Annotated in this window: 52 protein-coding genes (2 of these 52 cut by a window edge); 19 read left to right on the top strand and 33 right to left on the bottom strand. The window is 62.4% G+C overall.

What is annotated here, in order from left to right; translation table 11 throughout:
* From AB4M76_RS14710 to AB4M76_RS14700, 3 genes are all read right to left on the bottom strand, one after another.
* A protein-coding gene (locus AB4M76_RS14710; protein WP_368442743.1) for an ABC transporter permease subunit crosses the window boundary here: on the bottom strand, positions 1-275 show its beginning. Its footprint begins 607 nt before the window's first position; the window shows 275 of its 882 coding nt (coding positions 1-275); it begins with the start codon at positions 273-275; its stop codon lies off the left edge, out of view.
* Positions 272-1399: an ABC transporter ATP-binding protein gene (locus tag AB4M76_RS14705; RefSeq protein WP_368442741.1), complete on the bottom strand. Its 1128-nt coding sequence runs from the start codon at positions 1397-1399 to the stop codon at positions 272-274. The genes AB4M76_RS14710 and AB4M76_RS14705 overlap by 4 nt, the downstream gene beginning before the upstream one ends.
* 76 nt (positions 1400-1475) lie before the next feature.
* Entirely contained in the window at positions 1476-2561 is a 1086-nt protein-coding gene (locus AB4M76_RS14700) for a polyamine ABC transporter substrate-binding protein (protein WP_368442739.1), read from the bottom strand.
* Positions 2562-2706: 145 nt separating this feature from the next.
* Between AB4M76_RS14700 and AB4M76_RS14695 the strand changes: the two genes are divergently transcribed.
* Together AB4M76_RS14695 and AB4M76_RS14690 are read left to right on the top strand one after the other, a co-directional pair.
* Positions 2707-3408 (top strand): GntR family transcriptional regulator, encoded by a 702-nt coding sequence (locus AB4M76_RS14695; RefSeq protein ID WP_368442737.1) that lies wholly within the window; start codon positions 2707-2709, stop codon positions 3406-3408.
* 75 nt (positions 3409-3483) lie between these two features.
* Entirely contained in the window at positions 3484-4881 is a 1398-nt protein-coding gene (locus AB4M76_RS14690; protein WP_368442736.1) for an aspartate aminotransferase family protein, read from the top strand.
* Positions 4882-4911: 30 nt separating this feature from the next.
* On the opposite strand, the gene AB4M76_RS14685 is transcribed toward AB4M76_RS14690, so the two are convergent.
* From AB4M76_RS14685 to dapD, 7 genes are all read right to left on the bottom strand, one after another.
* Positions 4912-6228 carry a lytic murein transglycosylase gene (locus AB4M76_RS14685; RefSeq protein ID WP_368442734.1) on the bottom strand — a complete coding sequence of 439 codons (1317 nt, stop codon included), beginning with the start codon at positions 6226-6228 and terminating at the stop codon, positions 4912-4914.
* A 74-nt stretch (positions 6229-6302) separates the two neighbouring features.
* On the bottom strand, positions 6303-8567 hold the full coding sequence (gene rnr, locus AB4M76_RS14680; protein WP_368442732.1) for a ribonuclease R: 2265 nt from the start codon (positions 8565-8567) through the stop codon (positions 6303-6305).
* A gap of 32 nt (positions 8568-8599) precedes the next feature.
* Complete coding sequence (locus tag AB4M76_RS14675; RefSeq protein WP_368442730.1) at positions 8600-9169, bottom strand: TIGR04282 family arsenosugar biosynthesis glycosyltransferase; 570 nt, start codon at positions 9167-9169, stop codon at positions 8600-8602.
* On the bottom strand, positions 9166-10311 hold the full coding sequence (dapE, locus tag AB4M76_RS14670) for a succinyl-diaminopimelate desuccinylase (protein WP_368442728.1): 1146 nt from the start codon (positions 10309-10311) through the stop codon (positions 9166-9168). Before dapE ends, AB4M76_RS14675 begins: the two co-directional genes overlap by 4 nt.
* 101 nt (positions 10312-10412) lie before the next feature.
* Complete coding sequence (locus AB4M76_RS14665; protein ID WP_368442727.1) at positions 10413-10751, bottom strand: hypothetical protein; 339 nt, start codon at positions 10749-10751, stop codon at positions 10413-10415.
* An 88-nt stretch (positions 10752-10839) separates the two neighbouring features.
* Positions 10840-11094: a GlsB/YeaQ/YmgE family stress response membrane protein gene (locus AB4M76_RS14660; RefSeq protein ID WP_368442725.1), complete on the bottom strand. Its 255-nt coding sequence runs from the start codon at positions 11092-11094 to the stop codon at positions 10840-10842.
* A gap of 57 nt (positions 11095-11151) precedes the next feature.
* Entirely contained in the window at positions 11152-11979 is an 828-nt protein-coding gene (gene dapD, locus AB4M76_RS14655; RefSeq protein ID WP_368442723.1) for a 2,3,4,5-tetrahydropyridine-2,6-dicarboxylate N-succinyltransferase, read from the bottom strand.
* Positions 11980-12149: 170 nt separating this feature from the next.
* Between dapD and AB4M76_RS14650 the strand changes: the two genes are divergently transcribed.
* Positions 12150-13007, top strand: a complete 858-nt coding sequence (locus AB4M76_RS14650; RefSeq protein ID WP_368442721.1) for an LOG family protein — start codon at positions 12150-12152, stop codon at positions 13005-13007.
* Position 13008: 1 nt separating this feature from the next.
* Here the strand turns inward: AB4M76_RS14650 and AB4M76_RS14645 are convergent, their stop codons facing one another.
* The 3 genes from AB4M76_RS14645 to AB4M76_RS14635 form a co-directional block, all read right to left on the bottom strand.
* The gene (locus AB4M76_RS14645) at positions 13009-16026 is read right to left on the bottom strand and encodes an aminotransferase class III-fold pyridoxal phosphate-dependent enzyme (RefSeq protein ID WP_368442719.1); all 3018 of its coding nucleotides are present in this window, start codon (positions 16024-16026) and stop codon (positions 13009-13011) included.
* Positions 16027-16103: 77 nt separating this feature from the next.
* Positions 16104-17069 (bottom strand): NAD(P)H-dependent flavin oxidoreductase, encoded by a 966-nt coding sequence (locus AB4M76_RS14640; RefSeq protein WP_368442717.1) that lies wholly within the window; start codon positions 17067-17069, stop codon positions 16104-16106.
* 4 nt (positions 17070-17073) lie between these two features.
* Positions 17074-18687, bottom strand: coding sequence for a GMC family oxidoreductase (locus AB4M76_RS14635; RefSeq protein WP_368442715.1), 1614 nt, complete (start codon positions 18685-18687; stop codon positions 17074-17076).
* Between the two features lie 250 nt (positions 18688-18937).
* Here AB4M76_RS14635 and AB4M76_RS14630 point away from each other — a divergent pair, with 250 nt between their 5' ends.
* From AB4M76_RS14630 to AB4M76_RS14620, 3 genes are all read left to right on the top strand, one after another.
* Positions 18938-22153 carry a CHASE domain-containing protein gene (locus AB4M76_RS14630; protein ID WP_368442713.1) on the top strand — a complete coding sequence of 1072 codons (3216 nt, stop codon included), beginning with the start codon at positions 18938-18940 and terminating at the stop codon, positions 22151-22153.
* Between the two features lie 140 nt (positions 22154-22293).
* On the top strand, positions 22294-23946 hold the full coding sequence (locus tag AB4M76_RS14625; protein ID WP_368442711.1) for an ATP-binding protein: 1653 nt from the start codon (positions 22294-22296) through the stop codon (positions 23944-23946).
* A 12-nt stretch (positions 23947-23958) separates the two neighbouring features.
* Entirely contained in the window at positions 23959-24330 is a 372-nt protein-coding gene (locus AB4M76_RS14620) for a response regulator (RefSeq protein WP_368443523.1), read from the top strand.
* Positions 24331-24394: 64 nt separating this feature from the next.
* On the opposite strand, the gene AB4M76_RS14615 is transcribed toward AB4M76_RS14620, so the two are convergent.
* The 5 genes from AB4M76_RS14615 to AB4M76_RS14595 all read right to left on the bottom strand — a co-directional run bounded on the left by AB4M76_RS14615 (position 24395) and on the right by AB4M76_RS14595 (position 29556).
* On the bottom strand, positions 24395-24742 hold the full coding sequence (locus AB4M76_RS14615) for an Hpt domain-containing protein (RefSeq protein WP_368442710.1): 348 nt from the start codon (positions 24740-24742) through the stop codon (positions 24395-24397).
* Between the two features lie 8 nt (positions 24743-24750).
* Positions 24751-25722, bottom strand: a complete 972-nt coding sequence (locus AB4M76_RS14610) for a response regulator (protein ID WP_368442708.1) — start codon at positions 25720-25722, stop codon at positions 24751-24753.
* Positions 25723-26032: 310 nt separating this feature from the next.
* Complete coding sequence (locus AB4M76_RS14605; RefSeq protein WP_368442706.1) at positions 26033-27403, bottom strand: aspartate aminotransferase family protein; 1371 nt, start codon at positions 27401-27403, stop codon at positions 26033-26035.
* Between the two features lie 47 nt (positions 27404-27450).
* Positions 27451-28935, bottom strand: a complete 1485-nt coding sequence (locus AB4M76_RS14600; protein WP_368442704.1) for an NAD-dependent succinate-semialdehyde dehydrogenase — start codon at positions 28933-28935, stop codon at positions 27451-27453.
* Between the two features lie 129 nt (positions 28936-29064).
* Entirely contained in the window at positions 29065-29556 is a 492-nt protein-coding gene (locus tag AB4M76_RS14595; RefSeq protein WP_368442702.1) for an Lrp/AsnC family transcriptional regulator, read from the bottom strand.
* A 64-nt stretch (positions 29557-29620) separates the two neighbouring features.
* Between AB4M76_RS14595 and AB4M76_RS14590 the strand changes: the two genes are divergently transcribed.
* The 8 genes from AB4M76_RS14590 (at position 29621) to doeB (ending at position 37640) form a co-directional block, all read left to right on the top strand.
* On the top strand, positions 29621-30994 hold the full coding sequence (locus AB4M76_RS14590) for a PLP-dependent aminotransferase family protein (RefSeq protein ID WP_368442700.1): 1374 nt from the start codon (positions 29621-29623) through the stop codon (positions 30992-30994).
* Between the two features lie 138 nt (positions 30995-31132).
* Positions 31133-32143: a TRAP transporter substrate-binding protein DctP gene (dctP, locus tag AB4M76_RS14585; RefSeq protein ID WP_368442698.1), complete on the top strand. Its 1011-nt coding sequence runs from the start codon at positions 31133-31135 to the stop codon at positions 32141-32143.
* 72 nt (positions 32144-32215) lie between these two features.
* Positions 32216-32854, top strand: a complete 639-nt coding sequence (locus AB4M76_RS14580) for a TRAP transporter small permease (RefSeq protein WP_368442696.1) — start codon at positions 32216-32218, stop codon at positions 32852-32854.
* 3 nt (positions 32855-32857) lie between these two features.
* The gene (locus tag AB4M76_RS14575; RefSeq protein ID WP_368442694.1) at positions 32858-34144 is read left to right on the top strand and encodes a TRAP transporter large permease; all 1287 of its coding nucleotides are present in this window, start codon (positions 32858-32860) and stop codon (positions 34142-34144) included.
* Between the two features lie 18 nt (positions 34145-34162).
* Positions 34163-34603, top strand: coding sequence for a universal stress protein (locus AB4M76_RS14570; RefSeq protein ID WP_368442692.1), 441 nt, complete (start codon positions 34163-34165; stop codon positions 34601-34603).
* Between the two features lie 17 nt (positions 34604-34620).
* Positions 34621-35412, top strand: a complete 792-nt coding sequence (locus tag AB4M76_RS14565) for an ectoine utilization protein EutA (RefSeq protein WP_368442691.1) — start codon at positions 34621-34623, stop codon at positions 35410-35412.
* Positions 35413-35472: 60 nt separating this feature from the next.
* Complete coding sequence (locus tag AB4M76_RS14560) at positions 35473-36654, top strand: M24 family metallopeptidase (RefSeq protein WP_368442689.1); 1182 nt, start codon at positions 35473-35475, stop codon at positions 36652-36654.
* The gene (doeB, locus tag AB4M76_RS14555; RefSeq protein ID WP_368442687.1) at positions 36651-37640 is read left to right on the top strand and encodes a N(2)-acetyl-L-2,4-diaminobutanoate deacetylase DoeB; all 990 of its coding nucleotides are present in this window, start codon (positions 36651-36653) and stop codon (positions 37638-37640) included. The genes AB4M76_RS14560 and doeB overlap by 4 nt, the downstream gene beginning before the upstream one ends.
* 21 nt (positions 37641-37661) lie before the next feature.
* Here the strand turns inward: doeB and AB4M76_RS14550 are convergent, their stop codons facing one another.
* The 13 genes from AB4M76_RS14550 to AB4M76_RS14490 form a co-directional block, all read right to left on the bottom strand.
* Positions 37662-38621, bottom strand: a complete 960-nt coding sequence (locus tag AB4M76_RS14550; RefSeq protein WP_368442685.1) for an ABC transporter ATP-binding protein — start codon at positions 38619-38621, stop codon at positions 37662-37664.
* A complete protein-coding gene (locus AB4M76_RS14545; protein ID WP_368442683.1) occupies positions 38621-39595 on the bottom strand; it encodes an ABC transporter ATP-binding protein in 975 nt (324 codons plus the stop codon). Before AB4M76_RS14545 ends, AB4M76_RS14550 begins: the two co-directional genes overlap by 1 nt.
* 3 nt (positions 39596-39598) lie before the next feature.
* Complete coding sequence (locus AB4M76_RS14540) at positions 39599-40504, bottom strand: ABC transporter permease subunit (protein ID WP_368442682.1); 906 nt, start codon at positions 40502-40504, stop codon at positions 39599-39601.
* Positions 40504-41511 carry an ABC transporter permease subunit gene (locus AB4M76_RS14535; protein WP_368442681.1) on the bottom strand — a complete coding sequence of 336 codons (1008 nt, stop codon included), beginning with the start codon at positions 41509-41511 and terminating at the stop codon, positions 40504-40506. The genes AB4M76_RS14540 and AB4M76_RS14535 overlap by 1 nt, the downstream gene beginning before the upstream one ends.
* Complete coding sequence (locus AB4M76_RS14530; RefSeq protein ID WP_368442679.1) at positions 41505-42614, bottom strand: M24 family metallopeptidase; 1110 nt, start codon at positions 42612-42614, stop codon at positions 41505-41507. Before AB4M76_RS14530 ends, AB4M76_RS14535 begins: the two co-directional genes overlap by 7 nt.
* 81 nt (positions 42615-42695) lie before the next feature.
* Positions 42696-44288, bottom strand: coding sequence for an ABC transporter substrate-binding protein (locus tag AB4M76_RS14525; protein WP_368442677.1), 1593 nt, complete (start codon positions 44286-44288; stop codon positions 42696-42698).
* A gap of 64 nt (positions 44289-44352) precedes the next feature.
* Positions 44353-44943 (bottom strand): helix-turn-helix domain-containing protein, encoded by a 591-nt coding sequence (locus AB4M76_RS14520; protein ID WP_368442675.1) that lies wholly within the window; start codon positions 44941-44943, stop codon positions 44353-44355.
* A gap of 204 nt (positions 44944-45147) precedes the next feature.
* Positions 45148-45954 (bottom strand): metallophosphoesterase, encoded by an 807-nt coding sequence (locus AB4M76_RS14515; RefSeq protein ID WP_368442673.1) that lies wholly within the window; start codon positions 45952-45954, stop codon positions 45148-45150.
* Positions 45951-46739: an ATP-binding cassette domain-containing protein gene (locus tag AB4M76_RS14510; protein WP_368442671.1), complete on the bottom strand. Its 789-nt coding sequence runs from the start codon at positions 46737-46739 to the stop codon at positions 45951-45953. Before AB4M76_RS14510 ends, AB4M76_RS14515 begins: the two co-directional genes overlap by 4 nt.
* Positions 46732-47706 (bottom strand): ABC transporter ATP-binding protein, encoded by a 975-nt coding sequence (locus AB4M76_RS14505; protein WP_368442669.1) that lies wholly within the window; start codon positions 47704-47706, stop codon positions 46732-46734. Before AB4M76_RS14505 ends, AB4M76_RS14510 begins: the two co-directional genes overlap by 8 nt.
* Entirely contained in the window at positions 47703-48521 is an 819-nt protein-coding gene (locus AB4M76_RS14500; RefSeq protein WP_368442667.1) for an ABC transporter permease, read from the bottom strand. The genes AB4M76_RS14505 and AB4M76_RS14500 overlap by 4 nt, the downstream gene beginning before the upstream one ends.
* On the bottom strand, positions 48518-49462 hold the full coding sequence (locus AB4M76_RS14495) for an ABC transporter permease (protein WP_368442665.1): 945 nt from the start codon (positions 49460-49462) through the stop codon (positions 48518-48520). The genes AB4M76_RS14500 and AB4M76_RS14495 overlap by 4 nt, the downstream gene beginning before the upstream one ends.
* 50 nt (positions 49463-49512) lie before the next feature.
* Positions 49513-51000 (bottom strand): ABC transporter substrate-binding protein, encoded by a 1488-nt coding sequence (locus AB4M76_RS14490; protein ID WP_368442663.1) that lies wholly within the window; start codon positions 50998-51000, stop codon positions 49513-49515.
* 236 nt (positions 51001-51236) lie between these two features.
* Between AB4M76_RS14490 and AB4M76_RS14485 the strand changes: the two genes are divergently transcribed.
* Positions 51237-52367: an NAD(P)/FAD-dependent oxidoreductase gene (locus AB4M76_RS14485; protein ID WP_368442661.1), complete on the top strand. Its 1131-nt coding sequence runs from the start codon at positions 51237-51239 to the stop codon at positions 52365-52367.
* Here AB4M76_RS14485 and rlmN read toward each other — a convergent pair.
* Together rlmN and AB4M76_RS14475 are read right to left on the bottom strand one after the other, a co-directional pair.
* Positions 52364-53545, bottom strand: a complete 1182-nt coding sequence (gene rlmN / locus AB4M76_RS14480; protein ID WP_368442659.1) for a 23S rRNA (adenine(2503)-C(2))-methyltransferase RlmN — start codon at positions 53543-53545, stop codon at positions 52364-52366. The two genes, AB4M76_RS14485 and rlmN, sit on opposite strands and share 4 nt — an antisense overlap.
* An 89-nt stretch (positions 53546-53634) precedes the next feature.
* A complete protein-coding gene (locus AB4M76_RS14475; protein WP_368442657.1) occupies positions 53635-54135 on the bottom strand; it encodes a MarR family winged helix-turn-helix transcriptional regulator in 501 nt (166 codons plus the stop codon).
* Between the two features lie 234 nt (positions 54136-54369).
* On the opposite strand from AB4M76_RS14475, the gene ectA reads away from it, so the two are divergent.
* The 4 genes in view from ectA to AB4M76_RS14455 are tightly spaced (at most 53 nt apart) and all read left to right on the top strand, a layout consistent with a single transcriptional unit that may run on beyond the window.
* Entirely contained in the window at positions 54370-54903 is a 534-nt protein-coding gene (gene ectA / locus AB4M76_RS14470; protein WP_368442656.1) for a diaminobutyrate acetyltransferase, read from the top strand.
* 53 nt (positions 54904-54956) lie between these two features.
* Positions 54957-56249: a diaminobutyrate--2-oxoglutarate transaminase gene (gene ectB / locus AB4M76_RS14465; RefSeq protein WP_368442655.1), complete on the top strand. Its 1293-nt coding sequence runs from the start codon at positions 54957-54959 to the stop codon at positions 56247-56249.
* A 5-nt stretch (positions 56250-56254) separates the two neighbouring features.
* Positions 56255-56647 (top strand): ectoine synthase, encoded by a 393-nt coding sequence (locus AB4M76_RS14460; RefSeq protein WP_093738620.1) that lies wholly within the window; start codon positions 56255-56257, stop codon positions 56645-56647.
* Between the two features lie 5 nt (positions 56648-56652).
* On the top strand, positions 56653-57671 hold the 5' portion of the coding sequence (locus tag AB4M76_RS14455; RefSeq protein WP_368442654.1) for an aspartate kinase. 418 nt of this gene lie beyond the right edge of the window; only the first 1019 of its 1437 coding nucleotides appear in the window; it begins with the start codon at positions 56653-56655; its stop codon lies beyond the right edge, outside the window.

Raw genomic sequence — 57671 nt, 5'->3', positions numbered from 1 at the left:
ACAAGCAGCGTGAAGAGGGTTGAAACCACCGCGATGCGCAGCGAACTCAGATAGGCTTTCCAATAGAGGTCATCGGACGCGAGAAAGGTGAAGTTTTCAAAGTCCAACTGCGAGATCAGCGCGCCGAACCCGTCTTTGATGGTTGGCGTGTAGGGCGGGATGGCCAGGGCCGTGTCCGACAGTGAAATCTTAAAGACGATGATAAAGGGGATCAGAAACAGCGCCAAAAGCCAGAAATACGGCACCGCAATCAGGGCAAAGCGACGCGGATTCATTGCGCTAACAAGACGCCGGCGGTGGCGCTCCATGAAATCCACACCGGGTCTTCCCAGGTGATGTCACGCCGGGCGATGCGGCGGGTATTGGCTGTCTGCGCCTTGATCACCTGCCCGCCGGGCAGTTCGACGTGATAGGTGCTGAGATTGCCCAGATAGGCGATGTCGAGCACTTTGCCCTGGAGCGCATTGGGGGCCTCTTCGGGTCGGTCCGTGGTGATCCTGATCTTTTCAGGCCGGATGGCAAGATGGGCCTGCTGCCCTTCGCTGAAGGGCATGGCCGAAGTCGCGGTCAGCGGCGGTTGCCCCTCTGCCCAGTCCAGATGGTACTGATCCGCGCCCGTGGCTTTGGTGCGTGCTTCGATGATATTCACGTCCCCGATAAAGTCGGCCACATAGACCGAATTGGGCGCCTCATAGATCTCGGCAGGTGTTGCCACCTGAATGACCCGGCCCTCGTCCATCACCGCGACACGGGACGCGACGGTCATCGCCTCTTCCTGATCATGGGTCACGATGACGAATGTGGTGCCAGTGGATTCTTGAATGTCCATCAATTCAAACTGGGTATCCTGCCGCAGCTTTTTGTCCAGCGCGCCGAGTGGTTCATCCAGCAAAAGCAGTTTTGGCGCCTTCGCCAGCGACCGGGCCAGCGCGACACGCTGGCGCTGCCCCCCGGAAATCTGATGCGGCTTGCGGCGGGCGAATTTCTCAAGCCGGGTGAGCTTGAGCATCTCGGCCACGCGCGCCTCTATGGCGTCTTTGTCCATTTTGTCGCGGCGCAGACCAAAGGCGATATTGTCCCAGATGCTCAGATGCGGAAACAGCGCGTAGGACTGGAACATCATGTTCACCGCACGTTTGTTCGGCGGCACCGGTGCGATGTCCTGACCGGCGAGCTCAATCCGCCCGGTGGTCGGGGTCTCGAAACCTGCCAGCATCCGCATCATCGTGGTCTTGCCGCAGCCCGATGGACCTAAGAGCGCAAAGAATTCCTGGGCGTAGATATCCAGCGTCAGATCGTCGATGGCGACGAACTCGCCGAACTTCTTGGTCACATTCTGAAAGCGGATAAGGGGTTTTTCGTCTGGGTCGTTCCAAGGGGCAAACACGGTTTGGCTCACGATTGAGGCATCCTTTGATCGGGTCTCAGGGTAAGAAAAAGGGGCGCGGGAAAATGTGCCGCGCCCCTTGTTCAGATCAGGTGCCTGACTTGATCTTGGTCCAAAGGCGGGTGACCACCCGCTGTACTTTCGGCGGGTAAGGCGTGGTGGTGAACAGGTTGTTCAGCGCCGCCTCCGAAGGGTAGATCGCCGGATCGCCGATCACATCCTCGATCAGATGATCCTGCGCCGCCTTATTGCCATTGGCGTAGTAGACATAGTTCGACGCGGCGGCCATGTTCTCGGCGTCCATGATGAAGTTCAGGAACTTATGCGCGCCCTCGGGGTTCGGGGCATCGACCGGGATGGCCATCTGGTCAAACCACATCTGCGCGCCTTCCTGAGGGGCGTTATAGGCGATTTCAACGCCGTTATCGGCCTCATCCGCGCGGTCCCGGGCCTGCAGAATGTCGCCCGACCAGCCGACCGCGACACAGATATCGCCGTTGGCCAATGCGTTGATATATTCCGACGAGTGGAATTTCTGGATATAGGGCCGGACCGGCATGAAGACGTCTTCGGCCTTGGCGATCACGTCGGGGTCATGGCTGTTGGGGTCTTCGCCGATATAGTTCAACGCCGCCGGGATCATCTCTGCCGGGGCGTCGAGGAAATGCACCCCGCAATCGGCCAGCTTTTCCATATTGGCGGGATCAAAGACCAGGCTCCAGGAATCGATCGGGGCGTCTTCGCCCAGGGCTTCCTTGACCTTACCGACATTCACGCCGATGCCGGTGGTGCCCCACATGTAGTTGATCGAATGTGCGTTGTCGGGATCATATTGCTCGGTGCGCGAAGTCACCACGTCCCACATATTCTCAAGGTTGGGCAGTTTTTCACGGTCCAGCGGTTGGAACGCACCCGCCACGATCTGACGCTGCAGGAACGTGCCCGAGGGCACCACCACATCATAGCCGGACCCGCCGGCGAGCATCTTGGTTTCCAGCACTTCGTTGCTGTCGAAGACGTCGTAGACCAGTTCGATGCCGGTTTCTTTTTCGAATTTTTCGAGCAGGGATTCATCGATATAGTCGGACCAGTTATAGACCCGCACGGTTTCGGCAGAAGCGGCGGCTGCCATCACTGTGGCCAGAGCAACGCTGCTCAAGATCGCATGTTTCATTCTATACTCCCGTTAGACAGGCCGGGTTGATCCCCACCTTTCGTCAATTTGATCAAGTTTTGCCTCTTCCGGCAAGATGGTTTATGGTTTCCTGTAGAAGAAAATACCGCAAGCTACGGTACATCAACAACGAAAGATCGCTTTCATGGGCTCAGAATCCCCCGCTTCCGCAGCGCCTGCCGCTTCTTCGGCAGAAGCCAAAAGACCCATTCACCAGCATGTCTACGAACGGCTGCGGAATATGATTCTCTTTGGCGATCTTGCCCCCGGCCAGGGGGTGACGATCCAGGGGCTGACCACCGCGCTTGAGGCCGGTATGACCCCGGTGCGCGAAGCCCTGCGGCGGCTGATTTCCGAGGGCGCCCTGACGCATCTGGGCAACCGCCGCGTGACCGTGCCGGAGCTGACCCACGCGGGGCTGGAAGAGCTTAGATTCATGCGTGAGACGCTGGAACCCGAGCTGACCCGCCGCGCGGCAGAACGCATGACAGAGGCCCATCTGGCAGAGCTAAATGCCTGCGATAACGTGCTAAACCTGGCGATAGACCGGGGCGATGTGGGGGGCTACCTGATGCAGAACTATCGCTTTCACGCCCTGATCTATGCGCTGGCCGATGCGCCCATCATGGCCACGACAGTCGACCAATTATGGCTGCGTTTCGGCCCGTCCCTGCGGGTCGTCTGTGGCCGCTATGGCACCAGCAACCTGCCGGATAAACATGTCGAGCTGCTGGCCGCTTTCACCGCGCGGGACGCTGCTTTGGCAGCACAGGTCATGGCAGAGGATGTGGCCCAAGGTATGACGCAGATCCGCGCCGCATTGGATGGCCAGCCTGCCACGCGGTGATTCGATTGACATGGCTGAATTTGATCATATTCTCGGCGTGAAGCTCATCACAGTCGCAGAATAAGGTGTCATCTCATGTCGTCGATTACCAACCATCTTCCTACCGCGGAATTGCAAGCGCTCGATTCGGCGCATCACATGCATCCTTTCACCACCAATGACGAGCTGACCAGCAAGGGCGCGCGGGTGATCACCCGGGCCAAGGGCATCTATCTGACCGACAGTGAGGGCAATGAAATCCTCGACGCGATGGCCGGGCTCTGGTGCGTGAACCTCGGCTATGGGCGCGAGGAGATGGGCCAGGTCGCCGCGCGGCAGATGAACGAACTGCCCTATTACAACACCTTCTTCCAGACGACCCATGTGCCCGCCATCGCGCTGGCCAAGGAACTGGCCGATCTTGCGCCCGGTGATCTGAACCATGTGTTCTTCGCCGGCTCCGGGTCCGAGGCAAACGACACCAACCTGCGCATGGTCCGCACCTATTGGGCGCAGAAGGGCAAGCCCGAGAAAAGCCATGTGATCAGCCGTAAGAATGCTTATCACGGCTCGTCCGTCGGCTCGGCCAGCCTTGGCGGCATGACCCCGATGCATGAACAGGGCGGCCTGCCGATCCCCGGCATCCACCACATCGGCCAGCCCGATTGGTGGGCCGAAGGCGGCGATCAGTCCCCCGAAGAGTTCGGCCTCGCCCGGGCGCGCGAGTTGGAAGCGAAAATTCTTGAACTGGGCGCGGATAAGGTTGCCGCTTTCATCGGTGAGCCGATCCAGGGCGCGGGCGGCGTGGTTGTGCCCCCCAGCAGCTACTGGCCCGAAATCCAGCGCATCTGTGACAAGCATGACGTGCTGCTGATTGCCGATGAGGTGATCTGTGGCTTTGGCCGCACCGGCAATTGGTTCGGCGCGCAGACCATGGGCATCAAGCCGCATATCATGACCATCGCCAAGGGGCTGAGCTCTGGCTATGCGCCGATTGGCGGCTCGATCGTCTGTGACGAGGTGGCCGAGGTCATCAACGCCTGTGAGTTCAACCACGGCTACACGTATTCCGGCCACCCGGTCTGTGCCGCCGTGGCGCTGGAAAACCTGCGCATCATGCAGGAAGAGAATATCATCGACCATGTGCAGAACGTCGCCGCCCCTGCGTTGAAAGAAGCGCTAGATAAGCTGGCAGAGCATCCTCTGGTCGGCGGGGTGAATGTCTCGGGCCTCATGGCCTCCCTGCCGCTGACACCGCATAAGGAAAGCCGCGCGAAATTTGCACAGGAAGCGGGCACCGCGGGCTATATTTGCCGCGAGCATTGCTTTGCCAATAATCTGGTCATGCGCCATGTCGGGGACCGGATGATCATCTCTCCGCCGCTGATCATCACGCCCGAGGAAATCGACATCTTTGCCGCCCGTGCGACCAAGGCGCTGGATGCGACCCATGCGGCGCTAAAGGAAAAAGACCTACTGAAAGCCGCGAGCTAACGCCACCGGGCGCCCCTAGCGGGGCGTCCCTCACTCCTTGCGCAGCCGTTCCAACAGGCGCGGCGGCGCATAGCCATCGGGGACCAGACCACGGGCCTGCTGGTAGCGCCGCACGGCATTGACAGTCAGCGGGCCGATCTTGGCGTCGATCTTTTCGGTGTCGAAACCGGCCTCGGTCAGCAAGGTCTGCAACTCGATCCGCTCATCGAAACTCAAGGCGCGATCGTCGCGTGGCCATGACTGTTGGATCGGGCCAGCCCCGCCAATCCGGTCCGACAAATGCCCCACCCCGATGACATAGGCATCGGCGGTGTTGTAATTCTCGATCACCGTAAAATTGTCATAGATCAGAAAAGCGGCCCCGTCGGCCCCGGCAGGCAGCAGGACCGAGGCAGGGCCATGCGCTTCCAATGCCGTGCCATTCAGCTGGGTCAGGCCCAGGGCCGTCCATTCCTCTGCGCTCTTAATGATGGAACGGTCCGCAAGCAGGTAATCAAACCCCTCGGGCAGCGCCACTTCGATGCCCCATGGCTGGCCTTCGGTCCAGCCGAAATGTTTGAGATAGGCCGCCGTCGAGGCCAGCGCATCCGAGGGATCATCGCCCCAGATATCGCGGCGCCCGTCGCCGTCCCAATCGACAGCATGGGCCAAAAAGGAAGAGGGCATGAACTGGGTATGCCCCATCGCCCCGGCCCAACTGCCGCGCATCTGATCCGCTTCGACATCCCCAGCCTGCAAAATACGCAGTGCGTTGATCAATTCCGCCTCGAAAAACGCCGCCCGGCGCGCGTCATAGGCCAGTGTCGCCAGCGAGTTGATGACATGGTCACTGCCCCGGAAACTGCCATAGGCGCTTTCCAGCCCCCAGATCGCCGTCACCACCTCTTTCTCGACACCGTATTTGGCTTCGATATCCTCCAGCGTGCGCTGCCACTGGGCCAAGGCTTTGCCGCCGTTCTGCACCCGCAGATCCGAGGTTGCCGTGCCCAGATAGTCCCAAACCGTTTTGGTAAATTCCGATTGGTTGCGGTCGCGGCGGATGATCTCTTCGTCATAGCGCACAGTATCGAGCGTCCGGTCAAACAGCTCTGCCACGATGCCTTCGGCCAAGGCGCGCGGGCGAAAGGCGCGGACCCAGGCGCGCAGCCCGGCGTCATCGCCTTCGATTTCGGGCGCGGCTGCCTTGGTTTCCGCCACCACGGCGGCAAGGATCGGCGCAGTCCGGGGTGTGGGCCGCACCGATTCCATCGGGCCGGCGGCCAACAGCGGGGCGGCGCCCAAGCCCGAGAGAAGAGTCAGAACGCCTGTCAGGGTCGTGAAATACCGGTTCATCATTGCCTCGCGCATAACATTGCCGCGACCCTAGGCCGCGCGCGTCCCTTAAGAAAGGGGCGGCTCAGGAATGTGCGAAGCTTTGCCGGTCAGCGGCGGGTGCGGGTCACCTTGCGTTTGATCTTGTCCTTCTTGCGTTTGGCTTTCACCGCCTTGCCTCGCGGATTGCGCCCCGCAGGGCTGCGCCGCGCGCCGCCGCTTTGCTTGACCTTCTGGTCCTCAATCTCCAGCAGTTCCAAGGCGATACCGCCGGTAACCGGGACCGCCTCTGCCAACCGCACGGTGACGCGCTGGCCGAGGCCGATCATCTTGCCGCTGTCGGACCCCATCAACGTCTGCGCCTCGGCGTCGTGGTGGAAATACTCGCGCCCCAAAGACCGCATCGGCACCAGACCATCGGCGCCGGTCTCATCCAGTTTCACGAAAGCGCCAAAGCGCGCGATGCCGCTGATCCGCCCGGTGAACTCATTGCCGACCCGCTCCGACAGGAAGGCGGCAAGGTAGCGATCCGTGGTGTCACGCTCGGCCACCATCGAACGCCGCTCGGTGTCCGAGATATGCGCGCCGGTCTGTTCCAGCCCTTCGATCTCTTCCGGAGTCAGCCCGTCCTTGCCCCAGCCATGCGCCGTGATCAGCGCACGGTGCACGATCAGATCCGCATAGCGCCGGATCGGTGAGGTGAAATGCGCATAAGACCGCAGCGCAAGGCCGAAATGCCCGATATGCGCCGGGCCGTAATAGGCCTGGGTCAGCGAACGCAGGGTGCTGAGGTTGATCAGTTCCGCATCATCCGTGCCCGCCGCCTGATCAAGCAGCCGGTTCAGATGCGAGGTCATCAGCACCTGCCCCTTGGCCAGCGTCAGCCCCGCCGCCTGTGCCGTTTCGCGCAAAGACTCCAGCTTTTCGGGCGAGGGTTCCTCGTGGATGCGGAACAGCAGCGGCGTTTTCTTTTTGATCAGTGTCTCGGCGGCGGCCACATTGGCCAGCACCATGAACTCTTCGATCAGCCTATGCGCGTCGAGCCTTTCGCGGAAGTTCACCGACTTCACCTTGCCATCGTCGCCCAATTCGATGCGGCGCTCAGGCAGGTCCAACTCCAGCGGCTGCCGCTCGGCCCGGGCCAGTTTCAGCGCTTCATAGGCGGCATAGAGCGGCTTGATGACCGGCTCCAGCAAAGGTCCGGTGCGGTCATTGGGGTTGCCGTCGATGGCGTCCTGCACCTCTCCGTAATGCAGCGAGGCGGGCGAGCGCATCAGGCCACGGTGGAAGCTGTGGCTGATCTTGTTGCCCTTGGCGTCCAGCACCATGCGCACGGCGATACAGGCGCGCGGCACGCCTTCGTGCAGCGAGCAGAGATCGCCCGACAGCCGGTCCGGCAGCATCGGCACCACGCGGTCGGGGAAATAGGTGGAATTGCCACGCTTGCGCGCTTCGATATCGAGCGCCGAGCCCGGCGTCACATAGGCCGCGACATCCGCAATCGCGACCCAGACCACATGGCCGCCCTCGTTCTTGGGGTCGTCATCGGCATGGGCATAGCAGGCGTCATCATGGTCCCGCGCATCCGACGGATCAATGGTGACCAGCGGCAGGTCGCGCAGGTCTTCGCGGCCCTTAAGGCCCTGCGGTTTGGCGGCATCGGCTTCGGCGATCACCTCATCGGGGAATTCATCGGGGATGCCATGCTGGTGGATCGCAATCAGCGACACGGCGCGGGGGGCCGAGGGATCGCCGAGCCGCTCCACAATCCGCGCCCGCGGCGCGCCCATGCGTCCCTTTGGCCCGGCCTGTTCAGCCTCGACCAATTCGCCGTCCTTGGCGCCATGGGTATGGTCCGCCCCGACCCGCCAATCATGATCGGCCCCCTTGTCGATCGGTACGATATGGCCGCCTTCCGCGGCCTTGCGGAAGATGCCCAGCACCTTTTTCGGGTTGCTGCCGATGCGCCGGATGAGCCGCGCTTCATAGTGGTGGTCTTCGCCCTTCACCAAAATCAGCCGGGCCAGAATCCGGTCGCCTTCGCCAAGCGCCGGGTCACTGTCGCGCGGGATCAGCAGAACGACAGGTTCCGCCCCCTCGCCATGCCACTCCATCGGCTTGGCAAAGAGATCGCCATCACGGTCCGCCCCGGTGACCAGCAGCACCGAAACGGGGGGCAGGCGGTCCGGGTCTTGATAGCTGCGCTTGCGCTTTTCCAGATGGCCCTCGGCCTCCAGCTCTTTCAGCACGCGCTTCAGGTCGATCCGCGCAGCACCTTTGATGCCAAAGGCTTTGGCGATGTCGCGTTTCGCGGTCAGCGTGGGGTTCTGTTCGATCCAGTCGAGGATCTCGGATTTGCTGGGTATCTTGCTCATACCTCAGCAGGTAGCACGCGCCCCCCCTGTCGTCATGGCAAATCGTGAATTTCGTCCACGTCGCGCAGGCTGGCGACTTGGGCGATGCGGTAGCCCTTGAGACTCGCGCGGCTGTCGGCCAGCGCATGCGGGCCGGACCAGCGCACCCCGTCAAAGAGCGTCGGCGGTGCGCGGCGGGGGTGTTTCAGCCCCACCAGCCAATAGCCGCCATCGGGCGCGGGGCCGAAGACCGCGTCATGGCGGCCGAGCGCCTCAAAAGCCCGCGCCAGTTCCTTGCGGTTGATGCCCGGAATATCCGCCCCGATCACACAGGCCATCCCCGGTGCCGCGCGCAGCATCCGCGCCATCCGGTCGCCAAGGTTGCCCCTGCCCTGCGGCCAGCGCGGCAGATGCGCCGGCCAGACGCGGCTTTGCAGCCCTTCGACATCGGGCGCCACCGCCAGCACCAGCTGCCAGCGCGGGTCTTCGATCCGACGCAGCAGCGCCCGCGTCTGATGGCGAAACCACCAGGCCGCCCCTACCATGCCAAGGTCGCGGCCCAGCCGGGTTTTCACCCGACCGGGGCGCGGCTCCTTGACCATGACAATCAGGGTTGGTTTCACGTGAAATAATCGTGCAGCACACGGGCGTAAATGGATTTGAGCTGGTGGATATGCTCAACCCGCACATGTTCATCGACCTGATGCATGGACTGCCCCACCAGACCAAACTCCACCACCGGGCAATGCGCCTTGACGAAACGCGCGTCCGAGGTGCCGCCGGTGGTGGAAAGCTCCGGTTTCACCCCCGTTTCGGCCTCGACCGCGCCCGCGACCAGATCGGAAAGCGCGCCGGGCGGGGTGATGAAGCTTTCGCCCGAGATGGTGATCTCCACATCCACCTGGACACCGAATTCGGCGGCGATCTTACCCGCCTCGCCGCGCAGCCAGTCGCTCAGGCTCGCGCCCGAATGGTGATCGTTGAAGCGGATGTTCACCGCCCCGCGACATTGCGCCGGGATCACATTGGTGGCCTTATTGCCGGTGTCGACCGTCACCACGGCCAGCGTGGAGGGATCAAAGTGATCACTGCCCCGGTCCAGCTCATGGCTTGCCAGCCCGTCCATCAGCCGCATCATCGCGGGCAGCGGGTTGTTGGCGCGGTGCGGATAGGCGGCGTGGCCCTGCGTGCCGGTCACCTTGAAATGCGCATTCATCGAGCCGCGCCGCCCGATCTTGATCATGTCGCCCATCTGCTCGGGGCAGGTCGGCTCGCCCACCAGACAGACGTCCATGCGCTCGCCCGCCTCGGCCATATAGTCCAGAAGCGCGGTGGTCCCGTCGAGCGCATCGCCCTCTTCGTCCCCGGTGATCGCCAGCACGATGGAGCCGTCGGGCGGCGTGTCCTTCACGAAATCCACCGCTGCGGCGACAAAGGCGGCCACGCCGGATTTCATATCGGTGGTGCCGCGGCCATACATGATGCCGTCTTTCACTTCCGCGCCAAAGGGCGGCATGGACCAATCGGCCTCGTCCCCGATCGGCACCACATCGGTATGGCCGTTGAATCCGAAAGACTTGGTGTTGCCCTTGCTACCCCACCGCGCAAAGAGGTTGCAGATGCCGCCCCGGTCCACCCGCGTGCAGTCGAAGCCGGCCGCGCCCAGCACCTCTTCCAGCACTTCCAGCGCGCCATCATTGGCAGGTGTCACAGAGGCGCAGCGCACCAGTTTGGCGGTAAGGTCGGCAGGGTCGAGACCGGACATATCGGCTCCTTTTCAGGGATTTTCGCTTGTCCGGTAACTTGTGTGCGCAAATGCAGCCGATGCCAAGAGGGTGCGGCGCAAATCACCGCCGCGCGGGCGGCTCAGTCGTAAAACGGCGTCATCTGCGCGATGATGACCGAGTTTTCCTCCAAAGCGCGCTGCATCAAGCCGCGCTCTTCGGCGTCGATCTCCTGCCCCTCGGCCTCGCGCTCTTCCAAGGTGCCATAGCCGGTCACGTCCAGCGGGTTGGTGTCCGCCTGTTTCAAGATCGCCACGGTCTCGCGCACCGCCTCGGCCTCGTCAATGCCAGAGGCGAAACACATCAGCGCAGCGCCGGTCGCCTTGTCGGGCAACCCGTCCCCCACCTTGCGGCCAATCTGGACGAGCAGGGTAAAGACCTGCTGGCGCGAGGGTTTCTTGGTTTTCTTGGGTTCAGACATGATGAGGGCCACCGATTGCTTTCGGCAGCCCTACCCGTTTCACCGGGTCTTGAAAAGAGGCAGCGGGATCGCCCGCCGCCTCATGTGTTCAGGTCTTGCGACGCACCAGCCGTGTGACCCAGATCAGCAAGCAGGCGCCGATCACGCCGACGATCAACTGGCCAAACCAGCCGCCCAAGGTGCTGCCCACGATCAGCATCAGCAGCCAGTTGGCCACCAAAGCGCCCAGAATACCGACGATGATATTCATGATCAGACCCATGTCCGATTTCATGGTCTTCTCAGCAATCCAGCCCGCCAAGGCGCCCACGATGATTGCTGCAAACCAACCGATACCCGTCATGTCGTTAATCTCCTTTGAATTCAGGGTATAACGTCATGACGGGCCCTTTGGTTCCGGTCAGTCGCGCAGCAGCTCGTTGATCGATGTCTTGGCGCGGGTCTTGGCATCCACCCGCTTGACGATCACGGCGCAATAAAGGTTCACGTTGTTCTTGGACGGCATGGTGCCTGCCACGACGACCGAGCCCGCGGGCACTTCGCCATACATGATCTCGCCGGTCTCGCGGTCGACGATTTTGGTCGACTGGCCGATGAAGACGCCCATGCCCAGCACCGAGCCTTCGCGCACGATGCAGCCTTCGACGACTTCGGAGCGCGCACCGATAAAGCAGCCGTCCTCGATGATGGTCGGCCCGGCCTGCATCGGCTCCAACACGCCGCCAATGCCGACGCCGCCCGAGAGATGCACGTTCTTGCCGATCTGGGCGCAGGAGCCGACGGTGGCCCAGGTGTCGACCATGGTGCCGCTGTCGACATAGGCGCCGATGTTGACGAAGGAGGGCATCAAGACCACGCCCGGCGCGATATAGGCCGAGCGGCGCACGACACAGTTCGGCACGGCGCGGAAACCGGCTTCTTTCCACTCGGCATCACCCCAGCCTTTGAACTTGCTGTCGACCTTATCCCACCAGCCAGCGCCCTGCGGGCCGCCTTCCTGGTGCTCCATGTCCTTGATGCGGAAGCCCAGCAGCACCGCTTTCTTGGCCCATTGGTTGACGTGCCACTGGCCGTCCTCCTGCTTTTCCGCCACCCGCAGCTTGCCGCTGTCGAGCGCGTTCAGCGTCTCTTCGATGGCGTCGCGGACCTCTCCGGTGGTGGCGGATGTGATCTGGTCACGGGTGTCCCAGGCGGATTCGATGGCGGTTTCGAGTTGGGCGTTGGACATGGGGCAAGTCTCCGAATGATGAAAAGGCCGTTGCAACGGCTATAGCCGCGCCGTGCCTAGGGTGCAATTGTCCGCCAAAGGGGCGTGGTCAAACCGCGCGGGACGGTGCATGTTGACCTAAAGGACAAACGCGCCACTTCAGCCAAGCCACAGCAAAGAAAGACACGAGGATGACAGAGCACCACCGCCACCCCCTGCGCCGCGCCACTGTGGACCGCGCCAAGGCCGAAGAAGCGCCCGATACGCCACAGACCCGCGCGCCCGCCTACCGTCTGGCCTTTACCGACGAAGATTTCATGTGCCGCGAAGAGCTGCGCCCGGTGCGGTTGCAGTTGGAATTGCTCAAGCCCGAAATGCTGCTTGATGCGCATGGCATTCAATCGACCATCGTGCTTTTTGGCGGCGCGCGGATTCCCGAGCCCGCGCAGAAACACACCGCGCGGACCAAGACATTGGCCGATCTGTCGCGCTTTTACGACGAGACCCGCGAATTTTCGCGGCTGATGACTGAAAAGTCGATGGAAGGCGGCGGTGTGGAGAATGTCATCGTCACCGGTGGCGGACCGGGGGTGATGGAGGCCGGCAACCGGGGCGCGCTGGACGCGGGCGGCCATTCCATCGGGCTCAATATCGTGCTGCCGTTTGAGCAGGCGCCGAACGAATATGTTACCCCGGAGCTTTGTTTCAACTTCCACTATTTCGCGATCCGCAAGATGCATTTCCTGATGCGCGCCCGCGCGATCTGCGTCTTCCCCGGCGGTTTTGGCACCATGGACGAGTTGTTCGAGGCGCTGACCCTGATCCAGACGGGCCGCATGAACCGCGTGCCTTTCCTGCTCTTTGGCCGGGAGTTCTGGGAAAAGATCATCAACTGGGATGCGCTCGCCGATGCGGGCACGATCTCGGCCGAAGACCTCGACCTTTTCCGCTTTGTCGAAAGCGCGAGCGAGGCAATGGAGGTGATCGACAACTGGGAGACCGCCCCCGCCCGCGAACATGTGCCGGGGCGGGAGGAGTTGGAGGACTAGCTCAGCCCTCGGGCTGGCTGCCGCTTTCGGACAGGATCGCCCCCAACCGGTGCAGCAGCAGGTCGATGCCCTCGGCGTCGACCGTCAGCGGCGGGCGGACTTTCAGGATATTGTTGTCCGGTCCCTCGCAGCCGATCAGAATACGCGCCGCCCGCATCCGGTTGAGGATATAGGCGGTCTGCCGCGTGGCCGGGTCGCGGCGCGCGCGGTCGTTGACCATCTCGACCCCGACAAACAGCCCCATGCCGCGCACATCGCCGATCAGCGGGTGTCTCTCGGCCAGGTCTTGCAAGCCAGACATCAACCGCGCGCCCATGATGGCGGCGCTTTCCGCCAGCCCTTCGTCGTCAACGATATCAAGCACCGTCTTGCCCACCCGGCAGGACAGGGTCGAGCCGCCAAAGGTCGAAAAGAACTCCGGCCCTTTGGCGAAAGCCTTGGCCACTTCGGGCGTTGTGATCACCACGCCAAGCGGATGGCCGTTGCCGATGGGTTTGCCCAGCACGACGATATCGGGCCGCACGCCCTGCGCCTCAAAGGCAAAGTAATGCTCGCCCAGACGCCCCAGCCCGGTCTGCACCTCATCCGCGATACAGATGCCCCCCGCTTCGCGGATGCGCTGGTACACGCCTTTCAGGTAACCTTCGGGCGGCAGGATCTGCCCCCCGACCGAGGGGAATGTCTCGGCAATGAACCCGGCCAGCCTATGCCCCTTGCCCGCCATACGCGCCAGCGCGTCATCGACCTGCGCGGCATAGGCTTCGCCGGGGTTGTCTGACCCGCGCCGAAAGGCGCCCCGGTAGTCGTCGGGGATATCCACCAGTTCCACCCAATCGGGCTGGCCTGCGCCCCCTTTGGCGTTGAACTTATAGGCCGAGAGGTCCATCGCCCCGGTGGTATTGCCATGATAGCCATGATCCGGCGTCACCATCCCGCGTCCGCCACTGGCCGCCCGGGCAAGCCGCAGCGCCAGTTCATTCGCCTCGCTGCCCGAATTGACGAACCAGCAGACCGACAGTTCAGGCGGCAGTTTCGACAACAGCTTTTCCGCAAATGCCGCCTGCGCCGGGTGCAGGTAGCGGGTGTTGGAGTTCATCCGCATCAGCTGATCCGCCACCACCGCCTGAATGCGCGGATGCGCATGGCCGACATGGGGCACGTTGTTATAGGCATCGAGATAGGGCCGCCCCCATTCGTCGAACATATGGTGCCGCCAGCCGCGCAGCAGCATCACCGGGTCGTCATAGGTGAGCTTGAGATTGCCGCCGAAATGGTCCCGCCGCATCTGGGCGACCGCGTCTTTATCGGTCGGCTGCCAGGCCACATGGGCGTCGGGCAGGTTCAGCAGCGCCGCCGGGTTGGGGCAGATCGCCTCCCAAAGATAAAGCTCATCAGGGTCCGCCACCCCGGGCCAATCGGTGCCCATGCCGGTGAGCGTATAGGCCAGCTGGAAATGCAGATGCGGCGCCCAGCCGCCGTTGCAATCCGCCGCGCCAAACTGCGCAAAAACCGCGCCCGCCGCGATCTCTTGCCCCTCTTCCAACTCGACGATGCTCTCTGGGTCAAGATGGCCGTAGAGCGTGTGAAAGACATCCCCCGCCGGGGTCTCATGCGCGAGGATCACCATGCCGCCATAGTCGAGCGCCCCGGTGCGGTTTTCGGTAAAGGTCACGCGACCCGGCAAGGGGGCGCTGACCGGGGTGCCTGCGGGGGCAAAGACGTCCACCCCCATATGCACCGTGCGCCGGTTCGAGGATTTCCACGGCCCCTTGCGGAACGCCGGCGCGGTATAGACCAGACGCGGCTCGCGGTAGTAGCCCAGCCAGATGTCATCGGGGCCGAACCGATCCGCGCCTAGCGCCGCCGCCTCGGCAGGGGTCATGTCGAAAGGGTTGCGCGGGGTGGCCACCGCCTCGACCGACAGCGCCCCCGTCGGGGCGGCATCCAGCGGCACGCCGATCACCGGGGCGAAACTGCCGCGCGCGCTGTCGATCCATGCGGCGATCCGGGCGCTGGCATCATCCAGCGGCAGACCGCAAGCCGCCCGCAACCGGCAGCGCAGCAGTTCGGCGTTCAATGTCGCCCCTTCGAGGAACCGCCAGGCCGGCGCCTGCGAGATCGTCACATAGGGATCATCGGGGTTGTCCTGCGCCATCAGCGTCGAGTTCACCACGCTCATCGCCAGCCGCATCCGCAGCAGCGGATAGAGCGCGTCGATCTCACCCCCGCTCAGCGGGTTGACCCCGTGATAGCCCGCAACCAAAGCCGCCAGCGCCGCTTCCGGCTCGGCATGGTCAAGCACCACATAGGCGGCACAGATCGCCAGATCGCAGATGCGCGGCGCGGCGCACATGTCGCCCAGATCAATCAGCCCGGTGACCGCGCCTGTGCCGCCAGTGCCAGAGATCAGGACGTTGTAGTCGTTCAGATCGTTATGCAGCGCTTGGTGCGGCAGGGGTTCGATCATGTCCCGCGCTGCGGCGAAATCTATGCATATCTGCGCCAGCAGCGCATGGCGGCAGGGGTCTGTGATCACATCGAGCTTTGGCGCGATCCAATCGGCCTGCATCAGATCCCATTTGAAATCGCGCGCCAGCCCCGGATGCTCAAAATCCGCCAGTGCCGCGGCCAAACCGCCTGCCGCGCGGCCGAGCTCTTCGATCAAGGCCGGCGTATGGGGGCCGAACTTTGCATAGCAGATGCCGGGCAGCGCCTCTTGCAGCCAGACCAGCCGCCTCTCGCCCGCGTCGTCGGCGGCCTCAACCACCTGCGCCCCGCTGAGCGACTGAATCACCCGCGGCATCGGCAGATCGGGCGCACCCCCGGCCACATGGGCCAGCGCGGCGGTCTGCATATCGATCAAAGCAGCGTCGCAGCCTGCGCGCATGACCTTGAGCACATAGCCCGCCCCATCGCGGCCCGTGGCGCGAAAATTGAGATCATACTCCCCGTCGAGCCTGTGAAGATCGGCCTCGATCCCCCAATGCTCGGCCAGCACCTTTGACCAATGTTCCAGCATGTCCCCTCCCCCGCATCTATTGCCGCCATAAATCGGCAAGCGTAGTGAAATGACAAGGCTTTTCCTTGGCTTGCCGCCTAGAGGACAAATCTTTTCGCCAAGGCGGCCTCGGCCCCTTCGACAATATCGCGCAGGATGTCGGCGGCGGGGCGCACGTCATGGATCAAGCCGGCCACCTCGCCAACAAACGCATTGGCGATCCGCGCATCACCCGCGGCCGCCGCAGCCTGCCAACGCGGCCGTTCCGCGGCCAATGCGGTGCGGAGCCCTTCGGGGTCGTCATGCCAACGGTCCGTAAAATCATTGCGCAAGACCCTACCCGTGTAGCGCTTCGGCCAATCATAGCCGCGCATGATATCGGTGACCGTGCTGCGCAGCGTGTCGTCGCCGCTAGCCCTGATCGCCGCCTGCAGCATCGCGGGATGCACCAGCGCCTCATCCGAGGCCCAGAAGCGCGAGCCGATAACCACACCATCGGCCCCCAGCATCAGCGCCGCTGCCAAGCCGCGCCCGTCGCCCACGCCCCCCGCTGCGCAGAGCAGCGTGTCGGGCGCATGGCGGGCGATGTGATCGGCGACTTCGGGCACAAGAGTAAAGGTCGCGCGGCGCTCGCCATGGCCCCCGGCCTCGGCCCCTTGGGCGACGATGATCTCGGCCCCCAGATCAATCGCATGGGCCGCATCGCGCAGGGTCTGCACCTGACAGATCAGCGGCACCTTGGCGGCCTGAATGGCCGGCACGAAGTCCGCCGGATCACCGAAGGACAGGAACACCGCTGCCGGGCCGCGGGCGAGCACCTGTTCCAACGCCTGCGGATGCGCCCGCAGCGCCCAGGTGATGAAACCACAGCCGACCGACTGATTGCCCGCCAGATCCTGCTGTTCCGCAATCCATTCACCCGCGTCATAGGCGCCGCCGATCATCCCCAACCCCCCGGCGCCCGACACCGCCGCGGCCAGCCGCCCGCCGGCGGCAAAGGCCATCGGCGCTTGGATGATCGGATGCGTGATCCCCAGCCGTTCGGTAAGCCGCGTGCTCAGCATACCGTCACCGCGCCGCCAGAATGGCGTCAGCGGCCTTTTCGGCGATCATCACCGTGGGCGACGCCGTATTGCCCGAGACGATCTTGGGCATGATCGAGGCATCGACGACCCGCAGCCCGCTCAGCCCCTGCACCCGCAGATCTGTATCGACCACCGCCATCGGATCACTGCCCATCTTGCAGGTACCGACGGGGTGAAAGATCGTCGTGGCGATGTCGCGCGCCTTGTCGAGCAGGTCAGCGTCGCTCTGCACCTCTGGTCCGGGCAGGATTTCTTCGGGGGCATAGGGGTGCAAGGCCTTTGCGGTCATAATGCGCCGCGCCTGTTTCATCGCCGTGACCGCCACGCGTTTGTCGCTCTCGGCAGAGAGGTAGTTCAGGCGAATGTCAGGCTGCACGGCGCTGTCGCGGCTGGTCAGATGGCAGCTGCCGATACTGTCGGGCCGCAGATTGCAGACCGAGACGGTGATCGCGGGGAACCGATGCAGCGGGTCGCCCAGCCTGTCGGTCGAAAGAGGCTGCACATGATATTCCAGATCAGGCGTTGCCAGCGCCGGGTCGGATTTGGTGAACATGCCGAATTGGCTGGGCGCCATGGCCAGCGGCCCGCTGCGCCGCAAGAGGTACTCCAACCCCATACGCCCCTTGCCCCAAAGTGAATGGGTCATCGTGTTCAGCGTCTTGGTGTTCTGAACCTTATAGACGGTGCGGATTTGCAGATGGTCTTGCAGGTTCTCCCCCACGCCGGGCAAGTCATGCAGCGGTGTGATCCCCATGGCGCTTAGCAGATCGGGGCGTCCGATGCCGGAAAGCTCAAGGATTTTGGGCGAGTTGATCGCCCCCGCCGCCAAGAGCACCTCGCCCGCGGCCTCTGCCCGCAGCGCACGGCCCTTATGGGTAAAGCGCACCCCGGTCACGCGCTTGCCGTCGAGGATCAGCCCATCGGTATGGGCATGGGTCATCACCCGCAGGTTGGGCCGCTTCATGGCGGGCCGCAGGAAGCCGCGCGCCGTGCTCCACCGCAGGCCGCCTTTCTGGTTCACCTCGAAAAAGCCGGAGCCTTCGTTGTCGCCGTCGTTGAAGTCGCGGCGCGGCTTGATCCCGAACTCCCGCGCGCCCTCCTGCACCGCTTCCAGAATGTCCCACCGCAGACGCTGTTTGCTCACCTTCCACGCGCCGCCCGTGGCATGCATGGCATTGGCGCCCGCATGGTGATCCTCGGATTTGAGGAAATAGGGCAGCACGTCGTCCCAGCTCCAGCCGGTGTTGCCGAGCTGGCGCCAATGGTCATAGTCCGCCGCCTGCCCGCGCATGTAGATCATCCCGTTCACCGAAGAGCAGCCGCCCAGCACCTTGCCGCGGGGATAGACCAGCGCGCGGCCGTTCAACCCGGGCTCGGGGGCGGTCTTCATCATCCAGTCGGTGCGCGGGTTGCCGATGCAATAAAGATAGCCCACCGGCACTTTGACCCAATGGTAATTGTCGTCGCCCCCGGCTTCGAGCAGCAGCACACGGTTCCTGGGATCGGCACTCAGCCGGTTGGCCAAGACGCAGCCGGCGGTGCCTGCCCCAACGATAATATAGTCATAGGCACCCTCAAGCTGCGTCTCATCGTCCATTGGGTCACCTCTATTCAAATACCGCTCGCAAACTTGGTAAAGCGCACAGGGAGAGGCGGCAATCCCCGGCGGGGGCGTCTATGCGCGAAAGCAACAGACCTCAGGCTTTCGCGCCCGGCCAGTCCAAATTGTTGATTTTTTAACCCCGTTCGAGATTATAGGTAGATTGGACAACCAAGCTTGTGGCGTTAGCTTTCCCCGATCCGGAAGGTCTATTTTGCCCCTTAGCCGGATACAAAGGTGGGATCTGTTGCGGCGACCCGAGATCATATTATTGCTGGGATGTCTTGCCGTCACCATTGGCGTGTTTCTTTTCAGCAGCCGCAGCAATGAGGCATCGGCCACGCATCGGTTTGAACAGATCGTCGAAGAGAGCCTTCAGAATCTCGATTCGCGCATGAACGCCTATCTGCAAGCATTGAACGGTGTCGCGGCCTTTATGAATGCCTCTGACGAGGTGACGGCACGCGATTTCTCGGATTATGTCGATACTTTGGAGATCGACAGGTTTCTGCCCGGCATCAACGGTATCGGTTTTATCGCCCCCGTCGCAGAGGGGACGGAAGACGCCTTTCTTGCCCAGATGGCCGCCCTTGGAATCGACGATTTCCAGATCCATCCGGACACCGGCGCTGCCGACCGGATCGTGCTGCAATATATCCACCCGCCCCAGCGAAACCGGGGGGCTTTGGGGCTGGACCTGAGCTTTGACGAAGACCGGCGCCGGGCCGCGCTACAGGCGCTGCGCACCGGCAAGCCGCAGCTATCCCCGCGGGTCTACCTGGTTCAGGACGACAGCGAAACACCGGGGTTCTTGCTGCTGCGGCCGGTTTTTGAGGCCGGCGCGGTGGGCGGCTCCACTGCGCCGCCGAGCGAAGTCGAGGGGTTCACCGGCTGGATCGCGGCGCCTTTCGTCGCGGCTAATCTGCTGACCGATCTGACGCCCTTGCAGGGGCAGGCCTATGAGCTACAGGTCTACGACGGGCTTATGGCCGACCCGGACAGGCAGCTTTACGACGGGCAGGAGGCGGAGGCGCCGAGCGGGCGGTATCGCACCGCGCAGACCATCGAACGCTTTGGCCGGCCTTGGACCCTGCTCCACAGCAGTACCCCGTCATTCGACGCGACCGCGCAAAGCAATCTGCCGCTGATCCTGCTGGTGTCGGGCCTTTCGCTCACCGGTCTGCTTGCCGTTGCCTTTCGCAGCCTGCGCCAGCGCAGCGAGGCGCTGAGCGAGCTGGCCGCGCTGCGCGAACGCCAGATCGACGCCCATGAAGAAGAGAACCGGTCGCTTATCGAAAACGCTGTAACGCCGGTCTTTCTGCTTGATGGGCAGGACTGCGTCCTTTTTGCCAATCAGGCGGCGCTGGTCTGTTTTGGCTATGGCCGCGAGATGCTGCGCGGCATGACGTTTCGCGACTTGATCCTCTGCCATTCTGGTGAAACCGAAGATGGGCAGGTCAATGCCACGGGCAAGACCTGCTTTGGCCAGACGTTGAAACTCAATCTGCAGCGCAACAGCTGGACGACCCATACCGGCGAGCGACGGGTCACGGCGATCGTGCGCGATCTGACCTCGGAAATCGCGGTGCAGGAGGAATTGGCCCATAATAAAGCGCTCTATGATCTGGCGCTTGAGGGCGCTCAGATCGGGGTGTTCGATATTGATCTAGTCACCGGAAAATCGGCGGTCTCCGATACCTGGCGCCATATCGTCGGCCTGCCAGACGATCTGCGCACCCCGAACACGCAGGCGGAGTTTTTGCAGCGGGTCCACCCCGATGATCTGCCAAGCCTCATGCAATCCGATCTGGCCTGCATCAAGGGAGAGACCAGCCGTTCCATTACCGAATTCAGGATCAATGTCGGGGAAAACAACTGGCGCTGGATGCGGTCGGACGCGCGGGTGACCGAACGGGCGGCAGATGGCACGGCGCTGCGGATGGTCGGGACCCAGATGGATGTCACCGATCTGGTACATTCAAGAAACGCGCTGGAGACAAGCGAGAGCCGCTTTCGCCAGGTCTTGGCCGCCGCGCCCGTGGGCATGGCCATTCTGGGCAAAGGCGGGGCTTTCAAAAGCGTTAACAGCGCTCTCTGCGCCCTTTGCGGCTATAGCGAAGCAGAGCTTCTGGCGGGGATCAAACTTGGCGATCTCCTGCCCGAAGAGGATCTGCGCAAGCTCTATGGGGATGTGCAGGGTTTGGTCGCCGCCAATTCCGCCGAAGTCTATCAGACCCAATGCCGCATCGCCCATAAACGCGGCACCGAACGCTGGGGGCTGTTCAATGTCTCCTGGACGCTCGACAAGAACACGCGCGAACATGTCTATATCGTCCAGATCAACGACATCACCGATCAGAAAAAGCTCGACCAGATCAAGAGCGAATTTGTCTCCACGGTCAGCCATGAGCTGCGCACCCCGCTGACCTCGATCAAAGGCGCATTGGGGCTGATCGACACCGGCGCGCAGACCAAATTGCAGCCCTCCCACGTCCGGCTCATCGAAATCGCGCGCAGCAATGCGGACCGTCTGACCCATATCGTGAATGACATTCTCGACCTTGAGAAAATCTCCTCCGGCGAAGTCGCCTTTGACTTCAATGACATCGACCTCGGCGAAGTGATCCGTGCCTCAAGCAGCGAGATGTCGCCCTTTGCCAGCACCCATAGCAACCAGTTGGTTGTGCAACTGCCAGAGATGCCGCTGATGGTGCGCGCCGACGAAAGCCGGACCCGGCAGGTGTTGGCCAATCTGATCTCCAATGCCTGCAAATACTCCGACGCGGACAGCGATGTGCTGATCCGGGCCGAGCATCTGGGCGACAAGGCGATTGTCTTTATCCAGAACAGCGGGCCGGGCGTGCCGGAAGCCTTCCGCCCGCGTATCTTTCAAGCCTTCTCTCAGGCCGATGGCTCTGACACGCGCGCCAAAGGCGGCACCGGCTTGGGCCTGAATATCACGCGACAGATCGTCTCTCGCCAAGGGGGCAGCATCGGGTTTGAGAGTATTCCGGGAGGGATCACGGTCTTCTGGTTCACCTGCCCGATCGCCGACGCCACGGCAGAGGACGCGCCGGAACCGGTGCAGAACATGGCAGAGAGCTGCGATGAAACCCTTCAAGTGCTGCATATCGAAGATGATCTCGACTTTTCCGAGGTCATCCGTGCCGGGCTGGGCAAGGTTGCGCAGGTGACCAATGTCACATCGCTGGCCCGGGCGCATTGGGCGCTTGGCCGCATGAAACCCGATATCATCATTCTCGACTGGGCCTTGCCGGATGGCGACGCCCGGACCTTGCTGGACGATATTTCCCGCCTGCACCCCTCTGCCAAGGTCATCAGCCTATCGGCGGACAGCAACCGCGAACCGGATGCGCGGGTGGACATCCATATTGTCAAATCGCGCAGCGGAATCCGCAAGGTTGTCGATTCAATCACAGGTAGAACTGCACAGGCATCTTAAACTTGATAAATGTAATTCACTGACGCTAATGTGCGACATGCCATATTATTGCCAACATGGCCTGACAGTTTAAACATATTACACGAGTAGCGACGCGCATGAGTGGGAGAGCGTATCGTTCAATCGGCGAGGGATTACGAGTGTCGTTACATATTGCTAACAAGCGCACCGCCGGAAGCTTCATTTTAAGCTCCGCATTGGCGGCAGGCTGGTACAGCGCCTCATCTGCATTGCTCTCCGGCCCGGCGGCAGAGGCCGTTCCCGTGGTCGGCGCAATCGTTCTGGCGGGGCTTGCGCCCTTTATCATTCCCATGGCCCAGCCCGCTGCCCAGACCGAGGATCGGCAGCTTGGCATGGCCCAGCGGCTCAAGGCTTTTGACAGCCACGCCATCGTGAATATCGTGGATACCAAAGGTCTGCTGACAGAGGTGAATGACCGCTTCACCTCGCTCACCGGCTACACCCGCGAGCAGTTGATCGGCCAGCCGGTCTCGATGCTCTATGCCGAGGACTTCAAGGAACTGGCCGCCGAGATCCGCGCCGGGCTGAAACGCGGCGACACATGGCAGGGCGAAACCCCGCTGCGCTGCGCGGATGGGCGGATGATCTGCACCCAGATCACGGTCATGCCGATGTATGATTCCGGCGGAAAATGGACCGGCTCGATCACCGCCCGGACCGATGTGACCCGCGCCCATGAGCTTCTGGCCGAACGTGACACCGCTGAAACCCTTTACGAGCTGCGCGACGACATTTGGATCGTCGATGCCGAGACCCACCGTCTGACCTATATGAACCGCAGCGCCATGCGCCGCACCGGCTGGAGCGACAAGGCCTATAGCACACGCACGCTTGACGACCTTGCGCGGGAAACGGATTGCGAGACGGTTCTGAGCGCCTGCAAAGCGCTGGCCCAGACCCGCAAAACCATGACCCAGTTTGATGCCGAGATCTTTGGCAAGCATTTTCAGGTGACCATCAAAATGCTGCAAATCGGCCGCGCGCCCGGCCGGTTCTTGATCATGCTGCATGACATCACGGATCTCATCAGCGAAGAGCGCACAAAGTCCGAATTCATTTCCATGGTCAGCCATGAGCTGCGCTCTCCGCTGACCTCGATCAAAGGCGCGATGGGGCTTTTGCTGTCCCGCGCGGCGGGGGATCTACCCCCCAAGGCCCGCGCCCTGCTTGAGATTTCGCACCGCAATGCCGACCGTTTGGTGCTTATCATCAATGATATCCTCGACCTTGAGAAGATCGCCAATGGGCGGCTCGAATTTGACATGCAAGAGACCAATATCTCGGAGCTTTTGCAGGAAACCGGCAGCGCCAATGCGTCTTTGGAACAGCGTTTCGGGGTCCGTATCCAGATTGAAAATACCAAGGCGCCGATCTGGCTCACCACGGACCCGAACCGCATTATTCAGGTGCTGACAAACCTGCTCTCGAATGCGGCCAAATTCTCCAAACCCGGGGACCGCATCCTGCTGCGCGCCGAAGACAGCGCCGAGGAACTGCGCGTTTCGGTGACGGACAAGGGCATGGGCATTCCGGCCAGCGAGCAGCATAAGGTGTTCCAACGCTTTGCCGATCTGTCGAATTCCAACCGCACGATCAAGGGCGGCACCGGCTTGGGGCTCAGCGTCTGCAAAGCGATTGTCGAAAGCCTGGGTGGTCAAATAGGTTTTGACAGTCGTGAAGGATTTGGTACGACATTTTACTTTACCCTGCCGAAGAAAACTTCTCAGATGGGGGCGAAGGAAACGGCTCCGCTCCTGCGCGAAGCCTCCTAAAGAGAGTGTATGATGATCAAACTGCTGCACGTCGAAGATGACGCGGATATTCGTGAAATCGCGCTGATGGCGCTAGAGCTCAGCGGCGAGTTCGACGTCGTTCAATGCGAAACCGGCGAGGCGGCGCTGAACCAGGTTCAGGATTATACGCCTGACGTGATCCTGCTCGACATGATGATGCCCGGCATGACCGGTCGCCAGACGCTTGAGAAAATGCGCGAGATGGACAGCCTGCGCGATGTGCCGGCGATCTTCATGACCGCGCGGGCGCAGCACAATGAGATTGAGGAGCTGCGCGAGCTGGGTGCGGCCGATGTGATCAGCAAACCTTTCGACCCGATCGCCCTCGCCGATCAGGTCAAAACCGCAATGCAGGCCGGGTAATCCCAGGCATTCGACCGTGGAGCTGGCTTATTTCATGCGAAAGCAGGTGACGCGCTGACCGACCTCAGTCGAGCGCCTCGGTCTCCTTGCGGCAGAGCGCCACAAAATCATCCAGGGCCGAGATCAGCTCGATAGGACAGGCAGCCTGATCGGCATCCGGCCCGGCGAGGTGATCGACAATCTGAAGCTCGCAGGCACGCGCCGTCTGCCCCAGTTCTTCGAACCCCAGCGACCCGGCACTGCCCGCGATCTGGTGCAGGATCGCCTGTGCGCCGGCCAGATTGCTGGTGATCTCTTCGACGGTCTTCCCATCCCAAGCCGCAAGCCCGTGGCTGGCGATCTGCGTCTGCCGCTCTGCCAACATCTCAATAAAACGCCTGCGGATTCGTTCGATCCCGGGCAGTTCTGTCATCAATTTTGTCATGCGCGTTGGTCAACCTGCCAGAAGTTGGTCAGGGATTTGGTATGCGCCGCACTCGCCGCTTCGGCGCTAGAATGCGCGTCGGCCAAAGCATCCATCACCGAGTTGCCGTGTTTCCAGATCAGCCGCACCGCATTCCCGGCGCTGACCCGCGGATGCACCCGCTCGCCGTGGTTGTCGAAGAGCTCGGTCTGCGACAGCTCAAAGTTCACCGCATCCATCAGCGCCGCCATATCCGGGCGCCAGCCGCTTTCGGTGATGCACACAAAGGTGCCATTGCCCGCATAGGACATCAGGAATTGATGCCCGATCAACGTGTCCGACAGCACTTCGGCCACGTCAGAGACAAGGCTGTAGAACTCAAAGGCAGAGAGGGTGGCGTGGAACGCGTCAATCTCTCGGATGGTAAAGGCGAAAGTCGTCGAGCCGAAGAGCGCGCTGCGCGACAGCTGCGCCACGTAGTTTTCCATCGCGGTATATTCGATCACATTGTCGACGTCATAGATGGAGATCGGCTCAAAGAGTTCGACATGTCGGGATTGATCTGCAACCGACTTGGCCGCGAAGATCTTCTTGGTGCGCTGCTGGCGGTCCTGGGCCATATTCTCAACGATCTTGAGACGAGAGGTCAGCTCGGCGATCTCAAAGGGTTTGGTGACGTAATCCGACGCCCCCGCCGCAAAAGCCGCGTCGATATAGCGTTTGTCGGACATGGCGGTCAGCATCAGGATCGGCGTGTCAGAGAAGCGCGCCGTTTCGCGGATACGTTTGGTCAGATCGATCCCGTCCATTCCCGGCATCTGAATGTCCAACATGAAACAATCGATATGCCCGATGTCGGGGTCGCCCAAAGCCTCAAGCGCATCCAAGGCCGAGTCGGCGGTCAACAATTCATGCGTTCCAATGATTTCGACGAATTGACCAAGCAATTCGAGGATAATCGGATCGTCATCCACCGCCAAAATTCGCATCTCTAATCTCCACTCATCGAATACAAGCTGCCCCCACGAGCGGATCGCAGCGACTTGCTATCAATATTCTTGGGAACTGTGTTCTAATTTTGGCGAAATCAGAGCGAATGGGCGTCAGATCGTGGAACTGTTTCTAAATGATGAATCTATGCCACAGGAAATAGCCGGATTCCGGGCATTTCCAGCCCGCGGCGGCGATTTCTTCAAAAAATTCGGCGGGGAATCTTTACCCCCGTGTCGGGGATTCTCCTCCCCCAGAAAAACGACGGCCCAGCCAAAGCCGGGCCGCCAGTAACGCTTTACCGGACGGTTAGCCCAGGGTCGCTTTCACCGCATCGACGGTGGCCGCAACCACGGTGTCGGCCTCTTCGCGGGTCAGGCAGAAGGGCGGCGCATAGCCGATGATATCGCCCTGCGGCATGGCGCGGGCGATGACGCCGGCCTTGGCCATCTCGCCCACGATGCTGGGCACCACCTTGCGGGTCGGGTCAAAGCCCGCGCGGCTGTCGCGGTCCTGCACCAGTTCCACGGCGCAGAGCATGCCTTCGCCCCGTATCTCCCCCACATGCGCGTGATCGCCCAAAGCATCTTTCATCTGCGCATTGAGGTATTTGCCCACCTCAGACGCATTTTCGATGAGGTTCAGATCATCGATCAGCTTGAGGTTCGCAATCCCCGCCGCCGCACCGATGGGATGGGCCGAATAGGTCCAGCCGTGGCCAATGGGGCCATTCTCATCGGTGCCCTGTTCCAGCACCTTCCACATCTTGTCACCGACAATGGAGCCCGAGAGCGGCGCATAGGCCGAGGTCAGCCCTTTGGCGATGGTGATGAGGTCAGGCGTCATACCGTAGTGATCCGAGCCGAACATGCTGCCCAGACGGCCAAAGCCGGTGACGACCTCATCCGCGACCAGCAGGATGTCATGTTTCTTCAGCACCTCCTGCACGGCGGCCCAATAGCCCGCGGGCGGCGGCACGATGCCCCCGGTGCCCAGAACAGGCTCACCGATAAAGGCCGCGATGGTGTCCGCCCCTTCCCGCTCGATCAGCGCTTCCAACTCGCCCACCAGATGCGCGACATAGTCGGCTTCGCTCATGTTCACGTCTGGGCGGCGGTAGTAGTAAGGCGCCTCGGTATGCACGACTTGCGCCAGCGGCAGGTCAAACTTCTTGTGGAACAGCTCCAGCCCGGTCAGCGAGCCGGTGACGAGCCCCGACCCGTGGTAGCCGCGCCAGCGCGAGATGATCTTCTTCTTCTCGGGACGGCCCAGGATGTTGTTGTAATACCAGATCAGCTTGACGTTGGTCTCATTCGCGTCCGAGCCGCCAAGGCCGAAATACACCTTGCTCATGCCTTCGGGCGCGCGGTCGAGGATCATCTTCGACAGGGTGATGCTCGCCTCGGTGCCATGGCCGACATAGGCGTGGTAATAGGCCAGCTCATGCGCCTGTTCGGCAATCGCTTCGGCGATCTCGCTGCGGCCATAGCCCACGTTCACACAGTAGAGCCCCGCGAAAGCGTCAAGCAATTCATTGCCGTCGCGGTCGGTGATATGGCTGCCTTTGGCGCTTTTGATCACCCGCGTCGGGCTTTCGCCGCGCGCGTGCTGCGCCAGATGGGTGGAGGGGTGAAAGAAGTTTTCACGGTCCCATTGTTCGAGCATATCATTTTTCAGCATTGGTCTTTCCTTTCTTCCGGCACGGCTTTGCGCCGTATTCTTCGATTTCAGCCCCAGTCACGGCAGACGTATTTGACTTCCGTAAAGGCTTCGAGCCCGAGCCGCGATCCCTCGCGCCCGATCCCCGATTGTTTCGTCCCGCCAAAGGGGATCGGCGCGCCGGTCACCTTGGTGCGGTTCACCGCCACCATGCCGAAACAGAGCGCCCGGCTGGCGCGGTAGATGCGGCGCGGGTCCTGGCTGTGGACATAGGCCACCAGCCCGTATTCCGTATCATTGGCCCGTGTGATCGCCTCATCCTCGCTGTCGAAAGCCGCGATGGCGGCGACAGGGCCAAAGGTCTCCTCGCGCATGATCAGCGCATCCGCAGGCACATCCGCCAGCACCGTTGGCTCAAAGAACAGCGGCCCCGCTGCGTGACGCTTGCCCCCACAGAGCAGCCGCGCGCCCCGGTCCAGCGCATCTTTGACATGCTCTTCCTGTTTGGCAACGGCCTTTTCATTCATCAGCGGTCCAATATCGGGATCGTCCGAACCCACGCCCACGGTCAGCGCCTCGGTGGCGGCGGTGAAACGCGCGCAGAAGGTCTCGTAGCTGTCGCGGGCGATGAAGAAGCGGTTCGCGCCGAGGCAGTCTTGCCCCGAGGTGGCGAATTTGGCCTTGATCGCCTCTTCGACCGCGCGGTCCATATCGGCATCGTCGAACATGATGAAAGGCGCGTGGCCGCCCAGTTCCAGCACCAACCGTTTCACCGTGTCTGACGCCTGACGGTAGAGCAACTTGCCGATCTCGGTGGAGCCGGTGAAGGAAATCGCGCGAACGCGGGCGTCCTCCATCCAAGGTTTCACCACCTCGGCTGCGGCGCCGGTGACGACGTTAAAGACGCCTTTGGGCAGCCCCGCCTGCTCGCCCAATTCGGCCAGAGCCAGCGCCGAAAACGGCGTCTCTGCCGAGGGATGCGCGACCACGGTGCAGCCTGCGGCCAATGCCGCGCCCGCTTTCCGGGTCAGCATGGCCGAGGGGAAGTTCCACGGGGTAACAAGGGCAGCCACCCCCACCGGCTCGCGCCAGATCTCGACCTCGGCGTCGGGCAGATGCGAGGTGACGCCTTCGATATTCGGGCGGCGAGCTTCTTCGGCGTAGAACTCAAAGAAAGAGGCCGCATAGTCGATCTCGCCACGCGATTCAGAGATTGGCTTGCCCTGTTCAGCCGTCATGATCCGCGCCAGATCTTCGCGGTTCTCCAACATCAGATCACGCCAGCGCCGCAGGATCGCGCCGCGCTCTTGCGGCAGCAGGCCGGCCCATTGCGGGAAGGCCGCATGGGCAGCATCCACCGCCGCCCGGCTGTCCGCGCCGTTCAGCTTGGCCACCGAGCCCAGCACCGAACCGCTGGCAGGATCGGTCACGTCAAAAGCATCGCTCTCAGCCCCGGCGACCCATGCGCCGCCGACATAGGCGAAATGGCGGGCCAATTCACCCCGGTCCAATGCGGGCAACCCATCTGCGGGGGTTGGGATCATCTTGGTCATGGCACACCTCCATTGCGTTGAATTGCCCCGAGGGTACGGTGCATCGCGGCGAAGGTTTGACGGAGTTTCAGGGCTCTTGCCGGAGGTTCTGCGGTGGAACCATCACCGCGCCGGATAAACTCCGGTGGATCAGCTCTCATCCTCAGGCAGCAGCAGGGAAAGCGGAAGCGGGGCGGATTTCACCGATTTGGTCACGATATAGGTGAAATAGCGGGTCAGCCCGGCCTGTTGATCCAGCAGCGCATCCATCAGCCGCTGATAGCTGTCGATGTCGCGGGTCACGACCTGCATGAGATAGTCAAACCCGCCGCCCAGGGCCCAGCATTGCACGATCTCGTCATGCTGCGCGATCACCGCTTCGAAGCGCTGGAACGCCTCGGCCCGGTGGTTGCCCAGTTCGGCCTGCACAAAGACCGTCACATGCGGGGCGATCCGGCGCAGGGCGACCTGCGCCTCATAGCCGGTGATGATGCCTGCAGACTCCAGCCGCGCCAGCCGCTCGCCGCAGGCGGTGGCGCTGAGATTGACCTTGTCAGCCAGCGCGGATTTCGCGATCCGCCCCTCCCGAGAGAGGATCGACAGCACTGCGATATCGCGCTTATCCAGTTTGACAAAGCTCATGCCCGTTTCATGGGAGCGCAGCCTGGGCTTGTCAATTGTCATGATTGTCGTGATCATCGCAATCATGACAAAATGGCGTCCTAACCCCGAGGTCTTGACCCGCCCGGCCTATCGCTCGCTGGTTCAGGCGATTGAGACCGCGATCCAGAATGGCGTGCTCAAACCCGGAGAGCAACTGCCGACGCAGCGGCAGATGGCCTTTGACCTGTCGCTGAGCGTGCAGACCGTGAGCCGCGCCTATGACAAGCTGACCGAGGCCGGTCGCATCGTGGGCGAGGTCGGGCGCGGGACCTTTGTCCGGGCCGGCAGCGACGAAATCTCCATGCCTTTCGTGAGCCGCAAGGCCGCCGGGCGTCTGCTGGATATGTCGATTCTCAAACCGGTCATCGACCACGCCCATGAAGAGGCGATGCAAAAGACCCTGCGGGCGATGGCGCGCTCCTTGCCGCTGGCGGTGATGGATGGGTTCCGCGATGCCGCCAGCACCGGGGGCAGCAGTGCGACCCGGCGCTGGCTGGCGCTCTGTGGGCTGGACCTGAACGGTATGGCGGTGCTGCCCACCAATGGCAGCACCAGCGCCATGACGGTGGCGCTGATGACAGCCGCGCAGCCCGGTGACCTGATCGTGAGCGAGGATATCGGGCATCACACCCTGCGCCCCCTGGCGCGTTTTTTGGGCCTGCGCCTGCAAGGGGTGCCGGTGGATGCCGACGGGATTTGCCCCGATGCGCTGGCGCAGGTCTGCCGGAAAGAACCGGTGCGGGCGATCTATCTGATCCCCAATGGGGCCAATCCGCTGGCCTTTACCATGACCCAGAACCGCCGCGCCGCGGTGATCGAGGTGGCGCGGCGCCATGATGCGCTGATCATCGAAAATCAGGCCTGGGGGCCCTTGCAAGACGCCCCGCCCCCGCCCCTCGCCACGCTGGCCCCGGAACGGGTGCTTTACTTCACCAGCCTTACCAAATGCCTGCTGCCGGGGCTGCGCGTCGGCTATCTGGCGGTGCCGGACCATCTGAGCGCTTCTGCCGCCAACCGCCATATGGTGACATCCTGGATGGCCACGCAGCTGATGACCCAGATCGCGGAGCGCTGGATCGAGGATGGCACCGCCGAGATGCTGCTGAACCGCCAACAGCTTGCGCTGCGAGACCGCAGCGATTTCGCGGCCAATGTCTTTCGCGGGCGCGACATGGGGACAAGCCCGAACGGGTTGCACATCTGGCTGCCCTGCCATGACGCGCAAGAGGAGGCCGCACAGGCCCAGGCGATCCGGCAGGTGGGGGTCGCGGTGGCCAAGGGGGCCAGCTTTGCCATCGGCCCGCCAGACCGGCATCCGGGGCTGCGCATTGCACTTGGGGGGCAATCCTTTCCCGAATTTGCCCGGGGGATTCGCATGATAAACGCCGCCTTGTGCAATAAACATAGGCACTACTAGCGTATAGAGCGGCGCAAATTGTCATGGATCAATATTCACATTGACATGATTGCGATCGGTTTAAATGATCTAGCTGTCAGGATAAAAATCCTGCTGCCGCCAAAGTGCTGCGCAGGTTTAAAAAGGAAAGGGAGTTTCATGGCTATTTTCAGAACCGTACTAACCGGGGGTATCCTCGCTGCTGCGACCACCGTCGCCGGCGCGGCCTCGGCCGACACATGGCGCTATGCTTTCGAGGAAGCGCTGGACGAGGTGCAGGGCAAATACGCGCAGAAATTCAAGGAAGAGATCGAAGCGAACTCCGACCACGAAGTGCAGCTTTTCCCCTATGGCACCCTGGGTGAATCCGTGGACACGATGGAGCAGGCGCAAGCCGGCATCCTTCAGTTCGTGGACCAATCCCCCGGCTTTACCGGCGCGCTGATCCCCGAGGCGCAGGTCTTCTTTGTGCCCTACCTGCTGCCGCAGGATGACGAGGAACTGTTCGAGTTCTTCCGCACCTCCAAGGCCATCAACGAAATGTTCCCCGAACTCTACGCAGAGCAGGGTCTGGAACTGCTCAAGATGTTCCCCGAGGGCGACGTCTGCATGACCACACAGGAGCCGGTCAAAACCCCCGAAGACCTCAATGAGGTCAAGTTCCGCGTGATGACAAACCCGCTCTTGGTCGAAAGCTACAAAGCCTTTGGCGCGACACCGACACCGCTGCCATGGGGCGAAGTTTACGGCGCCATGCAGACCGGCATCATCCAGGGCCAGGAAAACCCCGGCTTCTATCTGGAATCCACCAAGATGTATGAGGTGACCGAGGTCATCACCTGCATTGGCCACAACAACTTCACCACCGCTGTGATGGCCAACAAGGATTTCTATGACGGCCTTTCCGATGAGGACAAGGAACTGGTGCAAAACGCCTCTGACGCGGCGTTTGAATATATCCTTGAGTACCAGTCCGGCCTGCAGGAAAAGTCGCTGGAAAACATCGCCAAGGCAAAGCCTGACATGCAGATCAACATCCTCTCCGAAGAAGAGCGCCAGCCCTTCAAGGACAAGGCTGCATCGGTCGAAGAAGCCTTTGTCGAAATGACCGGCGAGCGCGGCAAAGAGATCCTTGAGCAGTTCAAGGCCGACCTCGAAGCCGTCAAGTAAGCGTATCCCTTCACCCTCCGGCCTGCCCGGGGGGTGACTCTTTTCCGACTATTCATTTGAACCAGTTACGGGATGACGCCGGTGACGGAAGACAACCACAGCTCACAACTGCAATCGCAGACAGACACCACCGGCACCGATGACGCCCCCGTGGGCCCCTATAGATCCAGCCTTCCCGGCCCGCTTGGTACGATCGACAATGCTATCAGCCGGCTCGAGTCTGTGATGCTCGCCGCTGGGGTGTTGCTAATGGCGGCTAATACGATCGCCAATGTGGTGGGCCGTTTCGTCTTTCAAAGCTCGATTTTCTTTTCCGAAGAACTGAACAGCATTCTGATCATTCTCATCACCTTTGCCGGTATTTCCTATGCCGCGCGCCATGGGCGGCATATTCGCATGTCGGCAATCTTTGACGCCCTGCCGCCGCGCCCGCGCAAGCTGCTGATGATCTTTATCGCCTTTGTCACCGCCGTCTTCATGTTCGGCCTCGCGTGGTACGCGCTGCAATATATCATGACCCAAGCCGGGCGTGGCCGCCTGCTGCCCGCCCTGCAACTGCCGGTCTGGTGGACCCTTGTCTGGGTGCCTTTCGGCTTTTTCATGACCGGGCTGCAATATCTGCTGACCGCGATCAAAAACATCATTGAGCCTGACATTTACCTCTCGACCAGCGTGCTCGAAGGCTATGACGACAACGAGCGGGAGGTCTAAGCCATGGCCCTAACCATTTTCTCCATCATGGTCGTCTTGCTGCTCTTGGGCTTTCCCATGATGATCCCGCTGATCGTCGGCGCTTTCGTCGGTTTTTACACGCTTTTCGGCGGCTTCGGTCAGCTGGAAACAATGGTGCAGCAGATGATGGCGGGGATCCGGCCGGCCTCGCTGATCGCGGTGCCGATGTTCATCTTTGCCGCCGACATCATGACGCGGGGCCAATCGGCCGGGCGGCTGATCGACATGGTGATGTCCTTTGTCGGCCATATGAAAGGCGGCCTCGCGGTTGCGACAGCGGCGGCCTGTACCATGTTCGGCGCGGTCTCAGGCTCCACACAGGCCACCGTGGTCGCGGTTGGCTCCCCCCTGCGGCCCCGGATGCTCAAGGCGGGCTACAAGGACAGCTTCGTGCTTGCCCTGATCGTGAACTCGTCTGACATCGCCTTCCTGATCCCGCCCTCCATCGGCATGATCATCTATGGCGTCGTCTCCAACACCTCCATCGCCGAGCTTTTCATCGCGGGCATCGGGCCGGGGCTGCTGATCCTCGCGCTCTTCTCGGTCTATTCGGTGATCTATGCCTATCGCCACAATGTTCCGACCGAAGAGAAAGCCACATGGGGCGAACGCGCCCGCGCGGTGCGCCAGGCGCTCTGGCCGCTGGGCTTTCCGGCGATCATCATCGGCGGCATCTACGGCGGTGTCTTCTCTCCGACCGAAGCGGCAGCGGCCTGTGTGCTCTATGCCATCTTCCTTGAGATGATCGTCTTCCGCGAGATCGACTTTGCCGGCATCTATGAAACCGCCAAATCCACCGGGCTGATCACCGCCGTGGTCTTTATCCTCGTGGCGGCCGGGGCGGCCTTCTCCTGGGTGATCTCCTTTGCGCAGATCCCGCAGGCGGTCTTGGCGGGCATCGGGATTGACAGCATGGGGCCGATTGGCGTGCTCTTTGTCATCTCCATCGCCTTTTTCATCGGCTGTATGTTCGTGGACCCGATCGTGGTGATCCTTGTCTTCGTGCCGATCTTCGCGCCGGTGGTGGACTCGGTCGGGCTTGACCCGGTGCTGGTCGGCACGGTGATCACACTACAGGTCGCCATCGGTTCGGCCACGCCGCCCTTTGGCTGTGATATTTTCACCGCCATCGCCGTGTTCAAACGCCCCTACATGGAAGTCATTCGCGGCACCCCGCCGTTTATCGTGATGCTGCTCAGCGTCTCCGTCGCACTGATTTTCTTCCCGCAGATTGCCCTCTTCCTGCGCGATCTGGCCTTTGCCAAATAACCGGCCCGGAGGACGCCCATGTTCACCCATATCCTTGCCCCCTATGACGGCTCGATCAATGCGGACCGGGCGCTGCGCAAAGCGGCTGAACTGTCCAAGCTGACCGGGGCCAAGGTGACTTTGCTGACGGTTTATCGCCATCATTCGATGCTCGAAGCCTCGCTGTCGATGGTGCGGGTGAATGATCCGGGCAGCATCGACGACGCGATGCAGGCCCATGCCACCGAGATCATCAACCATGGCAAACAACTGCTGAAAGACGCGGGCGTCGAGAATGTGCGCGCCTTTGTGCGCTCCGGTCGGCCCGCGCGGGCGGTGACCGAATTTGCCAAGAAACACGAGGCCGATCTGATCGTCATCGGCTCGCGTGGCCTGGGCGCCACGGGCGATAGCTATTTGCTGGGATCGGTGTCACACAAGGTCACGGGGCTGGCAAAATGCCCCGTGCTTGTCGTCTAGCGTAAAGGAATATTCAGGTGACACCCCCTGTGCAAAGCGAAAGGCTTGAGTGCCGTTTGCGTGAGGATGATCCGCGGCGCCTTGGCGCGATCCTGCTCTCCACCGACATGACGTTTGAGCGTGACGCCGCGCGGCTGATCGACCCCGCGCAGGCCGCGGTTCACGCCGCCCGCATCGCCTTTGAAAACCCCACGACGCCCGAGCGCCTGCGCGCCATGACCCCGGATCTGGCCCGCACCGCCGGGCTGCTGGTGCCGGGGGTAGAGCTTTCCGCCGTGGCCTTTTGCTGCACCTCCGCCTCGGTCGCCATCGGCAACCCGGCGGTGCGCGATGCCATCGGTGCGGGGCTGCCCGGCGTGCCGGTCATCACCCCCGCCTCTGCCGCCATCGCAGGCTTTGCCGCGCTCGGCGTGAAACGCGTGGCGATGCTGACCCCTTACCTGCCCGAAACCGCCGCGCCGCTGGCCGCCTATTTCAACGACCAAGGGCTTGAGGTCATGCGCAACGGCGCTTTCGCGCTGGAAGACGACCGCGACATGGCGCGGATCGACGACGCGAGCATCATCGAAGGTGCCGCAGCACTGGACGGCGCGGAAGTAGAGGCATTTTTCCTCTCCTGCACCTCCCTGCGCGGCGTCGACGTGATCGACCGGATCGAAGCACGGCTGGGCAAGCCCGTCGTGACCTCCAACCAGGCGCTGTGCTGGGCATTGCACCGGATGGGCGGGCTTGCGGGCCGCCCCGAGGGCTATGGCCGTCTGTTCGACTGCGACATGCCAAGCGCCCATGCACAAGGCATCATTCCGTGAGCCCGGCCCCTCTGGCCGGATCACATTACCCGGGCAACCAGATATGAAAGGGGCTGGCCTATGACCACGTATGAGGCGAATTTTACCAACAGCGAGTACCAGCGCCGGGTCGACCGAACGCGCAAGACCATGGAAGCGCGCGGCATGGATGCGATCGTGGTCAACGACCCGTCGAATATGTCCTGGCTCTCGGGCTATGATGGCTGGTCCTTCTATGTTTACCAAGCGGTGATCCTGACCCATGAGGGCGAGCCGGTCTGGTGGGGGCGCGGCATGGATGCGCTCGGGGCGCGGCGGACCGTGTTCATGGAAGACGACTGCATCCGGGGCTACGACGATACCTATGTGCAGAACCCCGAGAAACACCCGATGGAAGACCTCTCGGCCCTGTTGCGCGAGATGGGGTTGGAACAGGCCCGCATTGGCGTGGAAATGGACAACTACTATTATTCCGCCCGCGCCCATGACGTGCTGAAGACCCAGCTGCCCAAGGCGACCTTTATGGACGCGACCGCGCTGGTGAATTGGGAACGCGCGGTGAAATCCGAGCGCGAGATCGAATATATGGAACGCGCCGCCCGGATCGTGGAGGAGATGCATGTCCGCATCCTCGAAGTGGCGGTGCCGGGGATGCGCAAGAACGATCTGGTGGCCGAGATTTACGCCACCGGCATTCGCGGCGCGCAGGGCTTCTGGGGGGATTACCCGGCGATTGTCCCCATGGCGCCCTCGGGCATGGACGCCACCGCCCCGCATCTCACGTGGGACGACCGCCCGATGCAGCCGAACGAGGCGACATTCTTCGAAATCGCGGGCGCGCATCGGCGCTATCAATGCCCGCAGTCGCGCACGCTGTTCTTTGGCGATGTGCCGGTGAAATACCGCGAGGCGGAGAGCGCCGTGCTCGACGCCATCGACGCGGGGCTGGAACAGGCCAAGCCCGGCAATCGGGCCGAAGATATTGCCAATGCCTTTAACAGGACGCTGAACAAGGCGGGTTTTGAGAAGGACAGCCGCTGCGGCTATGCCATCGGCATCAGCTACCCGCCCGATTGGGGCGAGCGCACCATCTCTTTCCGCCGGGGGGACACAACGATCCTGGAGCCCGGCATGACCTTCCACTTCATGCCCGCGCTCTGGCTCGACGATGGTGGGCTTGAGATCACCGAGCCCATTCGCATTACCGAGACCGGCCATGAATGTTTCTGCACCACACCGCGAAAGTTGTTTGTTTCCGCATGAGTAAATCACCGATCACCCCGACCATCCCATTCGACCAACCCGGCGCGCATCACGGTTTCCTGCGCCTGCCCTACAGCCGCGATGACAGCGCTTGGGGCTCCGTCATGATCCCGATCAGCATCATCAACGGCGGCGACGGGCCGACGGCGCTGTTTTCCGGCGGCAACCATGGCGATGAATATGAAGGGCCGATTGCCCTGCAGGAACTGGCCGCCACGCTGGACCCCGCTGAGGTAACGGGCCGCGTTATCATCCTGCCGATGATGAACCAGCCCGCCTTTGCCGCGGGCCGCCGCTGCTCGCCTATCGACGGCGGCAATATGAACCGCAGCTTTCCGGGCCGCCCTGATGGCACGGTGACCCAGAAGATCGCGCATTATATCGCGAGTGAACTGGTGCCGCTTGCGGATGTGGTGCTTGATTTCCACTCCGGCGGGCGCACGCTGGATTTCCTGCCCTTCGCCGCCGCCCATATCCTGCCCGACAAGGAACAGGAGGCCGCTTGCATGGCCGCGATGGCGGCCTTCAACGCGCCCTATTCAATGAAAATGCTGGAGATCGACAGTGTCGGCATGTTCGACACCGAGGTTGAAGAGCAAGGCAAGGTGCTGGTCACCACCGAGCTGGGCGGGGCGGGCACCGCGACCGCCAAGAGCGTCGCCGTGGCCCGCAAAGGCGCGCGCAATCTCTTGATCCATGCGGGCATATTGCAAGGCGAGCGCGAGGTGGCGGAGAGCGTGATGCTCGACATGCCCGACGGGCGCTGTTTTACCTTCAGCGAGGCCAATGCGCTCTTGGAACCGCTGGTCGATCTCGGCGATGAGGTCACCGAAGGCCAGCCCATCGCCCGGCTTTGGCCCAGTGACCGCAGCGGTCAGCCGGCGATCACCGCCACGGCCCGGCTGAGCGGCATCCTGACCGCCCGGCATGTGCCGGGGCTGGTCAAGATGGGCGATTGCATCGGCGTGGTGGCGCAGGTGGTCTGACCCCAAAGGGTCAGGCCGGGATCAATCGTTGACCGGGAAGTAACAGGCCGCCGGATGGGGGGCGCCTTCGAGGATGGGGCGCTCCTTGCGGCAGATGTCCTGCACTTTCCAGCAGCGCGGCGCAAAAGGGCAGCCCTCGGGGATCGCCAGCGGCGAGGGCAATTCGCCCTGTAGCTTGATGCGTTCCTTGCCGCCTTCCGGGTCGGCCCGGGGCGTCGCGGAGAGCAGGGCCGCCGTATAGGGATGGCGCGGGCGTTCAAAGACTTCGCCCTTTGGCCCCTTTTCGACCGCGCGGCCCAGATACATGACGATCACGTCATCGGCCACATGGCGCACGACCGACAGGTCGTGGCTGATGAAGAGATAGGCCAGATCCATCTTTTCCTGCAGATCCACCAGCAGGTTCAGGATCGCGGACTGGATCGACAGGTCAAGCGCCGAGACCGGCTCGTCCAGCACCAGCACCTTGGGGTCGAGCATCAGCGCCCGCGCCACCGCGATCCGCTGGCGTTGACCGCCCGAGAACATATGCGGGTAGCGGTCGTAATGCTCGGGCCGCAGGCCGACGAGGCGCAGCATCTCGCGCGCCTTCTCCTCGCGCTGCTTCTTCGACATGTCCTTGCGGTTGATGACCAGCGGCTCTTGCAGGATCGTGCCGATCTGCTGGCGCGGGTTCAGCGAGCCATAGGGGTCTTGGAAAACAATCTGCACATGCTGGCGCAGGTCAGCCCAATCCTCGGGCCGCACCGGCTTGCCGTCGAGCGTCAGCGACCCGGAGGTCGGCTCTTCGATCATTGTGACCATACGCGCCAGCGTGGATTTGCCACAGCCGCTTTCGCCCACCACGGCCAGGGTCTTGCCGGGGTGCAGTTGGAAATCGAGACCGGCGACGGCCTTGAGCGTCTGGGTTTTGCGCAGGAAGCCGCCACCAACCTGATAGTGACGCTCCAGCGCGTCGGCGGTCATTACGGGGGCAGTCATCACGCGACCCTTTCATCGGTGTTGAGCGGATAGAAACAGCGCGCCTTGCCGAGGTCTTCGCCCAAGGGCGGCGGGTTCTCGGCGCGGCATTTGTCGTTGGCGAACTTGCACCGCGGCGAGAAGAGGCAGCCCGCGGGCCGGTCGAACTGGCCCGGCACCACGCCGGGGATCGTCGGCAGGCGCTTTTCGGTGGCGCGTTCGGGCAAGGCATCCAGCAGCGCCGCCGTATAGGGATGGTGCGGTTCGCGGAAGAGCGGCAGCACCTGCTGCTCTTCGATCTTCTGACCCGCATATTGCACCGAGACCCGCTCGGCGGTTTCGGCCACCACGCCCATGTCATGGGTGATCAGCACCAGCCCCATCCCGGTCTCGTCGCGCAGCGAGGTCAGCAGGTCGAGGATCTGCGCCTGAATGGTCACGTCAAGCGCAGTGGTCGGCTCGTCCGCGATCAGCAGCTTCGGCTTGCAGGCAATCGCCATGGCGATCATCACCCGCTGGTTCATGCCGCCCGACATCTGGTGCGGGAAGACCGAGAGGCGTTTCTCGGGATCGGGGATCCCGACCTGCTCAAAGAGCTCAATCGCCCGTTTGTGCCGCTCGGCCCGGTTCATGCCAAGGTGAAAGCGCAGCGATTCCTTGATCTGCCAGCCCACCGGGAAACAGGGGTTGAGCGAGGACATCGGCTCTTGAAAGATCATCGCCAGATCATTGCCGACGATCTTGCGCCGGGCGCGTTTGTCCATGGTCAAGAGGTCGTGGCCGTCAAAGGTCAGCTCATCGGCGGTGACGGTGGCGGTCCAGGGCAAAAGCCCCATCAACGCCAGCATCGAGACCGATTTGCCCGAGCCACTTTCACCCACGATGGCGAGGATCTCGCCGGTGTCGACATCCTGATCGACGCTGTCCACGGCGCGGAACTTGCCCGACGCGGTGGCGAAATCGACCGAGAGGTTGCGGATACGCAGAAGAGACATCAATCAGCTCCGCTTTAGTTTCGGGTCAAGGGCGTCGCGCAGGCCGTCACCCATGAGGTTGATCGCCAGCACGGTGACGAGGATCGCAAGGCCGGGGAAGGTCACAACCCACCAGGCACGCAGGATAAACTCACGCGCTTCGGCCAGCATGGTGCCCCATTCCGGTGTGGGCGGCTGTGCGCCCATGCCGAGGAAGCCCAAGGCCGCCGCATCAAGGATCGCGGTCGAGAAGGACAGCGCCGCCTGCACGATGATCGGCGCAAGGCAGTTCGGCAGCACGGTCACCACCATCAGCCGCAACGTGCCGGCACCGACGACGCGGGCCGAAGTCACATAGTCCTTCTGCCGCTCGGAAATCACACTCGCCCGGGTCAGGCGCACGTAGTGCGGCTGAAGCACGATGGCGATGGCGATCATCGCATTGGTGAGGCTTGGCCCGAGGATCGCCACCAGCACCAGCGCCAGCAGGAGCGACGGGAAGGCAAGGATGATGTCCATGATCCGCATGATGATCGTGTCGAGCCATTTCGGCGCGAAGCCCGAGATCAGGCCAACGATGATCCCGCCAGAGGCGGCGATGGAGACCACCACGATGCCGACAAAGAAGGAATAGCGCGCCCCGACAATGAGGCGCGAGAGCATGTCACGGCCCAAGGGATCGGTGCCAAGGATGTGGCTCCATGTGCCGCCATCCTGCCAGACCGGCGGTTGCAGCGTTGCGGCGCGGAACTGTTGGGTGGCGTCATGTGGCGCGATCCAGGGGCCAAAGATCGCCAGAAAGGCGAAGACGGCAAAGATCCACAGGCCAATCACGGCGCCGCGGTTTTCGCGGAAATAGAACCAGAATTCGCGCAAACGTCCGGGGCGGTCGTGCACCATTTCGGCTTCGGCAGAGAGTGCGTCGTCCATTAGCGTTTCCTGATTTTGGGGTTGATGATGCCGTAGAGCATGTCAACGGTGAGGTTCACGACCATGACCATGACGGCGATGAGCAGCAGGCCGCCCTGCACCACCGGGTAGTCGCGGCGGAAGATGCTGTCGACCATCCACTTGCCGATGCCCGGCCAGCTAAAGATCGTCTCGGTCAGGATGGCGCCCGCGAGAAGCGTGCCGACCGAGAGGCCGATCACGGTGATGACGGGGATGAGCGCGTTGCGCAGGGCGTGGATGCCGTTGATCCGGCCCGAGGACATGCCCTTGGCCCGTGCGGTGCGGATGTAGTCTTCGCCCAAGACTTCCAGCATGGCCGAGCGGGTCTGCCGCGCGATCACCGCCAGCGGGATGGTGCCCAGCACGATGGTCGGCAACAGAAGGTGCCGCAGGGCCGAGAGGAAGGCCCCGTCCTGCCCCGAGGCGAGACTGTCGATCAGCATGAAGCCGGTGGCATTGGGGAAGTAATAGAGCAGGTCGATCCGGCCCGAGACCGGCGTCCAGCCAAGGTTGCCCGAGAAGACGATGATCAGCAGCAAGGCCCACCAGAAAATCGGCATTGAATAACCCACCAGAGCGGTGGACATCAGCGCCCGGTCAAAGAACTTGCCCCGGTTCACCGCCGCGATCACCCCCGCAGGCAGGCCCAGAACCACGGCAAAGATCATCGCGCAGATCGACAGTTCCAGCGTGGCGGGGAAGAGCGAGAAGAACTCGTCCCAGACCGGTTTCTTGGTGACAAAGGAATTGCCCAGATCGCCCTGAAGCACCCCGGTAAAATACTCCCAGAACTGCACATAGATCGGGCGGTCAAAGCCAAACTGCTGCTGAAGCTGGGCATAGCGCTCTTCGGTGATGCCGCGCTCGCCGGCCATGACGACGATCGGGTCGCCCGGCAGCACACGGATAAAGGCGAATGAAATCAGCGTGACGCCGATAAAGGTCGGGATGAAGGTCGCGAGGCGCGACAGGACATATTTCAGCACGGGAGCACCATCAGTTCCTTCGGAAAGTTGGTCAGGGTTTTGTAGCCATCTTCGGTGATCAGCACGTCATCTTCGATACGCACGCCAAAGTTGCCGATCTCATAGAGACCGGGTTCGTTGGTGTATACGGTTCCGGCGGGTAAACTCATGTGGTTTCCGCGCATGATATAGGGCGCTTCATGCACATCGCGGCCCAGACCGTGGCCGGTCTTGGTGCGGATGCGGTCGGCGAAGGGCGAGGCTTCGAGCACGCCGGTCACCACATCGTCGATCTCATGCGCGGTGACGCCCGCGCGGGTGGCGTCCAGCCCGGCAAGGTTGGCGCGCAGCACGGTGTCATAGACCGCGCGACCCTCATCGCTGACATGGCTCAGGAAGACGGTGCGGGTGATGTCGGCAGCAAAACCGTTCTTGCGCGCGCCAAAGTCGAACAGCAGCGCGTCGCCCGCCTTGACGTGGTAATCGCCGCGCGCCTTGGCATGGGGCCGGGCCGAGCCGTCGCCCGCGGCGACGATGGGGGCAAAGGACAGATCATCGGCCCCTTCGGCGAAAAGCAGCTGCACCAGTTTCTGTTCGATCTCTTTCTCGGTCTGGCCCAGCTTCACAGAATCCAGCGTGGCGCGCAGGGCGCGTTCGGAAATATCGATGGCCTCTTGCAACGCGGCAACCTCGGCCTCGGTCTTGATCATCCGCGGCGCGGAGATTTCGCGCTCGGCGTCGATGATCTTCAAATCAGGCTGCGCCTTTTTCAGCGCGTGATGCACGAAGACCCGCATGACCTGGCCCTCAACAGCCAGCGAATTGATGCCCAGATGCTGCATCATCGCGGCGAAAGCCTCGTCATAGCCGGTCTGGTCGCGCCAGTCGAAAACGGCGCCGTCAAAGCCCACCAGATCCCAGCTGCCAAGCTCAAGGTTCGGCACCAGTGCCGCGGCAGGGCCATTGGCGGGGATCACCAGCACAAAGGGGCGCTCGTGGCTCATGAAAGCATGTTCGACAGCGCGGGTGAAATTCGGACCGGGCACCAGCGCCACAGCATCTGTGCCAAGCGCGGCGGCGATATCTGCATAGGTTTTAAGGCGGTCATTCAGTGGATTGGACAATGGAGGGGTTCCCGGCTGTCGGAGGTGGAAAAAAGATGGGGACGGCACGTCATGCCGCCCCCTTGGTTTAAAGAGGCAGGGTTACTGCTTCAGGCCAACCTGGTTGAAGATGTGGCCCCCCAGCGGGTGCACGACATAGTTTTCAACTTCGGGGCGCATGGTCATGTAGACGACCGAATGCGCGATAGTGGCCCAAGGGGCTTGGTCCTTGAAGATTTCCTGCGCTTCCTTGTAGAGCGGCTCGCGCTCTTCCTGGGTCGGCAGAACCTTGGCTTTCTGGATCAGCGCGTCGAATTCCTCGTTGCACCACTGGGCGCGGTTGGATTTCTCGACACCGTCACAGCCCAGCAGAACCGCGAGGAAGTTGTCCGGATCGCCGTTGTCACCGGTCCAACCCAGCAGCACCGCGCCGTCGCGGTCCTTGGCTTTGGAACGCTCAAGATACTCACCCCATTCGTAGGAGACGATTTCAACATCGACGCCCACTTTGGAGAAGTCTTCCTGCATCAGCTCGGCCATACGGCGGGCGTTCGGGTTGTAGGGACGCTGCACCGGCATCGCCCAGATCTTCATCGACAGGTCGGTGACGCCCTCTTCCTCAAGCATCGCCTTGGCGGCCTCGGGGTCATAGTTGTCGTCTTCGATCGCGTCATTATAGGACCACATGGTCGGCGGCAGCGGGTTCTTGGCGATTTCGCCGGAGCCCTGGAACACCACGTCGATGATCGCCTGTTTGTCGATCGCCATGTTCAGCGCCTTGCGGACCTTGGCGTTGTCGAAGGGCGCGACCTGCGTGTTATAGGCCAGATAGCCCACGTTCAGGCCCTCTTGCTCCATCACCACGATGTCTTCGGCGTCTTTCATCGCCTGCACATCGGCCGGGTTCGGATAGGCCATGACATGGCACTCACCCGCCTGCACCTTCTGGTAGCGCACGGAAGCGTCGGGCGTGATCGCGAAGATCAGGCTTTCGACCTTGGCCGGATCGCCCCAGTAGTCGTCGTTGCGCAGGTAACGGATGACCGCGTCTTTCTGATAGGCTTGGAACTTGAACGGGCCGGTGCCGATGGGCGCTTGGTTCAGCATCTCGGGCGTGCCCGCTTCCATCATCGCATCGGCATATTCCTTGGACACGATCGAGGCGAAATCCATGGCCATATTGGCGATGAAGGGCGCTTCGGGGCGGGTCAGGTTAAAGACGACAGTGTAATCGTCGACCTTTTCGATGCTCTCGACCAGATCAGGCATCGACATGGCACCGTAATATTCCCATGTCCCGCCGGAAACCTTGTTATAGGGGTTCTCTTCGTTGCCCTGACGGTCAAAGCTGAAGATCACGTCGTCGGCATTGAAATCGCGTGTTGGCGTGAACTGGTCGTTGGAGTGAAATTTCACCCCCTTGCGCAGCTTGAAGGTCACCTTCATGCCGTCTTCGCTGACTTCCCAGCTTTCGGCCAGTGCGGGCACGACTTCGGTCGTGCCGACTTTGAACTCGGCCAGACGGTTGTAGATCGGGTGGCTGGAGGCATCAAAGGTGGTGCCGGCGGTGTAGAGCGCAGGGTCAAAACCCTCGGGCGAGCCTTCGGAGCAATAGACCAGCGATTGCGCCGAGGCGGCTGTGGCACCCAGTGCCATCAGCATGGCGCCAGCGGCCAGTTTCGTTGTAAAAGACATAATTTTCTCTCTCCTGATTGGTTTGTTTTTTGGCAGCGGTTTGTCCGCCGCAGGTGATACGCCCTTACGGGCGAGACGACGCGAATGCGGTGGCAACGGCCCCTTCATTCGGACGTATTCTATTGGCGCCAGCGGCCAGATCATATTGCATCCGACCGACCCAGAGCATCCGCGCCGGCCGGTCTGTCTTGTTGGACCACGAATGCGGGCTGCTGCCGAGGTAATGCAGGCTGTCGCCGGGCCGCATGATATGCTCGCCCCCATCGACGACCTGCACGATCTCCCCCTCAAGGATATAGATCACCTCTTCGCCCTCATGCACGACCTCTTCCGAGGCATAGCCCGGGGGCACATTCATGATGTAGGACGACAGTTCATGGCCGGGAAAATCCGCGCCGATCCTCTCATATTCGATCGACGAGCCCGAGACGGCAAAACGCGGGCGCTCTTCGGCGCGGGTCAGGCTGTCTTGGGTCTTGGGGGTATGGATGAAAAAGCTGACATCGACCTGAAGCGCCACCGCGATCTGCGACAGGGTGCCGAGCGAGGGTGTGGCGCGGCCCCGTTCCACCTGACTGAGATAGCCGACCGACACGCCGGAGGCTTCGCCCAACTGCTGCAAAGTCAGGGACAAACGATGCCGTTGCTTGCGCATACGCGCACCAAGCGTGGATACACTATCACCATTGGCAGTTGGCAAATTCACCCTTCCCCTGTGAACAGCAGCCCGGTCGAACGCCGAGAATAGCCTTTTGATCTAAGGCTGTGTGAGATCAAAAAGGTTGAGGGTCAACAATAATTTTTTTAGCAGCGCGGCGCCGAGACCAGCGGCCAAAGCGCTAAAGTCGCGCATGTCATTCTAATCAAATGACTTTAACAACGCCCGATCGATCCGCGTCAGCTTACGCGGCTTTGGGGTGAGCGGCGCGAAGGAAACGCTGAGCCCGCTGTCACGCCATTCGCACAGTCCGAATCCGGTGCCTTCGATCACATGCAGATCGCGGGTCTCGGTCAGGTCGACGGTGGAATGCAGCCCGTTAGAGATCACCACCGGGATGCCATGCCAATGGCTCACCCGGTTCACATGCACATGGCCCGACACGATCCCCGCCACCCGCTGGCCCGCGAGCATCTCCGCCAAACGCGCCGTGCTGGCCGGGTCCAGACTGCCCCAGGCCAGCGCCTCGGGGTCGATATGCGGCGGGTGGTGGATGACCATGAGTTTCGCCAGATCGGCATGGCGGGCCAAGGCGGCTTCCAGAAACGCAAACTGCGCGTCGTTCAGGGCCCCGGCCACTTTGCCCGGCACGCTGCTGTCGAGGGTGATGACATGCAGCCCGCCATAGGCGGCGTCGTGGAAATAGGGCGCATCGGCCAGCCCGGGGGCAAAGACCGCATTGAAGCCGGCGCGTTTGTCGTGATTGCCAAGCGCCATCACCAAGGGCGCCTGAAGCGGCGCAAGAATGTCGCGCACCAGCTCATAGCTTTGGATGTCGCCCTGATTGGTCAGATCGCCGCTGGCCACCACGAAATCGGGCTGCGGGGCCAGCGCGTTGATCACCTCAACCACCCGGCGCAGCGTGGCGGGCGTGTCGCTCTGCAGATGCGGGTCGTTCAGATCGGGGTGCGAGATATGCAGGTCGGTCAGATGGACAAAGCGGGTCATGGGCGTACTCCTGCGGCCTTCAGCAGGGTTTTCGTATAAGGGTGCTCGGGGCGGCGCAACACGTCACTGGCCGCGCCGCTCTCCAAGGTCTTGCCGTGCTGAAGCACCAGCACCCGGTCACAGACCGAGACCACCACCGCGAGGTCATGGCTGATAAAGACCATGCCAAGGCCCAGCTCTTCTTGTAGGTCCATCAAAAGGTTGAGGATTTGCGCCTGAACCGAGACATCCAGCGCCGAGACCGCCTCATCCGCGACCAGCAGCGCGGGGCGGGTGATGATGGCGCGGGCAATGGCGATGCGCTGGCGCTGCCCGCCCGAGAACTCATGCGGATATTTGCCGGCATCGGCGGAATGCAGCCCGACCTGTGTCAGTGCCTCGGCCACGCGATACCCAAGATGCTCGGTTTCCCCATTGGCCCGCAGCGGCTCGGCGATCGACCAGCCAATGCGCCGGCGCGGGTTGAGCGAGCCGAAAGGGTCTTGGAACACCATCTGAAATCCGCGCCTGAGCCGACGCAAGTCCTCTGCGGGCAGATGATGAAGGTCTTGCCCGTTAAACAGCACCTCCCCCGCATCCGGGCGTTCAAAGGCCATGATCAGCCGTGCCAGGGTCGATTTGCCCGACCCGCTTTCGCCGACCACACCCAATGTCTCCCCCGCGCGCAGAGAGAATGCGGCCCCTTCCAGCGCCGTCAACAACGGGGCGCGGCGCAGCAGGCTTTGGCGCGGCAGCTTGTAGCGGCGGGTCAGGTTGCGAACCTCCAGGAGCGGGGCGTCAGCCATGGCGTGCCCCCGTCAGCAGGTGACAGGCGGCACCGCGCCCCGCTTCGGTCGGCGTGAACACTGGCTGCCGGGCGGCGCAATGGGGCAGTTCGACCGGGCAGCGGCCCGAGAACCGACAGCCATGCGGAAGCGCGTGCAGGGGCGGCACCGCGCCCGGAATGGTCGGCAGCCGCCGCCGTTTCCCCTGCGCATCCCGCCCCGCCGCGCCCGGATCGGGCCGCGCGCCCAACAGACCTTTGGTATAGGGATGGGCGGGCGCGCCCAGCACCGCCGCCGTCGGGCCCTGTTCAACCATATCGCCCGCATACATCACCACAATATCTTCGGTGGCGCGGGCCACGGCGGCAAGGTCATGGCTGATGAAAACCAGCGCCATGTCCCGCTCCCGCGCCAAGCGTTGCAGCAGATCGGTGATGCGCAGCGCCACATTGGCATCCAGCGCCGTGGTCGGCTCATCCGCGATCAACAGGGCGGGGTTGCAGGCCAGTGCCAGTGCGATCAGCACCCGCTGGCGCTGCCCGCCCGACATCTCATGCGGGAACTGGCGCAGGCGTTGGTCGGGATCGGGGATGCCCACCTCTTCAAACAGGCTCAACGCCCGCGCCCGCGCCGCGGCCCGGCTGAGCCCCTCATGCCGCAGCATCGGCTCCATCACCGTATCGCCCACCCGCCGCAAGGGATTCAGCGCCGCCATCGGATCTTGAAATACCATCGCCACACGGCGGCTGCGCAGACGCTGCCAATCGCGTTCCGACGCGCGGGCCATGTCGCGCCCGTCGATGCGAAGCTGCCCGGTCAGACGCGCGCTTTCGGGGGCCATGCCCATCAGACAGAGCGCCAGCAGCGTCTTGCCCGAACCGCTTTCCCCCACGATGCCCAGTTGATCCCCGCGCCGGATCGTCAGATCGACACCCCGCAGGGCCGCAGCATCGCCGAAATGGGCCGACAAATTGCCAATCTCGATCATCGCGCCCGCACCAATCGGGGATCGGTAATATCGCGCAGCCCGTCGCCCAGCAGGCCAAAGCCCAGCACCGCCGTCACGATGCATAGCCCCGGATAGATCGCCAGTTGCGGGGCGAGATACATCAGCGTCTGCGCCTCCGACAGCATCCGCCCCCAGCTTGAGGCCGGTGGCTGCGCGCCAAGGCCGAGGTAGCTCAGCGCCGCTTCGGCGAGGATCGCCACGGCAAATTCAATGGTGGCCTGCACGATGATCGCGGCGGCGATATTGGGCAGGATATGATCGCGGCTGATGGCAAAACGCCCCCGCCCCGCCGCCCGTGCGGCGGCGACATAATCGCGGGTCCAGATCTGGTTGGCCGAGGCGCGGGTGACGCGGGCGAAGATGGGTATGTTGATGAAGGAGATCGCCAGCACCGCATTGGTCAGCGAGGGGCCAAAGACCGCCGCCAGCATGATCGCAAAGAGAAGTGCCGGGAAGGCGAAGCCCAAATCAGCGAGCCGCATCACCGCATCCTCGACCCAGCCGCCAAGCGCCGAGGCCAGAAGCCCAAAGCCCACACCGATGCTGCCGCCCAAGAGCACCGCCACCAGCGCCACAGTCATCGAGTTCCGCGCCGCCGCCATAAGCTGCGCCACCACATCGCGGCCCAGCTGATCGGTGCCCAGCCAATGGGCCGAAGAGGGGGGCGCGAATTTGGTCGAGATCGACATTGCCTGCGGGTCATGCGGGGTCCAGATCAGCGACAGGGCCGCGACGCCGACGACGAGGCTGACCAGCACCGCCCCCAGCAGGAAATTCGCCGGAAGCCGCCTCATGCCCGCGCCTTGAGCCGGGGGTCGATGACGACATAGAGCAGGTCGACCACGAAATTCGCCGTGACCACGATGGCGGCAAAGAGCATGACCAGCGCCTGCACCGTGGGCAGGTCTCGGTTCGCGATGGACTGAAAGATCAGCCGCCCGAGGCCCGGCAGGTAAAAGACATTCTCGATCACGATGGTCCCGGTCACCAATGCGGCGAATTGCATGCCGACGATGGTCACGATCGGCACCAGCGCATTGGGCAGCACATGCCGCCAGAGCACCCGGCGCCGCGACAGCCCGCTGGCCCGCGCGGTGCGCACGAAGTCCTGCCGCATCACTTCCAGCGCCGAAGACCGCGTGACCCGCGCCAGCACCGCCGATTGCACCAGCGCCAACGCCACCGTGGGCAGGATCAGCGAGCGCAGCGCCGCGGCAGGATCGGACCAACCCGCAAAGCCCCCCGGCGGCAGCCAGCGCAGCTTCACCGCAAAGAGCATCACCAGCAGGATCGAGAGCCAGAAAGCCGGCAGCGCGATGCCCAATTGGCTGAGAAACATCACCCCCCAATCGCCCGCACGCCGATGCTGGGCCGCTGCGGTGATGCCAAGGCTCAGGGCCAGCACCAGCGTCACCAACATCCCCGCCACGGCGAGCGAAATCGTCATCGGCAAACGCTCGGCGATCAACTCGGACACCGGCACCCGGAAGGAATGGCTGAGGCCGAAATCCCCCTGCAACGCATGCCAGACCCATGACAGATAGCGCGTGACCAATGGCGCATTCAGCCCCAACTGCTCGCGCAGCGCGGCGAGCGCATCGTCGGAAGCATCCATGCCAAGGATCGTCAGCGCCGGATCGCCGGGCAGCACGTTCATCACGGCAAAGACCACGACAGAGACGGCCAGCAGGGTCAGCACGAAACCAAGCGTGCGGCGGAAGAGGAAATATGCCACGAGGTCAGACCCTAAGGCCGCGGCGCGAGTGACGCCGCAGCCGGTTCATATCAATTGGCGATGCTGACGCCCTTGAGCGGCATGTAAAGCACCGGGGAGGAGGACCAATAGCCTTCGACCCCCTCGCGGAACACGCCGAGCAGCGGCAGTTGGAAAAGGAAGCCATGCACCGATTGGTCCGACAGCATTTGCTGGCCCTGTTTGAGCAATTCATTGCGCGCCTCGGGGTCGACCTCGGTGGTGATCTGCTCCCATAGGGCTGTCATCTCGGCATTGTCATAGCCATAGAAATAATCCGGGCCCCGGGCGAAATTGCCCATGTCGTTGGGGCTGGTATGGGCGATGATCGTCATGTCGTAGTTTTTCTTCTTATAGACCTCATCGATCCAGAAACCCCATTCGACATTTTCGACCTTGGCGTCGATCCCGGCCTCCGACAGCTGGTTCTGGATGATCTCGGCCGAGCGGGTGGCATAGGGGAACGGCGGTACCCGCAGGGTCATGGTTTCACCGGCGACGCCGGCCTCTTCGAACATCGCCTTGGCCTTTTCGCTGTCATGCGGATAGGCGCCGGTCAGGTCGACATAGGCGGTGCCATGCGGCGGGTAGAAGCTGCCGATGGGCACCGCTTGGCCGTACATGGCGCCCTCGATGATCTCGTCACGGTCGATCGCCGTGGCCACCGCGCGGCGCACCTCGACATTGTCGAAGGGCGGCTTGGCGTTGTTCATGGCGAGGATCACCTCGCCTTCGGTCGAGCCGACATTGACGCGAAAGCGCGGGTCGGCCTCGAACTGCGGCAGCAGTTCCGGCGCGGGGAAGCCGGGGAAGGCGTCAAGCTCTTCGGCCATCATCGCCGCTGTCGCAGCAGCGGGGTCAGAGATGAAGCGGAAGACCACCTTATCCAGCGCCACATCGGCGGCATCGCGGTGATCGGGGTTCTTGACCAGCGTCAGACGGTCGCCCCTTGTCCAACTGTCGAACTTGAAAGGGCCGGAGCCCACGGGATTGGCGTTGTTGCCCTCGACACTTTCCGCGGCGACGATGGCGCTGTCGCCCTGCCCCATGTTGAAGAGGAAAAACGCGTCCTTGCCCGAAAGCGTGATCTCTACCGTCTGCGGATCGACCGCTTTGACGCTCTCGATCGGCTCGAAAATATCCTTGGAGGGGTTCACACTGTCTTCGGCCATGGCCCGGTCAAAGGAAAAGATCACATCCTCCGCATCCAGCGCCGTGCCATCGTGGAAGGTCACGCCCTCGGCCAGATGAAAGGTATAGGTCAGCCCGTCCTCAGACACGTCCCAGCTTGTCGCGAGGTTCGGCTGCACCTCGCCATTCTCGGCCACGGTGGTCAGCGATTCAAAGACATTCTGGGTCATCATACTGTCGATGGAGGCGGTGGCATCTGCGGTCGGGTCAAGCGACGTTGGCTCCTGCTGCATGCCGACGACAAGTTCAGCAGCGGCAGAGGCGGTCGCCATAAGGCCAAAGGCCAGCGTCAGCGCGGGCAGGGTTTTGGTGAGGGGCAGATGGGACATGGGCGGCACTCCTGTTGGCAGGCGCAATCAGGCCGGATGGCGGGGCGCCCCTTTGGGACAGATTGCGACGGGCGGGGGCGTCCGGTCAACGGCTTTGCTGCGCTGAGGCAAAACTTCACGTAATTGCAACAGTTTGCCGGGGTTTCCCCATTGGCACCCCGCGAGGGAACGGGGGGCAGTCGGGCCTTTTGCCCGGTGATCGGCGGTGCTAGCCTCCGCGCAAAAGGGGTCAGATCATGAACAATTCCACCACCGGTTTCGATTGCATTGTCATCGGCGCGGGCATCGCGGGGGCTTCCGTCGCGGCGGAACTCTCCACCGACCGCCGGGTGCTGCTGCTGGAGCGGGAAAGCCAGCCGGGCTATCACAGCACGGGCCGTTCGGCGGCGCTGTTCACGGTGGCCTATGGGCCGCGGGTCATCCGCGCCCTTTCGCGCGCCTCTGCCGCTTTCTTTGACGCCCCCGCCAGCCCCTATCTGGACCACCCGCTGCTGGAACCGCGCGGCGCCGTCTTTATTGCCCGGCAGGACCAACAGGCCGCGCTCGCGCGCAGTGCCGAGGAACTGGGGTCGCATGTCACGCCGCTCACCGGGGCCGAGATCGAAACGCGCGTGCCGCTGCTGCGCAAGGGCAATGCCACCGCCGGTCTGCACGACGCCGGGGCGGCGGATATCGATGTGAACGGGCTGCACCAGCATTACCTCAAGACCTTCCGCGCCGCGGGCGGAGTCTTGCAGACCAAGGCCGAGGTGCTGGCGCTTCGCAAAGCGGGTGACTGGCAGGTCGAGACCAATCAGGGCAGCTTCCACGCGCCGGTGATCGTCAATGCCGCGGGGGCTTGGGCCGATGAGATCGCCACGCTGGCAGGGCTTAAGCCTGCGGGCCTCACCCCCAAACGCCGCACCGCGCTGACCGTGGCCCCGCCCGAGGGCATGGCGCCGGACCGTTGGCCGATGGTGGTGGATATTGACGAACAGTTCTACCTCAAGGCCGATGCGGGCAAGCTGCTGATCTCCCCGGCGGACGCCACCCCCTCCCCGCCCTGCGATGCGCAGCCCGAGGAGTTGGACGTGGCGATCTGCATCGACCGGATTGAAACCGCCTTTGACCTGAGCCTGCGGCGCATCGAAAGCCGCTGGGCCGGGCTGCGCAGCTTTGCGCCCGATGGTGACCCGGTGGCAGGCTATGATCCTGAGGGGGAGGGGTTTTTCTGGCTGGCGGGGCAAGGCGGCTATGGCATCCAGACCGCCCCGGCGCTGGCCCGCAGTGCCGCCGCTTTGCTGCGCGGCGAGAATATCCCCGGCGACATTGCCGCCGAGGGGGTTACTGTTGAAGCGCTGGCACGCAGCCGCGCCGGGCTGGCTTAGCCGCCCATCCCGGCTTCGGCTTCGATCTGCTTGCGCGACTTGCGCGCACGTTCGGTCGCCGATTTCAATTGACCGCAGGCGGCCATGATGTCTTCCCCGCGCGGCGTGCGGATCGGCGAGGCATAGCCGGCCTTGTAGATAATATCGGCAAAGGCGCGGATGCGGTTGTTCGACGAGCGCTCATAGGGCGAGCCGGGCCATTCGTTAAAGGGAATGAGGTTGATCTTGGCCGGGATGCCTTCGATCAGCTTGACCAAACGGTGCGCGTCCTCGTCGCTGTCGTTCACATCCTTCAGCATCACATATTCAAAGGTGATCCGCTCGGAGTTGCTGACCTTGGGATAGGCCTTCAGCGCTTCCAGAAGCGCTTCGATGTTCCAGCGCTTGTTGATCGGCACCAGCTTGTTGCGCACCTCATCGGTGGTGGCGTGGAAGGAGACGGCGAGTTGGCAGCCGATCTCGGCGGCGGTGCGGTGAATCTCGGGCACCACACCCGAGGTCGACAGCGTGATGCGACGGCGCGAAAGCTGGATGCCCTCGGCGTCCATCGCGATCTTCATCGCGTCGCGCACATTCTCGAAGTTATAAAGCGGCTCGCCCATGCCCATGAGCACGATATTGCTCAGAAGCCGGGTTTCATCCTTCGGCGCGCCGATTTCCGGCCATTCGCCCAGATCGTCCCGCGCCACCATGACCTGACCGATGATCTCGCCAGCGGTCAGATTGCGCACCAGTTTCTGGGTGCCGGTATGGCAGAAGGAGCAGGTCAGCGTGCAGCCGACTTGGCTTGACACACAAAGCGTGCCGCGCCCCTCTTCGGGGATATAGACGACTTCGACCTCATGGCCGCCCGCGATCCGCACGAGATACTTACGCGTGCCATCTTCGCTGACCTTGCGGGTCACCACTTCGGGCACTTCGATCACGAATTTCTCTGCCAGTTCAGTGCGGTAGGCTTTGGCGAGGTTGGTCATCGCATCAAAGTCGCGCACCCCCCACTGGTAAATCCATTGCCAGATCTGCCCCACCCGCATCTTCGCCTGTTTCTCGGGCGTGCCATTGGCGATCAGCACATCGCGCATGGCGTCACGGGTCAGGCCGACAAGGTTGATCGGCCCTTCGGGCTGCTTGCGGGGGATGGTCATCACGTCTTGGGTGATGGGCGCGGAAGCGGACATTGCAAAGACTCACTGGCTAGGGATGGGTCTCTATATAGGGAATGACGCGATTTGCAAAAGGGTTTGGCGCAGGGGCTGCGCTGATTGGGCTAGTAGCCCTTTCTGCTGGTCCGCAATTCGCCGGTTGCCAGGACCGGGGCGGCATCCAGACTGTCCACATTCAACATCGCGGCGACCCGCTCCAGCGAGGACACCAACTGCGCCTGCTCCCAATCGGCCAGATCGGCAAAGGCGCGCACATAGCGCTGCTGCAAGGCATCAGGCGCTTCTTGCAGCACATCCTCGCCTTGGGAGGTCAAGGTGATGTTGGTCTGCCGCCGATCTTGGGCCGAGGTAAGTCGCGTGACCAGACCCCGCGCCACCAGCTTGTCGACCAGCGCGGTCACCGTGGCCTGGCTCACCCCCATCTGGGTGGCGAGGGTCTTGGCCGTCGGGTCTTTCTTTTCGCCCACGATCTGCAAGACGCGCAGTTGTGCCGGGGTGACCCCCGCCGCCTGCGCGAGGTCACGGGCATAGAGCTCTGTCGCGCGCAAAATGCGGCGCAAGGCGATCAGACTTTCGTCGACCCGGTCGGGATGTTTCTGCGTCATGGTGCATCATTGCACATTGGGGCCATTCTCAGCAATCGGTCAAAACCACCCTGATCGCTTAGTATAGCTAAGCGAAACCCGCGAAACTCATTCGGAAAACGAAACAAATATGCACAGTTCTATGGCGCTCAAACCACGCTATAAGCGTATTTTGGGTTAATTTGCTTTGAATGTTGAAGTATAACCGCGCATGGCTTACTTAGCCTATCGAAACAATCAGGGAGCCCCGAACGGATGCAGAATGAACTCGACATGAAAAAAGCCCGCACACCCAAGCTGCGCAAGCCCAATGCCGAGGACGGAGCCGCGATCTGGCGGTTGATTCGCGACTGCAAGCCGCTCGACGAAAACTCGCTCTATGCGAACCTGATCCAAGCCGACCATTTCCGCGACACCTGTGTCGTGGCCGAATTGGACGGCGACATCGTGGGCTGGATCTCCGGCCATATGATCCCGGCGCAAGACGCCTTCTTTGTCTGGCAGGTCGCCGTCAGCCCCAAGGCCCGCGGCCTTGGTCTGGGCAAGACCATGCTGATGGAACTGGTGAACCGCGACGAGACCGAGGATGCCAAGACCCTCAAGACCACCATCACCCGGGACAATGACGCCTCCTGGGGGCTGTTCCGCAGCTTTGCTAGCCACGTTGGCGGCGATCTTTCCGATGCGCCCCACTTTACCAAAGACGCCCATTTCGAGGGCGCACATGACACCGAACATATGGTGACGATCACGCTGCCCGAGACTGCCGCGCTCAAACGCGCCGCGTAAACCGCAGCTGACACTTCACAAGACAGATTCTCTGGAAGAGAAAGGAAATTCCTATGCCTAAGGACATGGCACAGAACACAACGATCTTTACCCGCCGCGAGAGCGAAGCGCGCTCCTATTGCCGCGGCATGAACGCCGTTTTCACCCGCGCCAGCGGGTCGGAAATGTTCGACGCGGACGGCAACCGCTACATCGACTTCCTCGCCGGGTGCTCCTCGCTGAACTACGGCCACAACGATGCCGACATGAAAGAGGCGCTGGTGGAGCACATTACCGCTGACGGCATCGCCCATGGTCTCGACTTTCACAGTGAAACCAAGGCGGCCTTCCTGAGCGCTTACGAGGAGAAAATCCTCAAGCCACGCGGCATGGATTACAAGGTGATGATGACCGGCCCGACCGGCACCAACGCGGTTGAGGCCGCGATCAAACTGGCGCGTAAGGTGACGGGCCGCACCAATGTGATCTCTTTCACCAACGGTTTCCACGGCATGACCATGGGCGCGCTGGCGCTGACCGGCAACAAAGGCAAGCGCGGCGGCGCGGGCGGTGGCTCGTTGGCCGATGTAACGCATATGCCCTTTGAAGGATCGCTGGGCGAGAATGTCGACACGCTTGAGATGATCGACGCGATGCTGTCGAACCCGTCTTCGGGCATCGACGCGCCTGCGGCCTTCATCTTTGAACCGATCCAAGGCGAAGGTGGGTTGAACGCGGCTTCCGACGCATGGATGCAGGGCATCGAAAAGATCGCCCGCAAGCACGGTGCGCTGCTGATCATCGACGACATTCAGGCCGGTTGTGGCCGTTCGGGCAGCTTCTTCTCTTTTGAGGCCGCCGGCATCAAGCCTGACATGATCACCCAAGCGAAATCACTTTCCGGTTTCGGCCTGCCCTTCGCGGCCCTGCTGATCAAGCCCGAGCATGACATCTGGAAGCCCGCCGAGCACAACGGCACTTTCCGGGGCAACACCCATGCTTTCGTCACCGCCCGCGTCGCGATCGAGAAATTCTGGTCCGACTGCAGGTTCGAAAAGTCGCTGGCCGAGAAAGCCGTGGTGCTGACCACCGCGCTCAAGGATGTGGCCGATCTGGTCGAGGGCGCCACGCTGAAAGGCCGCGGCCTGATGCAGGGTGTCGACGTCGGCTCCGGCGAGCTGGCCGGTGCGATCTGCGCGCGTGCCTATGAATTGGGCCTCGTGATCGAAACATCGGGCGCGAACGACGAAATCGTCAAATATCTCGCCCCGCTCACCACATCGGAAGCTGTCATGCGCGAAGGATTTGATATCCTATTGCAAGCGACCCGCGATGTGACGGGCAATATGAAACTGGCAGCGGAGTAATACCGATGATTGTACGCGATTTTAACAAACTTCAGGGCACAGACCGTCACGTTGGCGATGCGCAATGGACCTCGACACGCCTGCTTCTGGCCGACGACGGGATGGGGTTTTCCTTCCACATCACCGTGCTTGAGGCCGGGTCGGAGCACACGTTCCACTACAAGCACCACTTCGAGAGCGTCTATTGCATGAAGGGCAAGGGCTCGATCACCGATCTCGCCACCGGCGAGACGCATGAGATCACCCCCGGCGTGATGTACGCCCTGAACCTGAACGACAAACACACCCTGCGCGCAGAGGAAGAACTGCACATGGCGTGCTGCTTCAACCCGCCGGTCACCGGCAAGGAAGTGCACCGCGAAGATGGTTCCTATGCGCCTGCCGAGGAGGTCGCTTAAGTTTTATGACTCAACCGTCCCACACTGTCGAAAAAATCGGCGGGACGTCCATGTCCCGCGTGAACCAACTCAAAGATACGCTCTTTGTCGGTGACCGTAAGGGCGCGGACATCTACGGGCGCGTCTTCGTGGTCTCCGCCTTTGGCGGGATCACGAACCTGTTGCTGGAGCATAAGAAATCCGGCGAGCCGGGCGTTTATGCGCATCTCGCGAACGCCAGCAACGATCACGGCTGGCACGAGGCGCTGACCCGCGTCTCGGCCGAGATGCAGCGCGTGCACCGCGAGGTGCTGGAGCATCCCGGTGACATCGAACAGGCCGACGCCTTTGTCTCCGAGCGCACCCATGGTGCCCGCAACTGTCTGATCGACCTGCAGCGCCTCTGCGCCTATGGCCACTTCCGCCTGTCGGAGCACATGCTGCAAATCCGCGAGCTGCTGTCGGGTCTGGGCGAGGCGCATTCCGCCTTCGTCACCACGATCCTGCTGCAACGCGCCGGCGTGAACGCCCGTTTCGTTGACCTCTCCGGTTGGCGCGATGAGGGCAACGTCACGCTGGACGAACGTATCGCGCAGGCGATGGAGGGTATCGATCCGCATACGGAAATGCCCATTGTCACCGGCTATGCGCAATGCGCCGAAGGGCTGATGCGCGAGTTTGACCGGGGTTATTCCGAGGTGACCTTCTCCAAACTCGCCGCCCTGACGGGCGCGCGTGAGGCAATCATTCACAAGGAATTCCACCTCTCGTCCTGCGATCCGAAACTGGTCGGCGAACATGCCGTCAAGAAGATCGGGCGCACGAACTATGACGTGGCGGACCAGCTGTCGAACATGGGGATGGAGGCGATCCACCCCAAGGCGGCCAAGACCCTGCGTCAGGCCGATGTGCCGCTGCGCGTGACCAACGCTTTCGAGCCCGAAGACCCCGGCACGCTGATAGATGACCGTCAGGCCGAGACACCTGCGGTGGAGATCGTCACCGGTCTTGATATCGTGACGCTGGAGCTGTTCGAGCAGGATAT

This window comes from Sulfitobacter sp. PS-8MA, assembly GCF_040933935.1.
Lineage (GTDB): Bacteria > Pseudomonadota > Alphaproteobacteria > Rhodobacterales > Rhodobacteraceae > Sulfitobacter.
This window is presented reverse-complemented; position numbering and strand designations above follow the sequence as displayed.

Coding starts and splice junctions, on each gene's coding strand:
- AB4M76_RS14700 (WP_368442739.1), bottom strand. CDS start 2,561: ATGAAACATGCGATCTTGAGCAGCGTTGCTCTGGCCACAGTGATGGCA.
- AB4M76_RS14695 (WP_368442737.1), top strand. CDS start 2,707: ATGGGCTCAGAATCCCCCGCTTCCGCAGCGCCTGCCGCTTCTTCGGCA.
- AB4M76_RS14690 (WP_368442736.1), top strand. CDS start 3,484: ATGTCGTCGATTACCAACCATCTTCCTACCGCGGAATTGCAAGCGCTC.
- AB4M76_RS14685 (WP_368442734.1), bottom strand. CDS start 6,228: ATGCGCGAGGCAATGATGAACCGGTATTTCACGACCCTGACAGGCGTT.
- rnr (WP_368442732.1), bottom strand. CDS start 8,567: ATGAGCAAGATACCCAGCAAATCCGAGATCCTCGACTGGATCGAACAG.
- dapE (WP_368442728.1), bottom strand. CDS start 10,311: ATGTCCGGTCTCGACCCTGCCGACCTTACCGCCAAACTGGTGCGCTGC.
- AB4M76_RS14665 (WP_368442727.1), bottom strand. CDS start 10,751: ATGTCTGAACCCAAGAAAACCAAGAAACCCTCGCGCCAGCAGGTCTTT.
- AB4M76_RS14660 (WP_368442725.1), bottom strand. CDS start 11,094: ATGACGGGTATCGGTTGGTTTGCAGCAATCATCGTGGGCGCCTTGGCG.
- dapD (WP_368442723.1), bottom strand. CDS start 11,979: ATGTCCAACGCCCAACTCGAAACCGCCATCGAATCCGCCTGGGACACC.
- AB4M76_RS14650 (WP_368442721.1), top strand. CDS start 12,150: ATGACAGAGCACCACCGCCACCCCCTGCGCCGCGCCACTGTGGACCGC.
- AB4M76_RS14645 (WP_368442719.1), bottom strand. CDS start 16,026: ATGCTGGAACATTGGTCAAAGGTGCTGGCCGAGCATTGGGGGATCGAG.
- AB4M76_RS14640 (WP_368442717.1), bottom strand. CDS start 17,069: ATGCTGAGCACGCGGCTTACCGAACGGCTGGGGATCACGCATCCGATC.
- AB4M76_RS14635 (WP_368442715.1), bottom strand. CDS start 18,687: ATGGACGATGAGACGCAGCTTGAGGGTGCCTATGACTATATTATCGTT.
- AB4M76_RS14620 (WP_368443523.1), top strand. CDS start 23,959: ATGATCAAACTGCTGCACGTCGAAGATGACGCGGATATTCGTGAAATC.
- AB4M76_RS14615 (WP_368442710.1), bottom strand. CDS start 24,742: ATGACAGAACTGCCCGGGATCGAACGAATCCGCAGGCGTTTTATTGAG.
- AB4M76_RS14610 (WP_368442708.1), bottom strand. CDS start 25,722: ATGCGAATTTTGGCGGTGGATGACGATCCGATTATCCTCGAATTGCTT.
- AB4M76_RS14605 (WP_368442706.1), bottom strand. CDS start 27,403: ATGCTGAAAAATGATATGCTCGAACAATGGGACCGTGAAAACTTCTTT.
- AB4M76_RS14600 (WP_368442704.1), bottom strand. CDS start 28,935: ATGACCAAGATGATCCCAACCCCCGCAGATGGGTTGCCCGCATTGGAC.
- AB4M76_RS14595 (WP_368442702.1), bottom strand. CDS start 29,556: ATGAGCTTTGTCAAACTGGATAAGCGCGATATCGCAGTGCTGTCGATC.
- AB4M76_RS14590 (WP_368442700.1), top strand. CDS start 29,621: ATGACAAAATGGCGTCCTAACCCCGAGGTCTTGACCCGCCCGGCCTAT.
- dctP (WP_368442698.1), top strand. CDS start 31,133: ATGGCTATTTTCAGAACCGTACTAACCGGGGGTATCCTCGCTGCTGCG.
- AB4M76_RS14580 (WP_368442696.1), top strand. CDS start 32,216: ATGACGCCGGTGACGGAAGACAACCACAGCTCACAACTGCAATCGCAG.
- AB4M76_RS14575 (WP_368442694.1), top strand. CDS start 32,858: ATGGCCCTAACCATTTTCTCCATCATGGTCGTCTTGCTGCTCTTGGGC.
- AB4M76_RS14570 (WP_368442692.1), top strand. CDS start 34,163: ATGTTCACCCATATCCTTGCCCCCTATGACGGCTCGATCAATGCGGAC.
- AB4M76_RS14560 (WP_368442689.1), top strand. CDS start 35,473: ATGACCACGTATGAGGCGAATTTTACCAACAGCGAGTACCAGCGCCGG.
- doeB (WP_368442687.1), top strand. CDS start 36,651: ATGAGTAAATCACCGATCACCCCGACCATCCCATTCGACCAACCCGGC.
- AB4M76_RS14550 (WP_368442685.1), bottom strand. CDS start 38,621: ATGACTGCCCCCGTAATGACCGCCGACGCGCTGGAGCGTCACTATCAG.
- AB4M76_RS14545 (WP_368442683.1), bottom strand. CDS start 39,595: ATGTCTCTTCTGCGTATCCGCAACCTCTCGGTCGATTTCGCCACCGCG.
- AB4M76_RS14540 (WP_368442682.1), bottom strand. CDS start 40,504: ATGGACGACGCACTCTCTGCCGAAGCCGAAATGGTGCACGACCGCCCC.
- AB4M76_RS14525 (WP_368442677.1), bottom strand. CDS start 44,288: ATGTCTTTTACAACGAAACTGGCCGCTGGCGCCATGCTGATGGCACTG.
- AB4M76_RS14520 (WP_368442675.1), bottom strand. CDS start 44,943: ATGCGCAAGCAACGGCATCGTTTGTCCCTGACTTTGCAGCAGTTGGGC.
- AB4M76_RS14515 (WP_368442673.1), bottom strand. CDS start 45,954: ATGACCCGCTTTGTCCATCTGACCGACCTGCATATCTCGCACCCCGAT.
- AB4M76_RS14510 (WP_368442671.1), bottom strand. CDS start 46,739: ATGGCTGACGCCCCGCTCCTGGAGGTTCGCAACCTGACCCGCCGCTAC.
- AB4M76_RS14505 (WP_368442669.1), bottom strand. CDS start 47,706: ATGATCGAGATTGGCAATTTGTCGGCCCATTTCGGCGATGCTGCGGCC.
- AB4M76_RS14500 (WP_368442667.1), bottom strand. CDS start 48,521: ATGAGGCGGCTTCCGGCGAATTTCCTGCTGGGGGCGGTGCTGGTCAGC.
- AB4M76_RS14490 (WP_368442663.1), bottom strand. CDS start 51,000: ATGTCCCATCTGCCCCTCACCAAAACCCTGCCCGCGCTGACGCTGGCC.
- AB4M76_RS14485 (WP_368442661.1), top strand. CDS start 51,237: ATGAACAATTCCACCACCGGTTTCGATTGCATTGTCATCGGCGCGGGC.
- rlmN (WP_368442659.1), bottom strand. CDS start 53,545: ATGTCCGCTTCCGCGCCCATCACCCAAGACGTGATGACCATCCCCCGC.
- AB4M76_RS14475 (WP_368442657.1), bottom strand. CDS start 54,135: ATGACGCAGAAACATCCCGACCGGGTCGACGAAAGTCTGATCGCCTTG.
- ectA (WP_368442656.1), top strand. CDS start 54,370: ATGCAGAATGAACTCGACATGAAAAAAGCCCGCACACCCAAGCTGCGC.
- ectB (WP_368442655.1), top strand. CDS start 54,957: ATGCCTAAGGACATGGCACAGAACACAACGATCTTTACCCGCCGCGAG.
- AB4M76_RS14460 (WP_093738620.1), top strand. CDS start 56,255: ATGATTGTACGCGATTTTAACAAACTTCAGGGCACAGACCGTCACGTT.